Annotated in this window: 56 protein-coding genes and 1 pseudogene (2 of these 57 only partly in view); 22 read left to right on the forward strand and 35 right to left on the reverse strand. The window is 65.5% G+C overall.

What is annotated here, in order from left to right; translation table 11 throughout:
* A protein-coding gene (locus AADZ78_RS21010) for an alpha/beta fold hydrolase (protein ID WP_085252636.1) crosses the window boundary here: on the forward strand, positions 1-668 show its 3' portion. 193 nt of this gene lie to the left of the window's left edge; the window shows 668 of its 861 coding nt (coding positions 194-861); the start codon falls outside the window, past its left edge; it ends in the stop codon at positions 666-668.
* A gap of 64 nt (positions 669-732) precedes the next feature.
* Here AADZ78_RS21010 and gnd read toward each other — a convergent pair whose 3' ends face one another.
* On the reverse strand, positions 733-1,755 hold the full coding sequence (gene gnd, locus AADZ78_RS21015; RefSeq protein ID WP_085252635.1) for a phosphogluconate dehydrogenase (NAD(+)-dependent, decarboxylating): 1,023 nt from the start codon (positions 1,753-1,755) through the stop codon (positions 733-735).
* Positions 1,756-1,844: 89 nt separating this feature from the next.
* On the opposite strand from gnd, the gene AADZ78_RS21020 reads away from it, so the two are divergent.
* Positions 1,845-2,696, forward strand: coding sequence for an adenylate/guanylate cyclase domain-containing protein (locus tag AADZ78_RS21020; RefSeq protein ID WP_085252634.1), 852 nt, complete (start codon positions 1,845-1,847; stop codon positions 2,694-2,696).
* Here AADZ78_RS21020 and AADZ78_RS21025 read toward each other — a convergent pair.
* Entirely contained in the window at positions 2,648-2,857 is a 210-nt protein-coding gene (locus tag AADZ78_RS21025) for a hypothetical protein (RefSeq protein ID WP_085252638.1), read from the reverse strand. The two genes, AADZ78_RS21020 and AADZ78_RS21025, sit on opposite strands and share 49 nt — an antisense overlap.
* A gap of 32 nt (positions 2,858-2,889) precedes the next feature.
* Here AADZ78_RS21025 and AADZ78_RS21030 point away from each other — a divergent pair, with 32 nt between their 5' ends.
* Positions 2,890-3,585: a guanylate cyclase gene (locus AADZ78_RS21030; RefSeq protein ID WP_085252633.1), complete on the forward strand. Its 696-nt coding sequence runs from the start codon at positions 2,890-2,892 to the stop codon at positions 3,583-3,585.
* Positions 3,586-3,589: 4 nt separating this feature from the next.
* On the opposite strand, the gene AADZ78_RS21035 is transcribed toward AADZ78_RS21030, so the two are convergent.
* The 4 genes and pseudogenes from AADZ78_RS21035 to AADZ78_RS21050 form a co-directional block, all read right to left on the reverse strand.
* On the reverse strand, positions 3,590-3,913 hold the full coding sequence (locus AADZ78_RS21035) for a putative quinol monooxygenase (protein WP_085252632.1): 324 nt from the start codon (positions 3,911-3,913) through the stop codon (positions 3,590-3,592).
* Positions 3,914-4,168: 255 nt separating this feature from the next.
* A pseudogene (locus AADZ78_RS21040) lies at positions 4,169-4,639 on the reverse strand (hypothetical protein); the annotation flags it as partial.
* A gap of 317 nt (positions 4,640-4,956) precedes the next feature.
* On the reverse strand, positions 4,957-5,319 hold the full coding sequence (locus AADZ78_RS21045) for a type II toxin-antitoxin system VapC family toxin (RefSeq protein WP_085252630.1): 363 nt from the start codon (positions 5,317-5,319) through the stop codon (positions 4,957-4,959).
* Positions 5,316-5,513 carry a type II toxin-antitoxin system VapB family antitoxin gene (locus AADZ78_RS21050; RefSeq protein WP_085252629.1) on the reverse strand — a complete coding sequence of 66 codons (198 nt, stop codon included), beginning with the start codon at positions 5,511-5,513 and terminating at the stop codon, positions 5,316-5,318. Before AADZ78_RS21050 ends, AADZ78_RS21045 begins: the two co-directional genes overlap by 4 nt.
* Positions 5,514-5,775: 262 nt before the next feature.
* On the opposite strand from AADZ78_RS21050, the gene AADZ78_RS21055 reads away from it, so the two are divergent.
* Positions 5,776-7,689, forward strand: coding sequence for a PPE family protein (locus tag AADZ78_RS21055; RefSeq protein ID WP_204903347.1), 1,914 nt, complete (start codon positions 5,776-5,778; stop codon positions 7,687-7,689).
* Positions 7,690-7,714: 25 nt separating this feature from the next.
* Here the strand turns inward: AADZ78_RS21055 and ychF are convergent, their stop codons facing one another.
* Complete coding sequence (gene ychF / locus AADZ78_RS21060; protein ID WP_085253320.1) at positions 7,715-8,803, reverse strand: redox-regulated ATPase YchF; 1,089 nt, start codon at positions 8,801-8,803, stop codon at positions 7,715-7,717.
* Between the two features lie 84 nt (positions 8,804-8,887).
* Here ychF and AADZ78_RS21065 point away from each other — a divergent pair, with 84 nt between their 5' ends.
* Complete coding sequence (locus AADZ78_RS21065) at positions 8,888-10,093, forward strand: DUF6542 domain-containing protein (protein ID WP_204903346.1); 1,206 nt, start codon at positions 8,888-8,890, stop codon at positions 10,091-10,093.
* Positions 10,094-10,096: 3 nt separating this feature from the next.
* Here AADZ78_RS21065 and AADZ78_RS21070 read toward each other — a convergent pair whose 3' ends face one another.
* Positions 10,097-11,104, reverse strand: a complete 1,008-nt coding sequence (locus tag AADZ78_RS21070; RefSeq protein WP_085253319.1) for a 4-hydroxy-3-methylbut-2-enyl diphosphate reductase — start codon at positions 11,102-11,104, stop codon at positions 10,097-10,099.
* 89 nt (positions 11,105-11,193) lie between these two features.
* On the opposite strand from AADZ78_RS21070, the gene AADZ78_RS21075 reads away from it, so the two are divergent.
* The 4 genes from AADZ78_RS21075 to AADZ78_RS21090 are packed head-to-tail and all read left to right on the forward strand — an operon-like array spanning position 11,194 to position 14,436.
* Positions 11,194-11,808 carry a lipid droplet-associated protein gene (locus AADZ78_RS21075; protein WP_085253318.1) on the forward strand — a complete coding sequence of 205 codons (615 nt, stop codon included), beginning with the start codon at positions 11,194-11,196 and terminating at the stop codon, positions 11,806-11,808.
* A complete protein-coding gene (xseA, locus tag AADZ78_RS21080; RefSeq protein ID WP_085253317.1) occupies positions 11,805-13,028 on the forward strand; it encodes an exodeoxyribonuclease VII large subunit in 1,224 nt (407 codons plus the stop codon). Before AADZ78_RS21075 ends, xseA begins: the two co-directional genes overlap by 4 nt.
* Entirely contained in the window at positions 13,021-13,260 is a 240-nt protein-coding gene (locus AADZ78_RS21085) for an exodeoxyribonuclease VII small subunit (RefSeq protein WP_085253316.1), read from the forward strand. Before xseA ends, AADZ78_RS21085 begins: the two co-directional genes overlap by 8 nt.
* 54 nt (positions 13,261-13,314) lie before the next feature.
* Positions 13,315-14,436, forward strand: a complete 1,122-nt coding sequence (locus tag AADZ78_RS21090; RefSeq protein WP_085253315.1) for a 3-beta-hydroxysteroid dehydrogenase — start codon at positions 13,315-13,317, stop codon at positions 14,434-14,436.
* Positions 14,437-14,481: 45 nt separating this feature from the next.
* Here AADZ78_RS21090 and AADZ78_RS21095 read toward each other — a convergent pair whose 3' ends face one another.
* The 6 genes from AADZ78_RS21095 to AADZ78_RS21120 all read right to left on the reverse strand — a co-directional run bounded on the left by AADZ78_RS21095 (position 14,482) and on the right by AADZ78_RS21120 (position 17,985).
* Positions 14,482-14,769, reverse strand: coding sequence for a WXG100 family type VII secretion target (locus AADZ78_RS21095; protein WP_085253314.1), 288 nt, complete (start codon positions 14,767-14,769; stop codon positions 14,482-14,484).
* A 31-nt stretch (positions 14,770-14,800) separates the two neighbouring features.
* Positions 14,801-15,094: a WXG100 family type VII secretion target gene (locus tag AADZ78_RS21100; RefSeq protein WP_085253313.1), complete on the reverse strand. Its 294-nt coding sequence runs from the start codon at positions 15,092-15,094 to the stop codon at positions 14,801-14,803.
* Positions 15,091-16,671: a PPE family protein gene (locus AADZ78_RS21105; RefSeq protein WP_085253312.1), complete on the reverse strand. Its 1,581-nt coding sequence runs from the start codon at positions 16,669-16,671 to the stop codon at positions 15,091-15,093. Before AADZ78_RS21105 ends, AADZ78_RS21100 begins: the two co-directional genes overlap by 4 nt.
* Positions 16,668-16,973 (reverse strand): PE family protein, encoded by a 306-nt coding sequence (locus tag AADZ78_RS21110; protein ID WP_085253311.1) that lies wholly within the window; start codon positions 16,971-16,973, stop codon positions 16,668-16,670. The genes AADZ78_RS21105 and AADZ78_RS21110 overlap by 4 nt, the downstream gene beginning before the upstream one ends.
* 199 nt (positions 16,974-17,172) lie before the next feature.
* Positions 17,173-17,697, reverse strand: coding sequence for a 2'-5' RNA ligase family protein (locus AADZ78_RS21115; protein WP_085253310.1), 525 nt, complete (start codon positions 17,695-17,697; stop codon positions 17,173-17,175).
* A 9-nt stretch (positions 17,698-17,706) separates the two neighbouring features.
* Positions 17,707-17,985 (reverse strand): DUF1876 domain-containing protein, encoded by a 279-nt coding sequence (locus tag AADZ78_RS21120; RefSeq protein WP_085253309.1) that lies wholly within the window; start codon positions 17,983-17,985, stop codon positions 17,707-17,709.
* 142 nt (positions 17,986-18,127) lie between these two features.
* Between AADZ78_RS21120 and AADZ78_RS21125 the strand changes: the two genes are divergently transcribed.
* On the forward strand, positions 18,128-19,291 hold the full coding sequence (locus AADZ78_RS21125; RefSeq protein ID WP_085253308.1) for an AI-2E family transporter: 1,164 nt from the start codon (positions 18,128-18,130) through the stop codon (positions 19,289-19,291).
* Here AADZ78_RS21125 and AADZ78_RS21130 read toward each other — a convergent pair.
* Complete coding sequence (locus AADZ78_RS21130) at positions 19,272-20,069, reverse strand: dienelactone hydrolase family protein (protein ID WP_085253307.1); 798 nt, start codon at positions 20,067-20,069, stop codon at positions 19,272-19,274. The two genes, AADZ78_RS21125 and AADZ78_RS21130, sit on opposite strands and share 20 nt — an antisense overlap.
* A gap of 12 nt (positions 20,070-20,081) precedes the next feature.
* Complete coding sequence (locus tag AADZ78_RS21135; RefSeq protein ID WP_239655074.1) at positions 20,082-20,720, reverse strand: DUF4245 domain-containing protein; 639 nt, start codon at positions 20,718-20,720, stop codon at positions 20,082-20,084.
* Positions 20,721-20,775: 55 nt separating this feature from the next.
* Here AADZ78_RS21135 and glpX point away from each other — a divergent pair, with 55 nt between their 5' ends.
* From glpX to AADZ78_RS21150, 3 genes are read left to right on the forward strand one after another with little or no spacing between them, the layout of a single operon-like run.
* Positions 20,776-21,858: a class II fructose-bisphosphatase gene (gene glpX / locus AADZ78_RS21140; protein WP_139829081.1), complete on the forward strand. Its 1,083-nt coding sequence runs from the start codon at positions 20,776-20,778 to the stop codon at positions 21,856-21,858.
* Positions 21,859-21,889: 31 nt separating this feature from the next.
* Positions 21,890-23,308, forward strand: a complete 1,419-nt coding sequence (locus AADZ78_RS21145; protein WP_085253305.1) for a class II fumarate hydratase — start codon at positions 21,890-21,892, stop codon at positions 23,306-23,308.
* The gene (locus tag AADZ78_RS21150; protein ID WP_085253304.1) at positions 23,305-24,294 is read left to right on the forward strand and encodes a hypothetical protein; all 990 of its coding nucleotides are present in this window, start codon (positions 23,305-23,307) and stop codon (positions 24,292-24,294) included. The genes AADZ78_RS21145 and AADZ78_RS21150 overlap by 4 nt, the downstream gene beginning before the upstream one ends.
* A 6-nt stretch (positions 24,295-24,300) precedes the next feature.
* On the opposite strand, the gene AADZ78_RS21155 is transcribed toward AADZ78_RS21150, so the two are convergent.
* From AADZ78_RS21155 to glyA, 6 genes are all read right to left on the reverse strand, one after another.
* Positions 24,301-25,782 (reverse strand): adenylate/guanylate cyclase domain-containing protein, encoded by a 1,482-nt coding sequence (locus AADZ78_RS21155; RefSeq protein ID WP_085253303.1) that lies wholly within the window; start codon positions 25,780-25,782, stop codon positions 24,301-24,303.
* Positions 25,775-26,650 carry a polysaccharide deacetylase family protein gene (locus tag AADZ78_RS21160; protein ID WP_085253302.1) on the reverse strand — a complete coding sequence of 292 codons (876 nt, stop codon included), beginning with the start codon at positions 26,648-26,650 and terminating at the stop codon, positions 25,775-25,777. Before AADZ78_RS21160 ends, AADZ78_RS21155 begins: the two co-directional genes overlap by 8 nt.
* Positions 26,651-26,690: 40 nt before the next feature.
* Entirely contained in the window at positions 26,691-27,992 is a 1,302-nt protein-coding gene (locus AADZ78_RS21165; protein ID WP_085253301.1) for a PhoH family protein, read from the reverse strand.
* A 390-nt stretch (positions 27,993-28,382) separates the two neighbouring features.
* Positions 28,383-30,017: a DHA2 family efflux MFS transporter permease subunit gene (locus tag AADZ78_RS21170; protein WP_085253323.1), complete on the reverse strand. Its 1,635-nt coding sequence runs from the start codon at positions 30,015-30,017 to the stop codon at positions 28,383-28,385.
* 309 nt (positions 30,018-30,326) lie between these two features.
* Complete coding sequence (locus AADZ78_RS21175; RefSeq protein ID WP_085253300.1) at positions 30,327-31,154, reverse strand: acyl-ACP desaturase; 828 nt, start codon at positions 31,152-31,154, stop codon at positions 30,327-30,329.
* Between the two features lie 60 nt (positions 31,155-31,214).
* Positions 31,215-32,495: a serine hydroxymethyltransferase gene (gene glyA / locus AADZ78_RS21180; protein ID WP_085253299.1), complete on the reverse strand. Its 1,281-nt coding sequence runs from the start codon at positions 32,493-32,495 to the stop codon at positions 31,215-31,217.
* Positions 32,496-32,620: 125 nt separating this feature from the next.
* On the opposite strand from glyA, the gene coaA reads away from it, so the two are divergent.
* Complete coding sequence (coaA, locus tag AADZ78_RS21185) at positions 32,621-33,559, forward strand: type I pantothenate kinase (RefSeq protein ID WP_085253298.1); 939 nt, start codon at positions 32,621-32,623, stop codon at positions 33,557-33,559.
* A gap of 9 nt (positions 33,560-33,568) precedes the next feature.
* On the opposite strand, the gene AADZ78_RS21190 is transcribed toward coaA, so the two are convergent.
* From AADZ78_RS21190 to AADZ78_RS21210, 5 genes are all read right to left on the reverse strand, one after another.
* The gene (locus AADZ78_RS21190) at positions 33,569-35,602 is read right to left on the reverse strand and encodes a PE family protein (RefSeq protein ID WP_264033550.1); all 2,034 of its coding nucleotides are present in this window, start codon (positions 35,600-35,602) and stop codon (positions 33,569-33,571) included.
* Positions 35,603-35,896: 294 nt separating this feature from the next.
* On the reverse strand, positions 35,897-36,310 hold the full coding sequence (locus AADZ78_RS21195; RefSeq protein WP_085253422.1) for a hypothetical protein: 414 nt from the start codon (positions 36,308-36,310) through the stop codon (positions 35,897-35,899).
* A 143-nt stretch (positions 36,311-36,453) separates the two neighbouring features.
* The gene (locus AADZ78_RS21200) at positions 36,454-37,545 is read right to left on the reverse strand and encodes a methyltransferase (RefSeq protein WP_085253421.1); all 1,092 of its coding nucleotides are present in this window, start codon (positions 37,543-37,545) and stop codon (positions 36,454-36,456) included.
* A gap of 63 nt (positions 37,546-37,608) precedes the next feature.
* On the reverse strand, positions 37,609-38,979 hold the full coding sequence (locus tag AADZ78_RS21205) for a hypothetical protein (protein WP_085253420.1): 1,371 nt from the start codon (positions 38,977-38,979) through the stop codon (positions 37,609-37,611).
* 342 nt (positions 38,980-39,321) lie between these two features.
* Complete coding sequence (locus AADZ78_RS21210; protein WP_085253431.1) at positions 39,322-40,110, reverse strand: (2Z,6E)-farnesyl diphosphate synthase; 789 nt, start codon at positions 40,108-40,110, stop codon at positions 39,322-39,324.
* A 146-nt stretch (positions 40,111-40,256) separates the two neighbouring features.
* Here AADZ78_RS21210 and trhA point away from each other — a divergent pair, with 146 nt between their 5' ends.
* Complete coding sequence (trhA, locus tag AADZ78_RS21215; protein WP_085253430.1) at positions 40,257-40,997, forward strand: PAQR family membrane homeostasis protein TrhA; 741 nt, start codon at positions 40,257-40,259, stop codon at positions 40,995-40,997.
* An 18-nt stretch (positions 40,998-41,015) separates the two neighbouring features.
* Here trhA and AADZ78_RS21220 read toward each other — a convergent pair whose 3' ends face one another.
* From AADZ78_RS21220 to mca, 3 genes are read right to left on the reverse strand one after another with little or no spacing between them, the layout of a single operon-like run.
* The gene (locus tag AADZ78_RS21220; protein WP_085253419.1) at positions 41,016-43,028 is read right to left on the reverse strand and encodes a thioredoxin domain-containing protein; all 2,013 of its coding nucleotides are present in this window, start codon (positions 43,026-43,028) and stop codon (positions 41,016-41,018) included.
* On the reverse strand, positions 43,015-43,320 hold the full coding sequence (locus AADZ78_RS21225) for a hypothetical protein (protein ID WP_085253418.1): 306 nt from the start codon (positions 43,318-43,320) through the stop codon (positions 43,015-43,017). Before AADZ78_RS21225 ends, AADZ78_RS21220 begins: the two co-directional genes overlap by 14 nt.
* Positions 43,317-44,189, reverse strand: a complete 873-nt coding sequence (mca, locus tag AADZ78_RS21230; RefSeq protein ID WP_085253417.1) for a mycothiol conjugate amidase Mca — start codon at positions 44,187-44,189, stop codon at positions 43,317-43,319. Before mca ends, AADZ78_RS21225 begins: the two co-directional genes overlap by 4 nt.
* A gap of 102 nt (positions 44,190-44,291) precedes the next feature.
* On the opposite strand from mca, the gene AADZ78_RS21235 reads away from it, so the two are divergent.
* Together AADZ78_RS21235 and greA are read left to right on the forward strand one after the other, a co-directional pair.
* Entirely contained in the window at positions 44,292-44,714 is a 423-nt protein-coding gene (locus tag AADZ78_RS21235) for a DUF4307 domain-containing protein (RefSeq protein ID WP_372510628.1), read from the forward strand.
* Positions 44,715-44,927: 213 nt separating this feature from the next.
* A complete protein-coding gene (gene greA, locus AADZ78_RS21240) occupies positions 44,928-45,422 on the forward strand; it encodes a transcription elongation factor GreA (RefSeq protein WP_085253429.1) in 495 nt (164 codons plus the stop codon).
* A 127-nt stretch (positions 45,423-45,549) separates the two neighbouring features.
* On the opposite strand, the gene AADZ78_RS21245 is transcribed toward greA, so the two are convergent.
* The 4 genes from AADZ78_RS21245 to AADZ78_RS21260 all read right to left on the reverse strand — a co-directional run bounded on the left by AADZ78_RS21245 (position 45,550) and on the right by AADZ78_RS21260 (position 50,184).
* Positions 45,550-46,719 (reverse strand): cystathionine gamma-synthase, encoded by a 1,170-nt coding sequence (locus AADZ78_RS21245; RefSeq protein WP_085253415.1) that lies wholly within the window; start codon positions 46,717-46,719, stop codon positions 45,550-45,552.
* 66 nt (positions 46,720-46,785) lie between these two features.
* On the reverse strand, positions 46,786-47,538 hold the full coding sequence (locus AADZ78_RS21250; protein WP_085253414.1) for an RDD family protein: 753 nt from the start codon (positions 47,536-47,538) through the stop codon (positions 46,786-46,788).
* 132 nt (positions 47,539-47,670) lie between these two features.
* On the reverse strand, positions 47,671-49,065 hold the full coding sequence (locus AADZ78_RS21255) for a cystathionine beta-synthase (RefSeq protein WP_085253413.1): 1,395 nt from the start codon (positions 49,063-49,065) through the stop codon (positions 47,671-47,673).
* 51 nt (positions 49,066-49,116) lie between these two features.
* Complete coding sequence (locus tag AADZ78_RS21260) at positions 49,117-50,184, reverse strand: alpha/beta hydrolase (RefSeq protein WP_085253428.1); 1,068 nt, start codon at positions 50,182-50,184, stop codon at positions 49,117-49,119.
* 243 nt (positions 50,185-50,427) lie between these two features.
* Between AADZ78_RS21260 and AADZ78_RS21265 the strand changes: the two genes are divergently transcribed.
* Positions 50,428-51,384 carry an SGNH/GDSL hydrolase family protein gene (locus tag AADZ78_RS21265; RefSeq protein WP_139829095.1) on the forward strand — a complete coding sequence of 319 codons (957 nt, stop codon included), beginning with the start codon at positions 50,428-50,430 and terminating at the stop codon, positions 51,382-51,384.
* A 36-nt stretch (positions 51,385-51,420) separates the two neighbouring features.
* Positions 51,421-52,638, forward strand: a complete 1,218-nt coding sequence (locus AADZ78_RS21270) for an acetyl-CoA C-acetyltransferase (RefSeq protein WP_085253412.1) — start codon at positions 51,421-51,423, stop codon at positions 52,636-52,638.
* A 77-nt stretch (positions 52,639-52,715) separates the two neighbouring features.
* Here the strand turns inward: AADZ78_RS21270 and AADZ78_RS21275 are convergent, their stop codons facing one another.
* Positions 52,716-53,540 carry a Bax inhibitor-1/YccA family protein gene (locus AADZ78_RS21275; RefSeq protein ID WP_085253411.1) on the reverse strand — a complete coding sequence of 275 codons (825 nt, stop codon included), beginning with the start codon at positions 53,538-53,540 and terminating at the stop codon, positions 52,716-52,718.
* Between the two features lie 275 nt (positions 53,541-53,815).
* Between AADZ78_RS21275 and AADZ78_RS21280 the strand changes: the two genes are divergently transcribed.
* The 3 genes in view from AADZ78_RS21280 to AADZ78_RS21290 are tightly spaced (at most 12 nt apart) and all read left to right on the forward strand, a layout consistent with a single transcriptional unit that may run on beyond the window.
* Positions 53,816-54,853 carry an enoyl-CoA hydratase/isomerase family protein gene (locus AADZ78_RS21280; RefSeq protein ID WP_085253410.1) on the forward strand — a complete coding sequence of 346 codons (1,038 nt, stop codon included), beginning with the start codon at positions 53,816-53,818 and terminating at the stop codon, positions 54,851-54,853.
* Positions 54,854-54,865: 12 nt separating this feature from the next.
* Positions 54,866-55,639, forward strand: a complete 774-nt coding sequence (locus tag AADZ78_RS21285) for an enoyl-CoA hydratase (protein WP_085253409.1) — start codon at positions 54,866-54,868, stop codon at positions 55,637-55,639.
* Positions 55,636-56,724 carry the 5' portion of an alpha/beta hydrolase gene (locus AADZ78_RS21290; RefSeq protein ID WP_085253408.1) on the forward strand. It continues 666 nt past the right edge of the window, so the window shows 1,089 of its 1,755 coding nt (coding positions 1-1,089); it begins with the start codon at positions 55,636-55,638; the stop codon falls past the right edge of the window. The genes AADZ78_RS21285 and AADZ78_RS21290 overlap by 4 nt, the downstream gene beginning before the upstream one ends.

A 56,724-nucleotide genomic window follows, 5' to 3' on the forward strand; every position in this document is an offset into this window, starting at 1 on the left:
CCTTGGACTCCCGGGGTCACGGTGACAGCGATCGCGCGCCCAACGCCGACTACGGCGTCGAGACGCTGACCGCCGACGTCATGGGTGTCCTCGATGCGATCGGCCGGCCGGTGCTGATCATCGGGGCCAGCATGGGCGGGTTGACCGGCATCCTCGTCGCACACCGAGCCGGGCCCGACCGAGTGACCCGGCTAGTGCTCGTCGACGTGGTACCTCGATTCGAGAAGAGCGGCAGCGCCCGGATCCGCGATTTCATGTTCTCCAACATCGATGGGTTCGAGTCGCTGGAGCAGGCCGCCGATGCCGTCGCCGCCTACCTGCCGCATCGGACCAAGCCACGCAGCCCGGAGGGGCTTAAGAAAAACCTGCGCCTGCGCGACGGGCGCTGGTATTGGCATTGGGATCCGGCGTTCATGACCAAGCCCGGGGACGACCCCGAGTTGCGCACCGAAAGTTTCGAGCATGCCGCCAAAAGCCTGACGATCCCGGTGCTGTTGATCCGGGGAAAGCTGTCCGACGTCGTCAGCCACGAAGGCGTACAGCATTTCCTGGCCGCCGTGCCGCGCGCGGAGTTTGTCGAACTGTCCAACGCGGGGCACACCGCGGCCGGCGACGACAACGACGCCTTCAGCGAGGCCGTGGTCGCATTCGTCAAGCGCCGACAGTGAATTGCGCGACGCGACACGCCGTTGATTCGTCGTGAAACTCACTCTCGGTGGGCTGCGGTAACGCCTAGTTGGCTGGCTTCTCGGCGTGACCGCCGAACTGCTTACGCATCGCCGACAACGCCTTATTCGCGAAGTCGTCGAGGTCACGCGAGGCGAAGCGGGCCTGCAGCGCGGTCGTTAACACCGGCGCCGGAACTCCCTCGTCGATCGCGGCGATTGCGGTCCACCGGCCCTCCCCGGAATCGGAGACCCGCCCGGAAAACTCCTTCAACTCCGGCGATTCGCGCAACGCAATCGCGGTCAAGTCCAGCAGCCAGGAACCGATGACGCTGCCCCGTCGCCACACCTCGGCGACATTCGGGATGTCGAAATTGTACTGGTAGAACTCGGGATTCGACAGCGGCGCGGTTTCGGCATCTCCCTGTTCGACTCGAGTGCCAACATCGGCGTTGCGCAGAATATTCAGTCCCTCGGCGAGCGAAGCCATCATCCCGTACTCGATTCCGTTGTGCACCATCTTGACGAAGTGCCCCGCGCCGGACGGACCGCAATGCAAGTAGCCCTTCTCCGGTTGCGCGACTTCGCCGTCACGACCCGGGGTACGTGGTGCTGCGGCCACGCCGGGCGCGACGGTGGCAAAGATCGGCTCGGCGTGGTCAAACGCATCCGAATCACCGCCGATCATCAGGCAGTAGCCACGCTCGCGGCCCCAGACGCCGCCGCTGGTACCGCAGTCTAGCAAGCGAATTCCATTCTTGGACAAGGTCTTTGCATGCCGAATGTCGTCGCGGTAGTAGGAGTTGCCGCCGTCGATGACGATATCGCCGGATGCCAGTGTCCGGGCCAGTTCCTCGATCACCGAAGTGGTGATGTCGCCCGCGGGAACCATCACCCAGACGACGCGGGGCGTGGCCAGCTTCGCGGCCAGCTCGGCCAGGGACGACACTCCGGTGGTCCGGTCCTCCCCCGCCATCGCCTCGACCGCGTCGGGGTTGTGGTCGTACACCACACAGTCGTGCCCGTCCTTGACCAATCGGCGCACGATGTTGGCGCCCATCCTGCCCAGACCGATCATCCCTAGCTGCATCTGTTCTTGTCTCCCTGTCCGGCACTTGAGAATTGGTTCCCCGCGGCGACCGGATCCAACCCTAGACATTGCGCACTGGCGCGACAAGGATGCCCGGCATGAGCGATGTGCTGCACGTCGCGGTCTACATCCTGGCCGGCATATCCGTAGTCGAAGCCGCCGGACTAGTGCTGCTGCGAGTGCAGCTGACGCGCAACCGCCGGGAGGCCGACGAGTTGCGGCAGCGGGCAGATGCCCGCAATTGGCTGCTGTCCGGCGGACGTGAGGCCGTCAAGACGGTGTGGCAGACGGCAAACCTGGTGCGCAAAGAGGGCTTCGGCGCGGCAGTGCGCAGCTCGATTGAAGACCTCGCCGATTGGGCCGAGGTAGAACGGCCCGACCTGGCCCGGGTCACCCCGGACGGGCGGGTGGTTATCCTGTTCTCTGACATCGAGGAGTCCACCGCCCTCAACGAGCGGATCGGCGACCGGGCTTGGGTCAAGCTGATTGGCGCGCACGACAAGCTGATTCAGGAACGGGTACGCCGTCAGTCCGGGCACGTCGTGAAGAGTCAGGGTGACGGATACATGATCGCCTTCGCCCGTGCCGAGCAGGCGGTGCGGTGCGCCATCGACATCCAGCACGCACTGAGTACAGACGGAAAACGTAAGCGCCACCAACAAATCCGAGTGCGGATCGGCATCCACATGGGCCGCTCGGTACGCCGCGGCGACGATCTGTTCGGCCGCAACGTCGCGCTGGCCGCCCGGGTGGCCGGTCAGGCCGCGGGCGGCCAGATCCTGGTGAGCCAGCCGGTGCGAGACGCCGTGTGCGCCGTTTCGGACTGCCCCGACTCTCAAGACATCAGTTTCGACGAGGGCCGCGATGTCGAATTGAAGGGCTTTTCCGGCAGTTATCGGTTGTTCTCAGTCGTCCGAGCCCCCGAACCCGACCTGGACTGAAATCCCGCCGCGTCGGATTCGGCCAGCCTCTGATGCAACCGGGCCCGGATCTCGTCGGGCGTGTAGGCACGTCGCTTGCGTTGGTCGCGCACTACCAGGGCGCCGCCGGCGACGACGCCGGCGACACCGGCCAGGCCGATCCACTTCCAGATGCTGCGCATCACCACAGGCTATCTGGGCCTATTGTGCTGGGGTGAACACGAGCACGCTGACCCTCGACCAAGCGCTGAATGAAACCCGCACCGGCGATCTTTGGCTGTTTCGGGGCCGTTCACGACCCGACCGCGCCATCCAGACGTTGACGAACGCACCGGTCAACCATGTCGGCATGACCGTGGCCATCGACGACCTGCCACCCCTGATCTGGCATGCGGAGTTGGGCGACAAGCTCGTGGACATGTGGACCGGGACCAACCATCGCGGCGTCCAGCTCAACGATGCCCGGCAGGTCGTCCAGCAATGGACGGGGCGCTACCAGCAGCGGTGCTGGCTGCGGCAGCTGACACCGTACGCCAACCGCGAACAGGAAAACGAGCTGCTGCGGGTCATCGCGCGGATGAACGGCACCGCGTTTCCCACCACCGTTCGCCTGACCGGTCGCTGGCTACGCGGGCGGCTCCCGAACGTTAACGACTGGATGCGTGGAATCCCGTTGGTGGACAAGAAGGTTCGCGAGCAAACACAGCGACGCAAAGCAGCGCAGCGAAAGATGGGACTTCAGACGGCCTACTGCGCGGAGACGGTGGCGATCACCTACGAAGAAATGGGCTTGCTTGTCACCGACAAGGACGCCCACTGGTTTGACCCGGGCAAGTTCTGGAGCGGTGACACGCTGCCGCTGGCACCGGGCTATCAGCTCGGCGACGAGATCGGGGTCGCGGTCGGCTGAGCCGTCAGTCGACCGACATCTCCCCCATCTGCGACCATCCCGTGGCGTCGACGGTCTGGCTGACGATTTTGGGCGTGGACGCTAGCGCCTGGGGCAATTCCTGCATCGCATGCTTGAAGTGATCGCTGTTGACGTGGACGCTGCCCGCTTCGCCGTCGCGGAAGGCTTCCACCAGGACGTACTCAGCCGGATTGTCCAGGCTGCGCGACCATTCGAACCACAGGTTGCCCGGTTCGGCACGAGTGGCAGCGGTGAACCCGGCGACGAACTCGGGCCAGCGCTCGGCCCACTCGGGTTTGGTTTCGAACTTGACGACAATGAAGATCATTGCGCTGATAATACGTGGTCAGACCGTGCATCGACCAGCGTGAACCGAATCCGCATCTGCGGTCTGCAATAAATGCCGTTGATCCGCCCGAATTCGATTTCTAAATTCGCCCGTCAACAATCAGTCACTCCCGACCCCCCGCATGGTGATATATCACACAATAAAGGGTGAGCGTGGCCATAGTTATCCGGACCGACCAGTGTGATCTACGCCGCAGGTTTTTTGCTACGTATTCGCGATTTCCGGGTCGCCAATTGGGCCTTGATCCGGTGCGGGAGCCGGCGGTTCGGGATCCACTGCATCGACGAGAACCGCAGGAGCATCCGGTGCGGGAGGCTCGCCTTCGGCCTGCTCGGGATCCATCGGCAAATACATGTGATGGGTGAATTGGGGCTGGTAGGCACCGCCGCCGCCGATGCGGACGCCACCGCCTTCACCACTGGACACCGGGGTGCCGTCCGGCAAGGTCACCGCCGTGTGGCGACCATTCCACCCGATCACCAAGGCATTGGGCGCGGTTCCATACTGAAAGCCGCGTTCCAGCAGAGCGGCTTCCTCGTTTCCGGTGTTAAATCTGCTCCCAAAAGCAGGCCGATCGGCCGCCGCATTGGCCACCCATGAAGCCAGCCCTGAACAGTCAGTTCCCGCGGGAGAATCGCCGCCCGAAATATACGGAGTGCCGGCCACCTGATTAACAAGGGTCAACAGCGTCGCAAGAGCAATCATGGGCAGCGACGCTACCGACAATATCCATAGGAAATCAAAATTTGTGGCATTAATCACGCAGCACTCAGAAAATGGCGGACGTTATATATACCGCGCAAATGTCACATTAAAATATATGAATTGCAGCGGAATCGACTCTCTGCACGTAGCAAACTATCGGTAAATCCCAGAGCCGACCCGGATCGTGCAGGTGACGTGCGAAAACAACGGCTCTTCACGGCCGGCGCGGATTAAGTCCGCAACTGATCTAATGGCGTACACGAGCGGCTGGCTTGATCGTGGTCAAAGCGGTGGTGTGCGATGGCCACCAGGATTCGTTAAGCCCATGCGACACCGAATTCCACGCACACCGCCTTCAATCGCCTGTCCCGAGTCCACAGGTGCGCGCCGCGCACCAGAGCCGCCGAGCCGAGGAGGTGGACGTCCATCGCACTGAGTCCCCGACCCCACAATCGCCGCCCATCGACGAGTTGCAGGACCTCGTCGTGAGCAAGCACCGGAAACCGGTAGAGGTCGGCCAACAGCCCGAGCACGTAGTCTCGCTGCTTGATTGAGCCGAGCGAGAGTTCCTCAATGACGAACTGGTAGCAGCCAGCCTGGTCAGTGCGTAACAGCTCGACGAGTCGCGAATCGGTGGCGTGCAGGTGGCCAATCCATATTGAGGTGTCGACCAGGATCACCGGGGCGACCTCCGTCGCCGCGGTGCCGCGCTAGCCCGCGGATCTGTCCCGCCGAGGGCCGCCAACCGCCGGGCGCTCTCTACCCGAATCAGCGTCTGCAAACCCTCGCGAATCAGCGTCGACTTCTCTTTCACACCAGTCAGTTCGGCAGCTTTGGCCAGCAGAGCGTCGTCAATCGTGACAGTCGTCCGCACCGAAGCCGCCCATCAATCTGCGCATCAACTGATGCGTTTCATGATGCCACGCCAACCCGGCCGTGATCTTGAACTTGGCTACGCGGCCGCACATCCTCTTGGTCAGGTGCTCGGCACCTCGTGGGTACCAGGTGCGAATTTACAAGTGGGACTTGTAAATACGTGGTCGCACACGAATATTCTCAATATTGTGACACGTGTCAAACAGCGTTGCTACGCTGCTCCGGCACAGGGGTGCTGTCGTTGAGAAGGGGTCGTGGTGATGAATTTTTCGGTGTTGCCGCCCGAGGTCAATTCGTTGCGGATGTTCACCGGGGCGGGGTCGGCTCCGATGCTGCAGGCGGCCCTCGGGTGGGACGGGTTGGCCGCGGAGTTGGGTTCGGCCGCGGACTCGTTCGCCTCGATGACGTCGGCGTTGGCCAACCAGGCCTGGCAGGGCCCGGCCTCGCAGGCGATGATCACCGCGGCAGCGCCGTATGCCGGGTGGCTAAGCGCGGCGGCGGCGCGCACTGCCGGGGCGGCAACCCAGGCCAAAACGATCGCGAACGCGTTCGAGGCCGCCCGAGCGGCGACGATTCATCCGTTGGCGGTGGCGGCCAATCGCACGGCGTTTGTGCAGTTGGTGGTGTCGAATGTGTTCGGGCAAAACGCTGCGGCAATTGCGGCTGCCGAAGGCGTGTATGAGCAGATGTGGGCCCAGGATGTCGCGGCCATGGTCGGATACCACGGCGGTGCCTCGGCCGCCGCGGCGGCATTGCAGTCGTGGCAGCAGGTGCTGCAGACCGTGCCGGGCCTGTCCGATCTCAACCTCGGCATCGGCAACATCGGCAATAACAACGTGGGTTCGGGAAACACCGGCGACGACAACCTCGGCATGGGTAACCGCGGCAACGCCAACTCAGGCAGCGGAAACAGCGGCGACGCCAACACCGGTTCGGGAAACCTCGGCACTACCAACTTGGGGTCGGGAAATACCGGAAACTACAACCTCGGTAGCGGCAACTTCGGCGACAACAACCTGGGCTCCGGAAACACCGGCGACAACAACCTGGGCTCAGGTAATAACGGCGACCACAACCTCGGCAACGGAAACACAGGCGATTCCAACGTCGGGTCGGGGAACATCGGCGACAGCAACATCGGCAGCGGAAACCTCGGCGATCGAAATTTCGGATTCGGTAATTCGGGCCCCGGCTGGACGCCGGGCGACGGCAACATTGGGTTCGGCAACACCGGCAACAACAACCTGGGCTTCGGTAACACCGGCAGCAACAACTTCGGCATCGGGCTTACCGGCGACAATCAATTCGGTATCGGCGGGCTGAACTCCGGCAGTGGAAACATCGGTTTGTTCAACTCCGGCGCCAACAATATCGGCTTCTTCAACTCCGGCGAGGGAAACCTCGGCATCGGGAACTCCGGCGTCACGAATACCGGCTTTTTCAACTCGGGCAGCCTCAACACGGGTTTCTCTAACTCAGGCGGTCTGAATACGGGCTTCGCCAACTCGAGCGACACAAACCTAGGTAGTTTTAATTCGGGCGACGTGGGCTTGAACGTGGGAAGCTTCAACTCCGCCGGCGGTGGCAATGTGGGCAACTTCAACTCGTCGTTCGGTAATAATGTGGGCAACTTCAACTCGGGCATCGGATTCAACCTTGGTAGTTTCAACTCCGGCGCCGGACACGGTAGCAACACAGGCTCCTTCAACTCGGGCATTCGCAACACCGGTTGGGCGAACTCCGGCAATACCAACACGGGTGTCTTCAACTCGGGTACTCTCAACACGGCTATTGGCGGTACGGAGATACTAGACGTCGATAACTCAGGATTCGGAAACATCGGTGCCGGAAACTCAGGTTTCTTCAACACCGGCGGCTTTAACTCGGGTGTGGGAAATAGCACCAGCGGAGGTGGTCTGAACGTCGGCTTGTTCAATTCCGGCACCGGTAAGAACAGCACCGGTATCGGAAACACCGGCGACAACACCGTGGGCTTCTTTAACTCGGGCGACGTCAGTAGGGGATTCTTCAACCCTGGCATGGGAAACGTGGGAGTTCTAAACATGGGCTTCGCAAACTCGGGATTTTTAAATTGGGGCCGTATCACCTCGGGCGCCTTAAACGCGGCGACCAAGCGATCGGGTTTCTTTCACGGTTTGATCCCGGGCTGGTAGACACGCGCACAGCCGGTGGGCTGCCCTACTTCGACTTGCTCGCCGCGCCATGTCGAAACTCGACCACGTCGCCGTCGGCCATCACATAGTCCTTGCCTTCCATCCGAACCTTGCCGGCCGCCTTGGCCGCGGCCATCGACCCGGCGCCGATCAGGTCGTCGTAGGACACGATTTCGGCCTTGATGAAGCCCTTTTCGAAGTCGGTGTGGATCACCCCGGCCGCCTTGGGTGCGGTGTCACCCTGATGAATTACCCACGCGCGCGCTTCTTTTGGGCCAGCCGTCAGGAACGTCTGCAGCCTTAGAGTGTGAAAACCCGCCCGCGCCAACGCATCCAGGCCTCGCTCGGTTTGCCCGATCGACTCCAGCAGCTCCGCGGCCGACTCCTCGTCGAGTTCGCCAAGCTCGGACTCGATCGCGGCGTCCAGGAACACCGCGTCCGCGGGCGCAACCAACTCACGGAGCTCGGCAACTCGCGCGGCGTCGGTCAGCACCGCCTCGTCGGCATTGAACACATAGAGAAACGGCTTCGTCGTCAGCAGGTTCAGCTCCCGCAGCACCGCGGCGTCCACGCCCGCGGCGTACAGCGTCTTGCCGCCGTCGAGCAACTCTTGGGCGGCCACTGCCGCCTCATAGACCGGTTTGCGCTCCTTGTTGTTGCGGGCTTCCTTCTCCAACCGCGGTAAGGCGCGCTCCAGGGTTTGCAGATCGGCCAGAATCAACTCGGTCTCGACGACCTCGATATCGGATCGGGGATCGACCCGCCCGGAGACGTGGGTCACGTCGTCGTCGGCAAACACCCGCACGACCTGGCAGATCGCGTCGCATTCGCGGATATGGGCCAGAAACTTGTTACCCAGGCCGGCACCTTCGGACGCGCCCTTGACCAGGCCGGCAATGTCCACAAACGTCACCGGCGCCGCTACGATGCGCTCGGAACCGAAAAGCTCCGCCAGCTTTTCCAGACGGGGATCGGGCAGCGAAACCACACCCTCATTCGGCTCGATCGTTGCGAATGGGTAGTTGGCCGCCACCACGTTGTTCCGCGTCAGCGCGTTGAACAACGTCGACTTGCCGACATTGGGCAGACCCACGATTCCCAGGCTCAGGCTCACAGGAAGCCAAGTCTAGGTGGCACGCCAATGCCGGCTGTCCGGCTATATACGAGCCTTTCGGCCCATTGCCGGTACGGTCAACATGTGTCAGCGGAGCCGGCGAACGCAGCGGTGGAAACAAGTCACCGCTCGATCCTGCCCAATATCCCAGGTGTGCCGTGGTGGGCTGCTGTTTTAATCGCCACCACGGCGACAGCCCTGGGGTACGTCGTCGACGCGGGTCACAAGGAGCTGACCCATGCCTTCGCCGGCCTTTATATAGCCGGCTGCGTCACGGCGGTGCTCGCGGTGCGGCAGTCGGGGGTATTCACCGCGGTCATCCAGCCGCCCCTAATCCTTTTCTGCGCCGTGCCCGGCGCCTACTGGCTGTTCCACGGAGGCAAGGTCGACAAGTTCAAAGACCTCCTGATCAACTGCGGCTATCCGCTCATCGAGCGGTTCCCGTTGATGCTGGGCACCGCCGGCGGCGTCCTGCTCATCGGCCTGATCAGGTGGTACTTCGGGATGAGCCACCGGACTCAACGCAGCGCTGCGACCACCAAGGAAGACACGGCCAGCCGCGCCGAGCGAACGTCAGTCATCAGCGGCATCATCGCGAAGGTGAATGGGCTGCTTGCCCGCGATTCAGACGACACCGCCGACGAGACCGGTTCACAGCCGGCACACGCGATAGGTCGCACCCCGAGAAGCCGGCGGACGGCGCGCAATGGTCGGTCGGCAAAGCGCCCCACCCGCACCCGCTCCCGGCATGCCCGGCCGCCGCTGGAGGACCAGAGCGAACCGACCGCCGATCGGCAGCGGCAGCAGAGGCGGCAACAAACCCGCAGCGGCGCGACGCCCACCCGCAACTACGAAGCCGGCGACCCGCCCCGGCGGTCGCGCCGCCCGCGGCCGCCGAGTGACCCAGACCTGGGCGCACAGCCGCCGCGAGAGATGCGTCGCGACCCGCACGCGCGGCGCAACCCCTACGAGCGACCGCGCACCAGCCGATTCGATCCGTACGACAGCTACGAGCCGCCCGAACAGTCCCGGCCGGCGCAACCCTACAACCGTCGCTACGTCGCCGCCTACGAGCCTTACGAGTTCCCCTACGAATCTCGCCGGGGGCGCGCCGCAGCCAACGGTCCAAACACCGGCAACCCGACACATCACCCGATCTCGCAGGTCCGCTATCGCGGGTCAGCCCCGAGAAGTGAACCGCGCGCCGAGCGTCAAGAGCCGCGACCGGATCAGCGCGATCGACCCCGGACACGCAAGCCCCCGGCCGAATCCTGGGAATACGACGTCTGACCCCTACCGGGGTGGCCGGATCTCGCGGGGCAGGGCGAACACCAGCGTCTCGTTGGCCGTGGTCACCGGTTGCACCATGTCGTAGCCGCAGTCGGCCAGTCGTTCCAACACACCGCGCACCAGCACCTCGGGGACCGAGGCCCCGGAGGTCACGCCGACCGTCTTAACACCCTCCAGCCACACCGGGTCGATATCGTTGGCGCAGTCCACCAAGTGCGCGGCCTGCGACCCGGCGCCCAGCGCCACCTCGACCAACCGCACCGAGTTCGACGAGTTGCGCGAGCCGACGACGATCACCAGCTCGCACTCGGGAGCCATCGCCTTGACGGCGACCTGCCGGTTCTGGGTCGCGTAGCAAATGTCGTCGCTGGGCGGGTCCTGCAGCTTCGGGAAGCGCTGACGCAACCGCTCGACGATCTCCATGGTCTCGTCGACAGACAGCGTGGTCTGTGACAACCAGACCACTTTGTCCTCGTCCCTAATGATCACGTTCTCGACGGCGTCCACCCCGTCGACCAGTTGCACGTGATCGGGAGCCTCCCCTGCGGTCCCGATCACCTCCTCATGACCCTCATGACCGATCAGCAAGATGTCGAAGTCGTCGCGGGCGAACCGCTTGGCCTCGTTGTGCACCTTGGTGACCAGCGGACAGGTGGCGTCGATGGTCTGCAGGTTGCGTTCGGCCGCGGCGGTGTACACCGAGGGTGCGACACCATGCGCGGAGAACACCACGATGGCTCCCTCGGGAACCTGGTCGGTCTCCTCGACGAACACCGCACCGGCCTTGGCCAAAGTGTCAACCACGTGGCGGTTGTGGACGATCTCGTGACGCACGTAGACGGGGGCGCCGTGCTTCTCCAACGCGCGCTCGACGGTTTCGACCGCCCGATCCACACCCGCGCAGTAGCCGCGCGGCTCGGCCAGCAGCACCCGCTTACGTGTTGGAGAGTCGGGCACCGATCGCCCCGATAGAGAAGCACCGGGAAACCCCATGTCGACAGTCGGAACCATGGCATTCAGGGTACGTTCTGGCGACACGAGCCGGCTAGCTCGCGGCCGCCGGCTTGGACTTAGCCGCCGCTTGAGGCAGTCTTGGATCCATGGCTACTGCACCGTACGGGGTTCGGCTACTTGTCGGCGCGGCGACAGTCGCCGTCGAGGAGACGATGAAGCTACCGCGAACCATATTGATGTATCCGATGACGCTGGTCAGTCAGGCGGCCCACATCGTGATGCGGTTCCAGCAAAACCTTGCTGAGCTGGTGATCAAGGGCGACAACACGCTGGACGCAATCTTTCCGCCGAAGAACGAGCAGCCCGAATGGGCAACTTTCGACGAGGATCTCGAAGTCATCGAAGGAGGATCGATTCCGTTGCCCGGAGTCGACACCTTCGACAACGATCGCCGGGCCGAGGGACGGTTCGCGCTGTATTCGGTGTCCGATTCGTCTGAGCCTGGACCCGCCGATCCGCCGACCAAACCGGCATCCGCTAGAAAGTCGAAGAAGTCGGGGTCTGGCCCCACGGTTCCAGCGCCAGCGGTGGCGACCGAACTCGACTATGCGGCGCTGACGCTGGCCCAGCTGCGGGCTCGGCTGCAATCGCTGGATGTCGCCGATCTCGAAGCCCTGCTGGCCTATGAGCAGGCCACCAAGGCCCGCGCCCCGTTCCAGACGCTGCTCGCCAACAGGATCACCCGCGCGACCGCGAAGTGAATTCGGCCGAGAACCCGTTCCCGGTTCGCGCGGTAGCCATCCGGGTCGCGGGCTGGATCGACAAACTGGGCACGGTCTGGGTGGAGGGGCAATTGGCCCAGATCACCCTGCGGCCAAACTCCAACACGGTATTCATGGTGCTGCGTGACCCGGCGGCCGACATGTCGCTCACAGTGACTTGTTCCCGCGACCTAGTGCTGGCCGCGCCGGTGAAATTGACCGAAGGCACTCAGGTGGTGGTCTGCGGCAAGCCCTCGTTCTACACCGGACGCGGCACCTTCTCGTTGCGGCTCAGCGAGATTCGCGCGGTTGGCGTAGGCGAGCTGCTGGCCCGCATCGATCGGCTACGCCGGCTGCTGGACGCCGAAGGGCTCTTCGACCCGCGGCTTAAGCGGCCGATCCCGTTCCTGCCCAACACAATTGGGCTCATCACCGGTCGAGCAAGCGCCGCCGAACACGACGTGACGACAGTGGCCGCTGCCCGCTGGCCGGCGGTGCGATTCGCGGTGCGCAACACCGCCGTGCAGGGACCCAACGCCGTCGGCCAGATCGTGGAGGCATTGCGCGAACTCGATCGCGACGCCGACGTCGACGTGATCGTGGTGGCCCGTGGCGGGGGCAGCGTCGAAGACCTGCTGCCGTTTTCCGACGAGACGCTGTGCCGCGCCATCGCAGCGTGCCGTACCCCGGTGGTCAGCGCGGTCGGTCACGAACCGGACAATCCACTGTGCGACCTGGTCGCCGACCTGCGTGCGGCCACCCCCACCGACGCGGCCAAGAAGGTGGTCCCGGATACCGCCGCCGAGCAGCGACTGATCGCCGACTTGCGCCGGCGCAGTGCCCAGGCGCTGCGTAACTGGGTCACCCGGGAACAACGGGCGCTGACCCAGTTACGCGGCCGCCCGGTGTTGGCCGACCCGCTAAGGGCGCTGAGTGTGCGCGGCGAAGAGATACACCGCGCCCGCTCGGCGCTGCGTCGCGACGTCACCCGGCTGGTCAGCGCCGAGTCCGAACGCGTCGGCCATCTGGCCGCGAGGCTGGCCACGTTGGGCCCGGCGGCCACGCTCGCCCGCGGCTACGCGGTGGTGCAAACGGTTTCGACGGCAGGGCAATCAGCGGTGCTGCGGTCGGTCGACGATGCGCCCGCCGGAACCCGGTTGCGGGTGCGGGTTGCCGACGGTGCCGTGGCGGCAGTGAGCGAGGGACACAGCGATGGCTGAGCAAGACCAATCTGGATCTATTACACCCATTAGTCAGCTCGGCTATGAGGCTTGTCGAGACGAGCTGATGGAAGTCGTACGCCTCCTCGAACAGGGCGGGCTGGATCTCGATGCGTCGCTGCAGCTCTGGGAAAGAGGGGAACAACTCGCGAAAAGATGCGAGGAGCACTTAGCTGGCGCTCGTCAGCGAGTAGCGGACGCGTTGGCCGCCGGGGAGGCCGGACAAGACTGACCCTTGCCGATTTCGGACCACGACGGTTATTCCGAATTGGAACACGTTTTAGTTATGCTTCGCCGCATGGGTGATTCATCACTGACAACCGAACTCGGCAGCGTGCTGGTTACCGGTGGCTCGGGCTTTGTCGGCGCCAATTTGGTCACCACGTTGCTCGAACGCGGACACCAGGTACGGTCCTTCGACCGAGCGCCGTCGCCGCTGCCGCGGCATCCGCAGCTGGAGGTGTTGCAGGGTGACATCACCGACGCGGCCGTCTGCGGCAAAGCGGTGGAAGGCATCGACACGATCATCCACACCGCTGCGATCATCGAACTGATGGGCGGCTCGTCGGTGACCGACGAATACCGCCAGCGCAGCTACGCCGTCAACGTCGAGGGCACCAAGAACCTGGTCCACGCCGGACAACAGGCCGGAGCCAAGCGTTTTGTCTATACCGCCTCGAACAGTGTGGTGATGGGCGGCCAGCCCATCTCCGGCGGCGACGAGACATTGCCCTACACCGAACGGTTCAATGACCTCTACACCGAGACCAAGGTGGTCGCAGAGAAGTTCGTGCTGTCCCAGAACGGGGTCGAGGGCATGCTGACGTGCTCCATCCGGCCCAGCGGAATCTGGGGTCGTGGCGATCAGACGATGTTCCGCAAGCTGTTCGAGAGCGTTGTAGCCGGCCACGTCAAGGTTCTCGTCGGCAGCAAGAATGCCAAATTGGACAACTCGTACGTGCACAACCTAATTCACGGTTTCATCCTGGCCGGCGAACACTTGGTGCCCGGCGGCACCGCGCCCGGGCAGGCGTACTTCATCAACGATGGTGAGCCGATCAACATGTTCGAGTTCGCTCGGCCGGTCGTCACGGCGTGTGGCGAACGTTGGCCGCGGGTACGGGTGTCGGGCCGGCTGGTCCGCGACGCGATGTTGGTGTGGCAATGGCTGCATTTCAAGTTCCGGCTGCCCAAACCGCCACTGGAACCCCTTGCGGTGGAACGAATTTACCTTGACAACTACTTCTCCATCGCTAAGGCGGAGCGTGACCTGGCCTACCGTCCGCTGTTCACCACCGAGCAGGCCATGGCTGAATGTCTGCCCTACTACAAAGAACTCTTCGAACAGGTCAAGGCGGCGGCCAAGCCGCACCTGGTGGAGGTTGTCGCCACTCCTCCGCCCGAATAGCGTTCGGCGGCGCCGTCAGACGACCGCGGCCAGTCTGCGCGCTGGCTAACCCCATTTGGCCCCTTCGGCGGTATCGCGGGCAAGCATGGCCAAGGTGTTGGTTTCGTGGGTGCCAGCCATCGACCGATAAGCCTGAACGAGGCCGTCGAGGGCCTGGTTCCACTGCGTCTGCCAAACCTGGTACGTCATTCCGGTATCGCCCTGCCAGGCATTGGACAGCGCCGCCTGCTCGTTGGCGATATCACCACCGAGCCCCTGCATCGTGCCGGCGTAGCCGGCCATGTCCCCAGCGTGGGCCAACATCGCCGGGTAGTTGTACGTAATTTGTGACATCACAGTCCTTTCGTGGTTGGTCTCGCCGGTCTCAGAACCCGACGTAGCTGGACGCGGCGGCGGCGTCGGCAGCCACGTAGGTCCCCGCGGCATCCCCTAGGTTGGCCTGAGCGATATCGAGCAAGGTGTTGATTTTGGCCGCCGCCTCGACGAAGCGGGCATGGGCGCCCTGAAACGCTGCCGCGGCTTCTCCGACGTGAAATGCCTGCGCTGACAGGGCTTCCTGCTCGGCCTGCGCGATGGTGCTGCGCATCACCGCCGCCTTGGCGGCGAATGCCGACTGCGACGCCACCAATTGCGGAATATGGGCATCCAACAAACTCATCCGGACTCCTTATCTGTGTTACTCTCCCAAGTCCTGGGAACCATCGGCATCCGCGGCCCATCGTCAAGGCCATCACCGCCAAGAGTGGCCAAACCGACTGCCTCAACGAGCATTTGGCTGCGCGCCGTTCCGGCAAATCCCAGCCGCCCTGCACCCGCATCCGAGGCCCACGCACCGCGCTGCTCCTCCGCGGGCGGGATTGGCAAGTCGAAATCCAGCTCCATATCGGCGAATTCGTCGCGATGCCCCTGTTGCTTGGCGCCGCTTCGGCGGCGCCGACGGGCGCGAGCCTCACGCCGAGCCGATGCCTGCGCGGCGGCCGCGGCCGCCGCGGAGTCGGAGGCCGGCTCCTGAGTTCGGGCGCGGGTCGAAAGTCCCGAGCCGAACCCGATGCCGGGACCACCCCCGACGAGGTACGGGGGGACGCCGGTCGCCGGCGACGGCGCGGTGGCTGGCGCGGCAGTGCCGGCAGCCGAACTGGGCGCGGGTGTCGAGGCAGGAGCAGTGGCCGACACGCTGCCCGTGGGAATCGTCGAAGCCAGCCCAGCAATCGGAACCGTCACGGGCACGGCCGCGAGCTGCGGCCCGGCGACGGGGATCGCGGCAACATGAGTGGCAGCCAGACCGGCCAACCCTGCGAAGCCGGTTGCTGCCCCCAGGGTGGCGACGGTTTGGGTCAGCGCGATCGCCAGCAGCTGTGGCGACTCCGCTAGCCAGGTAACGATCTGCATGATGTGGGTCGGCAGATCGAACACCAGGATGTTGAACAGAAACTCGATCGCCGCAATCGGATCGGTGAAGAGCAGTCTCCAGAATTCCTCGGCATCCTGAAAGAACTCGAGGGCTCGGGCCAGCCACCAGATCGCTTGGCCGGGGTTGGTGTAGGCGTCGTAGGGCAGGCCGTTGAGGGTGCCGTTGGCGGGGTCCCAAATGATGCGGCCGCCGCTGATGATTTTCAGGATTTCGGCGATCAGGTTGTCGATCGGGGTGGCGTTTCCTGAGTCGTCGCCGGTTCTGGAGTTCTGCGCCACAGCGGTCGATTTCAGGATCTGGGGGGCGGGCGATGCTTGCGGGGTCGATGCCACGGCGGCCGCCGATACCGCCTGATAGGTCGCCATCGTGGTGGCCGCCTGAATCCACATCCGCACATAGTCGGCCTCATTGAGTGCGATCGGGATGGTGTTGATCCCAAAGAAATTCGTCGCCACCAAGACCCCGTGGATGGCGTGATTGGCGGCTAGTTCCGGCAAGGTCGGCATGGCCGCCAACGCCGCCGTGTACGCCGCGGCCAACGTCTCGTGCTCGCCGGCCGCGGCCGCGCTGTCCGCGCTTGCCTGCATCAGCCAGGCCAGATACGGCAGGTAGGCGGCCGCGAACACGTCGGCACTGGGGCCCCGCCATACCCCGGCTCGCACCGCGGCAAGCAGAGCACTCAGTTCTTCTGCCACTGCGCCATATTCGGCACTCAGTGCTGACCACTGCGCCGCAGCGGCCAGCAACGACCCCGGACCCGGACCGCTACTGAGCATGGCTGAATGCACCTCCGGAGGTGCGGCCATCCACACCGGTGCCGTCATAGCTCAGCCAGGTAGATGGCCGCCGCCAGCGCATCGCCGGTCGCGTAACTGGTGGCCGCCTCCGCAACCCCGACCCCCGAGCGGCCAAGCTCCTCGACACCCTGTGCGGCCACGGCTGCATAGTCGCCGCCGCGAAGGCTGACCCCGGCTGCGCTCTGCACCGACACCGGATCTGCTGCCGGCGGAATCACCGCGGTGATCAGCGGGACCGCACTTGCATGCGCGGCCGCCAACCGCGCGGTCAGCGCTTCGATGGCGGCACTGGCAGCCGCCAAGCCTTCGGGAATAACGCCCAGCGTCACGACGAATCCTCCATCTGTTCGACGCTCACCCTTGCACCTAGAGAGCTATCGAACATGAAAATCATTGTCGATAATTCCTCCGATCGGATCTGATTTCGGTGGACACGTCCATTCCCCCAATCGGGGGACACGGGATCACGTCGACCTTTAAGGAACGGCCCCCGCCGCCACGACCCGTAACGGAGACACAGACAACGGCTCAGGGCAATCCGGGCAGCGGCGAGACTTCGCCGGTCGAGCTATTGACGAGGGCGGCGCGGTCCAGGCGCCCCCGCAACGGCAACACGTCGAACACCGCGCCCACGATGTCGGGCAGCTGAGCCAGCTTCGCACGCGGCGCAAGTGAACAGTGCGGCAACCAGATTCCAGGCACATAGTTCTTGTGCAGCTCGGCGCCGGCGGCGGTGACGGCCTCGACGACACGCGACTGGCGCGCAACGAAATCGGCACTCACGCCCGCGACCAACCACGTGCGTCCACGCCGGAACAGCCCTACCCCTTCAAAGCTCAGCTCCACGGGGCAGCCGCCGTCGAGATAGCCGAGCGCCGCGGTAACCGCGGCGCGATCCCAGCGCCGCAACACCGCATAGGAGACATGCGGCACGTGGCGCCCGTGGGTGTGTGAACGGAGGCTGGCCACACCGCGCTCCTCGATCCTGTCCCACAACGCGCGAATCGCCCGCTCGGAATGCCGGTCGAAAAGCAAGCAGACGGCCAGCGCCACAACGGCCGGTCAGCTGTAGAGGTGCACCGGGTGGTGCGTGGCCTCCGCGATGCGTGCTGAGGCGTTCTGCAGCAGCTCGGTGCCCAACGCGATCAATCCGCGGGCCGCTGCGATTTCCTCGCCGATCATCGGCTGGCTGGCATCCTTCGGGTGGCGGTACGCGTCGCCCAGGGTGGTCATGGTCTCGCCCTCACCGAGTTGTGCGCGCACCGTCGCATGAGTGTGGGTCTCGTCCTCGTCGAACTCGATATCCACGTGCCACGCGGTGTCCAAGTTGCGGTCGTACATTGCAATCACCTTCCATGTCCCAACGTAACCGCGAAAGACCCGCTGCGGACATGTTTTTTTGCAGGTAAGGCGCATCGCCGAACGCCTGGGCCCGGGTTAAGGTTGCGCTCAACACCGACGCGGAGGACGGCCTGGGCTAGGTATGGACACCGAATTCACGCTCACTCAGAAGCGCGCCCTGGCGATCCTCACGCTCATCGCCCTGGCTTTCGGCGCGTACTTCCTGCGCAGCTATTTCGTCCTCATCGTGGTGGCCGCGGTCGGTGCGTATTTGTTTACGCCACTTTTCAATTGGTTCAACAAGCGTCTCAATACCGGTTTGTCGGCCGCAGCCACCCTGGTGTCGGCGCTGGCCATGGTTATCGTGCCGGTGGGGCTCTTGGTGCTGCTCGCGGTCGTCCAGATTGCTCGGATGGTCGATTCGGTCGCCGATTGGGTCAGGTCGACCGATCCAAGCCGCCTCGGCCAACGGGTTTTGGAACTCCTGAACGACCTGCTGGCGCGGGTGCCGTTTCTGCACATGACGGTGACCGAGGAGACGCTTCGCAAGGCGATGATCTCGGTGGCCCAGACCGCCGGCCACTGGCTGCTGCAGTTCCTGCAGGACGCGGCTGGCAGCCTCGCCGGCGCCATCACGTCGGCCATCATTTTCCTCTACGTGTTTATCGCGCTGCTGGTGCACCGCGAGAAGCTGCGGACGTTGATCGGCCAGCTCAATCCGCTCGGCGAAGAAGCCACCGATCTGTACCTGCAGAAGATGGGCTCCATGGTGCGCGGCACCGTGAATGGACAGTTCGTCATCGCGTTGTGCCAAGGCGTCGCCGGCGCCGCGTCGATCTACATCGCCGGGTTTCACCACGGCTTCTTCATCTTCGCGATTGTGCTGACGGCGTTGTCGATAATTCCGCTGGGCGGCGGGATCGTGACCATTCCGTTCGGCATCGGAATGGTCTTGTTCGGCAATATCGCCGGTGGCACGTTCGTGGTCCTCTGGCATTTTCTGGTGGTCACCAATATCGACAACTTCTTGCGTCCCGTCCTCGTTCCGCGCGACGCTCGACTGAACTCGGCGCTGATGTTGCTTTCGGTGTTCGCGGGTATTGGCATGTTCGGTCCGTGGGGCATCATCATCGGTCCGGTGCTGATGATCCTCATCGTCACCACCATCGACGTCTACCTCGCGGTGTACAAGGGCGTAGATATGCCACAAATGAAGCGGCCCGCCAAGCCGGACCCTAAGCCGGACGACGCGAAACCGGTGCGCCGTAACTGGCTGCCGCGCCGAATTAAGTCAGCCGCTCGGTAAGGAAGTCGACCACTCGCTTGCGGGCCTCATAGGCCGGTTGGCCGTCGACTTCGCGAACCTGGTCGGTCAGCACCGAATGCGCCGTCCGGCCGAAGCCGTACTCGTTGCCCGGGCCGGAGTCGATCTCGATGACCTCGAACGCGTCGCCAAGCCGCTCCTTGAGCGTCGTGAACCGTTCGCGTGGTGACATCTTGTCCGCACTGAACCGCAATCCCATAGCGCACAGGCCCTGGTTGGCGCAGCGATCGGCAACGACTTTGAGTTCGGATTCGCTGAGCCCGGGGTCGCGGCGTTGCGCGGGTGTCAGCGGCAGCGGTACCGACGGCTGGCTGAGCACCGGCGCCAGCACGCTGTCGTCGACGGCGGCGGCCAGCGCGAAGCCGCCGGTGAAGCATTGGCCGATGACGCCGACGCCGTTGCCGGGTGTCGACGCGTTGAGATCGCGCGCCAGCGCTCGCAGGAACTGCGACACCGGCCGCTGCTTGTTGGTGGCCATCGCCGCGAATTCCCTTGCCACACAGGCCCGCGCGATCTCGACCGCGGCGTAGCCGGCCGACACCGCCTTGCCCGGCTCTCCGAACAACGACGGTATGGCGACGGTGAACCCGTTGTCCACCAAGTGATTGCCCAGCGCGAGGACACCGGGATGGATGCCCGGTATCTCCGGAATCAGCACCACCCCGGGGCCCGATCCTTTGCGATACACGTCGTGGGTGTAGCCACCACCGGTGAATGGTGCCGCCGACCAACCCGTCAGGTCGGCTTCGGGTGCGCTCATTGGACTTCCCTTCTATCGGGTCGCCGATAATGGCGGCTGTGACTGAGTCGCCAACGCCAGCGTGTGGAACTGCTCGGTGCTGCCGGCACCGGTGACCGCGATCTGCGTGACGCCCGCGGCGCTGGTGAGTCTGGTCGTCCACACCGGCTCGGCTTGGTCCGAACCTTGGTAGACGACCCAGCCCGTACCGACGACGTCGACCGTTCCGGTCGGGTACATGCCCGGATGGATCGAACCGACCAGCCGGTCCTCGTCGGCGTCGCTCTGGGTCAGGCGGAGATACATCCCCGTTGGGCTGATGTACCCGACGATCGAGGTGGCCGCGTTGAGCCGCTGACCGGTGGTCGGGTCCGTTCGCCCATTTTCGATACCGCCGCGACCGCCAGAGTTGGGTTGCCAGCCCGCCGGCAGTACCGGCAACCGAATCGGGAAACTCAGCGTCGCGGCGTCCGCCCGCAAGGCCGCCGCGGCATCGTAGAACGGTACCCTGCCCCGATTCGTCCCGCCGGGCTGAATCGAACACATCCCGACCATGCCCGCCAGCAGGATGCAGCCGATCACCAGCGGCACCAGCGACCAGAACATGTCGCGCCCATCCTGCAGCAGCCGCGACTTGGCCGGCTTCGGCGTCGGCTGCGGCTCCGCGGTCACCTCGCCAGTATCCCAGCTCCAGCCGACAGTTCCGCTTCTGGGAGAATCAGCAACCATGACTGCTGAGGGATCCACGCCGACCGCCGTCGCCAACCACGGCCCGTCGACCTCGCGGCCGCTGCGCGGGGAAGCCCCCGATCGCAACCTGGCCCTGGAACTCGTGCGGGTTACCGAGGCCGGTGCCATGGCCGCAGGCCGCTGGGTGGGTCGCGGTGACAAAGAGGGCGGGGACGGCGCGGCGGTCGACGCCATACGTGAACTGGTGAACTCGGTCTCCATGCGCGGCATCGTTGTCATCGGCGAGGGCGAAAAAGACCACGCACCGATGCTGTACAACGGCGAGGAAGTCGGCAACGGTGACGGCCCGGAGTGCGACTTCGCCGTCGACCCAATTGACGGCACCACATTGATGAGCAAAGGCATGCCCAACGCCATCTCGGTGCTGGCGGTGGCCGATCGCGGCGCCATGTTCGACCCTTCGGCGGTGTTCTACATGAACAAGATTGCGGTGGGACCCGACGCGGCGCACGTGCTGGACATCACCGCACCGATCGCCGACAACATTCGGGCCGTCGCCAGGGTCAAGGAGTTGTCGGTGCGCGACATGACCGTGTGCATTTTGGACCGGCCGCGGCACGCTCAGCTGATCGACGACGTCCGCGGCACCGGGGCTCGGATCCGGCTGATCACCGACGGCGACGTCGCGGGCGCCATCTCCGCCTGCCGGCCGGAGTCGGGCACCGACATGCTTGCCGGCATCGGCGGCACCCCGGAGGGCATCATCGCCGCCGCGGCGATCCGCTGTATGGGTGGGGCAATTCAGGCGCAGCTGGCGCCCAAGGACGACGCCGAGCGTCGTAAGGCGCTCGACGCCGGATACGACCTCGATCGGGTGCTGACCACCAAGGATCTGGTGTCGGGCGAGAACGTGTTCTTCTGCGCCACCGGGGTCACCGACGGCGATCTGCTCAAGGGCGTCCGATATTACCCCGGCGGCTGCACCACGCAGTCGATCGTGATGCGTTCGAAGTCGGGAACCGTCCGGATGATCGAGGCGTACCACCGGCTCTCGAAGCTCAACGAATACTCCGCAATCGACTTCACCGGCGATAGCAACGCTGCCTATCCCCTCCCCTGACCAACACGCCGACTAGCGAGGAACCCGATTCATGGCCGCAGACGCGGGCGAAAACACTGAATACCGTATCGAGCACGACACCATGGGCGAGGTCCGGGTGCCGGCAAAAGCGTTGTGGCGTGCGCAAACCCAGCGTGCGGTGGAGAACTTTCCGATCTCCGGCCGCGGCCTGGAGCGCGCCCAGATCCGTGCGTTGGGTCTGCTGAAAGGCGCGTGCGCGCAAGTCAACAAAGACCTCGGGTTGCTGGCCCCGGAAAAGGCCGACGCGATCATCGCCGCGGCGGCTGAGATCGCCGACGGCCGCCACGACGATCAGTTCCCTATCGACGTCTTCCAGACCGGCTCGGGCACCAGCTCGAACATGAATACCAATGAGGTGATTGCCAGCATCGCCGCCGCCAACGGCGTTACCGTGCACCCCAATGACGACGTCAACATGTCGCAGTCGTCCAACGACACCTTCCCCACCGCCACCCATATCGCGGCCACTGAGGCGGCGGTGTCCCACCTCATCCCGGCGCTGGAGGTGCTGCAGGACGCTTTGTCCGCCAAGGCTCTTGATTGGCAGACCGTGGTGAAGTCGGGACGCACCCATTTGATGGACGCCGTTCCGGTGACACTTGGGCAGGAATTCAGCGGGTATGCCCGCCAGATCGAGGCCGGCATAGAGCGGGTACGCGCCACACTGCCCCGGCTGGGTGAACTGGCCATCGGCGGCACCGCGGTAGGCACTGGCCTCAACGCTCCCGAGGGCTTCGGTGTCCGGGTGGTCGCGGCGCTGGTCGCCGAAACGGGCTTGTCCGAATTGCGAACGGCTGCAAACTCTTTCGAAGCTCAGGCGGCCCGTGACGGATTGGTCGAAGCGTCTGGAGCGCTGCGCACGATCGCGGTGTCGCTGACCAAGATCGCCAACGACGTCCGCTGGATGGGATCCGGCCCGCTGACCGGCTTGGCCGAAATTCAGCTGCCCGACCTGCAGCCGGGCAGCTCGATCATGCCCGGCAAGGTGAATCCGGTTCTGCCGGAGGCGGTCACGCAGGTGGCCGCGCAGGTGATCGGCAATGACGCCGCAATTGCCTGGGGCGGTGCGAACGGCGCGTTCGAGCTCAACGTCTACATTCCGATGATGGCCCGCAACATCCTGGAGTCGTTCAAACTGTTGACCAACGTGTCAAAGCTGTTCGCCCAGCGCTGCATTACCGGGCTGTCCGCTAACGTCGAGCATCTACGCGAGCTCGCCGAATCCTCGCCCTCGATCGTGACGCCGCTGAACTCGGCCATCGGGTACGAGGAGGCGGCCGCGGTCGCCAAACAAGCGCTCAAGGAGCGTAAGACGATCCGCCAGACGGTCATCGATCGCGGTTTGATCGGCGACAAGCTGTCGCTCGAAGAGCTGGATCGTCGCCTCGACGTGTTGGCGATGGCCAAGGTCGAAGCGACCGAGCAATGACGGCTCCCCCCGGCGGTCCCTATGGTCAGGGGCCCTATGGTCAGGGGCCCTATCCTCAGGGTCCCTATGGTCAGGGTCCTTACGGAACGAATCCGTATGGACAGGATCCGTATTGGGGCGGACAGCCGCAGAGCGGCCCGTACCAGTACCCGCCGGGCGGCCCTTACGGCAATCCGCAAAGCGGTATGGACCCTTACGCGCCGGCCGGCTACCAACCGCAGCAGTATCCCTCGGGCTGGCCAGGCGGGTCCTACCCGCCCGGACCACCGCCGAATCGGCCCGGCTCGAAGATGCCGTGGTTGATCATCACCGGTATCGCCGTGCTGGGCGTCATCGTGTTGGTGGTGATCCTGGCGGTCGCCCTCAGTAACCGAAACACCTCGAGCACGGCCGGCCCATCGGGGACCACGAGCGCTGCCACGTCGCAGCCCAACAATTCTCAACAGACCGCGACCGGCTGCACCCCCAATGTCTCCGGCGGTGACGCGTCGAGCGTCGACGGCACGGTCAGCGCGGGCAAGCTGTCGTTCCCGACCAGCGCGGCACCCGGATGGACGCCGTACTCCGACGACCAGAACCCGAATCTCATTGACGCGGTGGGCCTCGGCCAGGAAGTGCCGGGCGCCAACCAATGGATGCAGCAAGTCGAGGTCGCGATCACCAACTTCGTCCCCAGCATGGACGTCAACCAGCAGGCATCGAAGTTGATGGACTGCGTGGCCAGCGGCCCCGGCTACTCGCAGTCGTCGCCCACGCTGGGCGCGAAGAAGACGTCGTCGATTACCGTCGATGGGGTCAAGGCCGCCCGGGTGGATGCCGACATCACGATCGCGGACACCGCACGCAACGTGAAGGGCGACACGGTGACGATCATCGCGGTCGACACCAAGCCGGTCACCATCTTCTTGGGAGCAACACCTATCGGCGAGCCGGCCCCCCAAGCCGTCGTCAACCAGGTCATTGCGGCGCTGAAGGTCGCGAAGTAGCCAGTCCTAACCTGTCGGCGCCGAAACATGTGTGGCCTCCGACCGTCCGCGCAGCACCGTGGAATAGCATTCGCCCCACCGTTGCTGCTCGGCTCTGTCTGCGCGGTCGACGGCAGCCGCCGAACACAGGATCCGCCGGTCGGAGGCTTTGGCAAGATCGGCCAGTCGCGCGGCCTCGTTGACGGCATCGCCGATAACCGTGTATTCATACCGGTTTTCGGCGCCGATGTTGCCGGCAAAGACTCGGCCCGCCGAAACGCCGATGCCGAAGTCGACCACGGGTAGCTCGCGCAGCTGAGTGCCCAACGTGCGGGCAGCGGCCAGCGCCGCCGATGCCGGTTCGTTCGTCCGTAGCGGTGCTCCGAAAATGGCCAGCGCCGCATCGCCTTCGAATTTGTTGATCAGACCGTGATGTTCGTCAACGGCGCCGACGACGATGCGGAAGAATTGATTGAGCACGCCGGCAACCTCTTGCGGTGGAAGGCTTTCCGTCAATTGCGTGGAACCGACCAAGTCGATGTAAAGGACAGCGGCCTCCACCACGTCGCCGGTCAGCGCGGCGCCTTCTTGGATCGCTCGATGGGCTACGTCGATTCCGACGTGACGCCCGAACAGATCGCGCACCCGGTCCCGTTCGGCGAGTCCGGCGACCATTCGGTTGAATCCCATTTGCAGGCGCCCGATTTGGGAGCGCTCGTAGACACCGACTTGCGTGTCGATGCGGCCGTGTTCGACCTCGGCCATCGCGTCGACAACCTCGCCGAGTGGGTCGGCAATAGACCGCGACGTCAGGATCATCACCGGCAACCCCAGAACCACCGCCGCCAGCGCCACCACCAAGACAGGCCCATCCAGCGACGCGCCCTGCTGGATCAGCCAGCCGTAGGAATGCAGGATCACAAACGTCGCGATGATCCCGATGGGCAAGGCGCTGCATAAGAACCACAACATGACCAATCGCGCAAACACGCCGGGCACCGTGATGCCCTGCTCGGAACCCCGGGTGGCGGCGGCCATGATCGGTCGCAGGGTGTGTTGCGCGAGCAGTAGACCGGTGGCGGCGGCGGCGGCTCCGCCAAGCAGCACACCGAGCAGAATGGGCAGCAGCAGCGCGGCTCCGGAGTGCCGGTTCAACAGCAGCAGGGTTGCGCCGCATATCGCCCAGGCCGCCGCCAGGATCGCCGACTGGCGGCCGGCGAGTTTCATCGCGGAGGCCCGCTGGGCCGGGGTCGGTTCGGCTCCTTCGGTATACCACCGCAGGGTGGGGGCAAGGCTAAGGAACCCGCCGATGCCGACGCCAATCGTCCCCAGCACCACCAGCACCACCAGCGTCACCGTGTTCCGTTGCACGAAATCGGCATTGAGCGCAGCAGACGTGTGACCGCGCAGCGGGATCAGGATTGCGCATGCGCCGACGACGGCGAAAACGGAGGCCAACGCAAGGTCGAGTCCGTATTGAATCGCTAACTTGCGGGCACTCTTAGGCACCGTTGTTCGGCCCGCCGGAGTTCTGTCCCGGAATGTCGGTGATCGGGAAGTTGGGCATCGGCTTTGGCGAGGGGGTATTGGGCAGCGACGGGATCTCGCTCGCCGGGATGTCACGCAGCTGGTTGACGGGTGGACCGTTCTCCCTGCTGCCATAACTGGTTCCGGGCGCCCGCGGCCCGAGCAGCTCGCTGACCGTCACCAGCCGGTAGCCATTGGCCTTGAGCACCGGGATGAACTGGTAGACCAGGTCGACGGTGCTGGAGTAGGTGTCGTGGAACAACACCACCGAGCCCGGCTTGACCTGCGACATCAGCAGTGCCCGCGTTGCCGCGGTGTTGGAGTCGTTGGCCCAGTCGAAAGGGATGACATCCCAAAGGATTTCAGCTTGCCCAAACTTGGCTGCGGTCTGGCGCACCGCATCGTTGGACAGGCCGCCGGCGGGGCGGTAAAGCGTGGGCGTCCGGCCCGTCGCGGCGGTAATCGCGTCGTTGGCCCGCGAGAACTGGCCGGCGATGTCGTCGGGCGGGATCGTGGTCATGTTGGGGTGTTCCCAGGTGTGGCTGCCGATCTCCATCCCCGCATCGGCGATGCGTTTGGCGCCAGCGGGATTGGCTGCCACCTTGTTGCCGATCAGGAAAAACGTCGCCTTGGCGTCGTTGTCCCTAAGGACTTGCAGCAGCCGGTCGGTGTAGGGGCCCGGACCGTCGTCAAACGTCAGCGCGACACACTTGACCACCGAACAGTCCAGATTCTCGGCACGCGTGACGTGGCCGGTAAGGGAACCGACCACCAGCACCGCAGCGGCCACCACGGCACCGAAGACCGTGCGCCAGTAGCGCCAAGCCAGATTGTCGGGTCGTTTCGGCACTAGGGAAGTTTAACGGGCGATTGAGGGTGCGATCTTGGCGTCAGCGTGGACCGGTGATTTCCTCGAGCATCTCGGTGACCAACGCGGCAATCGGCGACCGCTCGCTGCGCAGCAGCGTGATGTGGGCGAACAGCGGATGGCCCTTGAGCTTCTCGATCACGGCCGCAACGCCGTCGTGGCGGCCGACCCGCAGGTTGTCGCGCTGTGCGATGTCGTGGGTCAGTACCACGCGGGATCCGGTACCGAGCCGGGACAGTACGGTCAGCAGGACGTTGCGTTCCAGCGACTGTGCTTCGTCGACGATGACGAACGAGTCGTGCAATGAGCGCCCCCGAATGTGGGTCAACGGCAGCACCTCGAGCATGCCCCGGGACAGAACTTCCTCGAGGACCGCCGGGCTGGCCAGGCCCTCGAGCGTGTCGAAGACCGCTTGCGCCCACGGGCCCATCTTGTCGCTCTCGCTGCCCGGCAAGTAGCCCAGCTCTTGCCCGCCAACCGCGTACAGCGGGCGGAAAACCACCACCTTGCGCTGAGTCCGACGCTCCAGCACGGCCTCTAGCCCCGCGCACAACGCCAGCGCCGACTTTCCAGTGCCGGCCTTGCCGCCCAGCGACACGATGCCCACCGACTCGTCGAGCAACAGGTCGAGCGCCACCCGCTGTTCGGCGGAGCGGCCCCGCAGCCCGAAAACCTCGCGGTCCCCGCGAACCAGCTGCACGCGCTTGGCGGCGGTGACACGGCCCAGCGCGTGGGAACCGCCGCCGAGCAGCCGAATCCCGGTGTGACACGGCAAATCCCGGGCCTCGGCCAGGTCGATCTCGCCGTCGGAAAACAGCGCGTCGATGTCCTCGGCGGCGGTCTCGATCTCATGCATGCCCGACCAGCCGGAGGCGACGACGTCCTGGGCGTGGTACTCGTCGGCCGCCAGGCCGACCGCCGCGGCTTTGACGCGAAGGGGAATGTCCTTGCTGACCAAGGTGACTCGCTTGCCTTCCGCGGCGAGGTTAGCGGCGCAGCTGAGGATCCGGGAATCGTTACTGTCGGTGCGAAAGCCGGCAGGCAGCACCGCAGGGTCCGAGTGGTTGAGTTCTACGCGCAGCGAACCGCCTTGAGTGCCAACGGGAATAGGCTGATCCAGGCGCCCGTGCTCTAGCCGGAGATCGTCGAACAACCGCAGCGCCTGGCGGGCGAACCACCCGAGTTCGTGGTGATGGCGCTTGGCCTCCAGTTCGCTGATTACCACCAGCGGTACCACCACCTCGTGCTCAGCGAACCGGCTGCAGGCCCACGGGTCGGACAGCAGCACGGAGGTGTCGAGCACGTACGTCCGGGTATCGGTCACGGAGCGCTCCTCGAGCTAACAGCGCTCGGGCGGACCCACACGAGCGTATCGGCGCGGGCCGCGGCACCAGGACCGGGGCCGGTCCTGCCGTTGTAGTGACCGGAGGTGCCGCCCTGGCAGCAGAGCATGTCGCTGGCCATCGAGTGAGACGCTACTCTCGTGGCCGCGCGGCGGCCTGTCAGGCGCGCCGAACGTCGCCTGGGTACCACTAGGTCATCAAGGGTTGCCGGAACTGCCATCACGATAATTGTGTTGAACGCAACAGTCCGTTCACAAGCTTTGCTACTGGTTGTTCAGTGAAAGCCAGCGCGAACGCGTGCCCGCCGGTCTCCGATCTTTCTGCCGCACAATCGATTTCTGTTGTCGGCTCGATCTTCTCTACGGGTTGGCTCAGCAACGTCCTTGAGCGCAACCACTCAGCGGAACTGCGATGGCGTCGACAGAGGCCGCGTCTGGACCTGGGTTAACCGGCATTCCGTCATCCAATTCAACGATCGGCGGCGTCACCGCCTCGCGTTTGGCGACGCCGCGCGGGAACCAGCGCCAACCGGCGAGGAACACACAGCCCAGCGACACGGTGGCGATGAGGAACGCGACCCGGATGCCGTCGATGAAATCTTCCTCCGCAATCTGCGCGGGATCATGGTGCAGTTGCTGCCGGGGCACGATTCCGCTGACATGCGCGCGCGGGTTGACATTGTCGATGATGACCTCGGCGATGGCATGCCGCGCGACCGGGTCGGGCACTGCCGGCTCCAGATGCGGCTCGAGGGTGGCCGTCAACCAGGCGGCGAGCACAGAGCCCAGGACCGCGAACCCAATCGTCGAGCCGATCGCGCGCTGGGCGCTCATGATCCCGGATGCCATGCCCGCCCGTTCCGGTGGGACCGCGTTCATCGCGACGGTCGTGATCGGCGTCAGGCACAATCCGATGCCCGCGCCGCACAGCGCCAGGCCGACCAGCACCAAACCGGAGCTGCGCTGCTCACTGACGATCAGCGTGAGCAGACCCAGCATCAACAGACAAAGTCCCAGCAGGACGAGCAGGCGTGCGCCCACCCGGCCCACCAGCGGGCCAACCAGCGGCGACACGATGACCACACCCGCGCTGAACGGGACGATCATCAGGCCGGTCACACTGGGGGTATAGCCGCGCACGTTCTGCAGGAACTGCGTGGTGAGCAGCAGCATCCCGTAGACGGCGAAAAACACCGTGCAGATGGTCCCGATGGACAATGCATACGCACTGTCGCGAAACAAGCTCAGATCCATCATCGGATCCGGCGATCTGCGCTCCAGCCACGCGAACGCGGCGCCGCCGGCGACGGCCGTCACGAGTAACGCGATGATCCGCGGCGACGTCCAGCCGACCTCGGGACCTTCGATGATCGCGTAGACGAAAGCCCCCACGGTCACGATGAACAACACCTGCCCGGCCAGGTCGAAGCGTCCCGATCGCTCATTGCGCGACTCCACCACGAAGCCCAGGGTCAGCAGGAGGACAACCGCGCCCAGGGGCACATTGACGTAGAAGATGCTGCGCCAGCCCCACCGGTCCACCAGCAGACCGCCGAGCGACGGGCCCGCCGCCATTCCGACGCTGCCAATGGCGGTCCAGATTCCGATGGCCTGCGCTTTCTTCTTGGGTTCCGGAAATGCGGCGCTGACCAGGGCAAGCGAGGTCACGCTCACGGTCGCCGCGCCCAAACCCTGCACACCCCGCGCGATGGCGAGGACCCCGATGCAGGGCGCCAAGCCACAGGCGATGGACCCCACCGTGAACAACGAAACCCCCACCAGGTACCAGCGCCGCCGGCCGTACCTGTCCGCGAGTGCGGCCGCCGACATCATGAAGACCGCCATCCCCAGGCTGTAGGCCGCCACCACCCACTGCAGCCCGTCCTCCCCGACACCGAAGCTGCGCTGGATGTCAGGCAGCGCCACGTTCACAATCAGCGCGTCGAGCAGGATCATGAAGACGCCCAGGCCCGTAGCAATCAGGGTGAGAAGCTGCGTGCGGTTCATGTGGTGCCCCAGTTCGCGGATCAACATGCTGCTCAGAAGGGCTCTGATCAGAGATTCTGCTTTCACGGTCACGCTATGTAGACCACTTATCGGCGTCTAGTACAAATGTGCGAACGGACTCTTGCGCCAAGAGCAAGGGCGGTTCGGGAATGTCGTCGATTCGGGCGAACGATTAGCGGTGCCGGCGCCGACGCGAGGACGCCTGGAAACCGGCAACGGCGGGTGCGGCACCGAAGGGACCGGATTCGTGATCTAACAGCCCGTAAGAGCAGTGCTCTCGGTTTCGAAAATGCCGATTGTGTGACTGGTCTAGCCGGTGATGAATTGCGTCAGCCCCGGCTCGTCGGCGAGCCCCCATGCGGTGATGCGATCAGAGATCACCTGTCGCAGCTGTTGCGGTCCGAAAATCCCAGCGTCAGCCACCTTCGCCACCTTGTCCCGGTAGGCGTCGATGTCGCCACCTATGACCTGGAGGTCGGCCGCACGAGCGGCGATCGCCGCGATCGTCTCGTCGCGGGTGTAGCCGAGGCAGTGCGCCACGAGGTTGGCGAAGAACTCCTCGTGGCGCGCCTCGTCGCGGGCGATGCGGTCGATGAGTCCGGCCAGGATGGGTTCTTCGATCTGCGCGGCTAGGTTGCGGCAGAAGACCGCGAAAGAGCGCTCGTAGAACGCCATGTACACCAAGGTCTCGACCTGCGTGTACGTGTCGCCACGGTAGCCCTTCATCACGTGCTCGACGCGGACCTCTTCGTTCGCGGTCGGGTCGACCTCCCTGGTCACCACCAGGTATTCGCGTATTGCAATGGCGTGCAGGTGCTCCTCGGCCGTCCACCGGCCAAGCCAGCGGCCCCAATAGTCCTCGAGAATGAAGTGCTCGACGAGCTCACGGTGATGACCGGCCAGGTTGTCCTTGAGGATCAGCAGGATCTCGCATGCGTCGGTAATCACCCTGGGCAGCGTCGCCTGGGACGGATCCCAGTCGCGTCCGCCCAGAAAGGCGAAATTCTCGCCCTGGTCGAACGGAACATAATCGTGGGCGAACCAAAGTTCCTCGGTGTCGAGGTGGCGAGTCATGTTCTCTTCGACGACCGGCTCGAGTTCGAGAGTCAGCGCATTAGCTACAGGTTTCTGTGCCATGCAGTAACTGTAACCCGCGTTCACAGATGCTTTCAAATCTGTGAGCCGCGTGTCACCCGGCTAGCGACCGGCCAAACTCCAGTCCTCGAGACCCTCATAGAGCGGGAACTCCCTGGCCAGCCGCGTCGCCCGGTGCCGCAGAGCTTCGACGTCGGCCGAGCTGCCTCCCACCAGCGCGGTCGCGATGATGTCGGCAACCTCGGTGAACTCGGCGTCGCCGAAACCGCGAGTTGCCAGCGCGGGAGTTCCGATCCGCAGGCCCGAGGTCACCATCGGCGGCCGAGGGTCGTTGGGGACGGCGTTGCGGTTGACGGTAATGCCGACCTCGTGCAGCAGGTCCTCGGCCGCCTGCCCATCCAGCGGAGAGTTGCGCAGATCAACGAGCACCAGGTGGACGTCGGTGCCACCGCTGACCACCGCGACGCCGGCCTTGGCGACGTCGGCGGCCAGCAGCCGTTCGGCGAGGATCCGAGCACCGGACAGGGTGCGCTGCTGCCGCTCGGCGAATTCGGGTGTGGCGGCGATCTTCAGCGCGACCGCCTTGCCCGCGATGACGTGCATGAGCGGTCCGCCCTGCTGGCCAGGGAACACCGCCGAGTTGATCGCCTTGGCGTAGTCCTGCTTACCCACGATCAGGCCCGAACGACCCCCGCCCAGCGTCTTGTGCACCGTCGTGGACGCCACGTCGGCATGCGGTACCGGCGACGGGTGCAACCCGGCGGCCACCAGGCCCGCAAAGTGCGCCATGTCGACGAACAGGTTGGCGCCGACCTCGTCGGCGATCGACCGGAACGCCGCGAAGTCCAGAACGCGCGGGTAGGCCGACCAGCCGGCGATGATCACCTTGGGTCGGAACTCGAGCGCCTGAGTCCGCACCACGTCCATGTCGATCAGATGCGTCGTCGGGTCGACGCCGTAAAAGCCGTTTTCGTACAACTTGCCCGAGAAGTTCAGCCGCATGCCGTGGGTCAGGTGACCGCCGTTGGCGAGGTCCAGGCCCAGCAGCCGCTCTCCCGGTGACATCAACGCGTGCAGCACCGCCGCGTTGGCCTGGGCGCCGGAATGCGGTTGCACGTTGGCGAAGTCGGCGCCAAACAGCGCCTTGGCCCGGTCGCGGGCGATGTTTTCCACGACGTCGACGTGCTCGCAACCGCCGTAGTAGCGCCGACCGGGCAGCCCCTCGGCGTACTTGTTGGTCAACACGCTGCCTTGGGCCTGCAGCACCGAGCGCGGCACGAAGTTCTCGGAGGCGATCATCTCGAGGGTGTCGCGCTGTCGGCCAAGCTCTTTGCCCAGCAGCTCTGCGATATCGGGGTCAACCTCGGCGAGCGGGGCGGACATTATGGAGGCACTGGTGCGGGCGTCGGGTGCGGCAGTCACGGGCGCCAGTCTATCCAGCGTGCTGTCTAAGACCTATTTGACGGCCCAACCGTCGGGCACGCGCCCCGCCCTGCAAGACTGACACCATGCCGCGGCTGAGCGAGCCGAGCCCGTATGTCGAATTCGACCGAAAGCAGTGGCGCGCGCTCCGCATGTCGACGCCGCTGGCCCTCACCGAAGAGGAACTGATCGGGCTGCGCGGTCTCGGTGAGCAAATCGACCTTCTGGAGGTCGAAGAGGTTTATTTGCCGCTGGCCCGGCTGATTCATCTTCAGGTCGCCGCCCGTCAGCGATTGTTCGCCGCCACCGCGGAGTTCCTCGGTGAGCCGCAACAAAACCCGGATCGACCGGTGCCGTTCATCATCGGCGTCGCCGGCAGCGTGGCAGTTGGCAAGTCAACCACCGCCCGCGTGCTGCAGGCGCTGTTGGCCCGCTGGGATCACCACCCCCGGGTGGACCTGGTGACCACCGACGGTTTTCTTTACCCTAATGCCGAACTGGAGCGGCGAAACCTGATGCACCGCAAAGGGTTTCCGGAGAGCTATAACCGGCGGGCGTTGATGCGATTTGTCACCTCGGTGAAATCGGGTTCGGACTACGCCTGCGCGCCGGTGTATTCACATCTGAAATACGACATCGTCCCCGGGGCCAAACATGTAGTCCGCCACCCCGACATCCTGATCCTGGAGGGGCTCAACGTGCTGCAGACAGGTCCGACACTCATGGTGTCGGACCTGTTCGACTTTTCCCTTTATGTGGACGCTCGAATTGAGGACATCGAGCAGTGGTACGTGTCGCGGTTCTTGGCGATGCGCAGCACGGCGTTCGCCGACCCGGAATCACACTTCCACCACTACGCGGCCCTGAGCGACGCGAAGGCGGTAATCGCCGCGAAGGAGATCTGGCGCTCGATCAACCGGCCGAATCTGGTCGAGAACATCCTGCCCACCCGGCCGCGGGCCACGCTGGTGTTGCGCAAGGACGCCGATCACTCCATCAATCGGCTCAGGCTGCGCAAACTGTAGTCCGGCCGATTATGGCGACGCCCCGAGCGTCCCAGCTACGCCGGAAAGCAGCCCCTTGGAGCCGCCGGCGCCACCGGGCCCGCTGGGTACCCCGGTTCCCCCGGCACCGCCGTTGCCTCCGTCGCCAATCAGCTGCGCGCTGCCACCCTTACCGCCGGCACCACCCGCGCCACCGCTGGCGCCGGACCCGCCACTGGCCCCACCGGCGCCCGCAGTACCGCCGGCGCCACCGTTGCCGTACAGCGACCCGCCGGTAGCGCCGTTGCCGCCACCGCCACCCGCGCCGCCGCTGCCGTTCGTCCCGGCCCCGCCGGGACCGCTACCGCCCTTCGCGCCGGCGCCGCCGTCACCACCATGGCCTCCGGCACCGCCCGTGCCCACCATCCACTTGCCGTCGCCGCTGGCGCCGCTGCCACCGGCACCGCCGCCACCACCATCGCCGCCACTACCGCCGGCGCCGCCCTTCCCGGCGATGCCGGCGCCAGCGGCACTACCACCGCCGCCGCCGATGGCGGCCGCGGCGCCGTTGCCGCCGCTACCGCCGGACCCACCGGTGCCGGACAGCCACCCGCCTGTGCCGCCGGCTCCGCCGCCACCACCATCGCCGCCGCTACCCCCGTTACCGCCGTTGCCGCCGTTGGCATCACCGCCGATGGAGAAGCCGGCGCCGCCCGTGCCGCCGCTGCCGGCGGTGCCGCCGGCGGCACCGAACCCGCCGGCCCCACCAGCGCCCCACAGCCTGGCGTTGCCGCCGGCACCGCCGGCACCGCCGGCCCCACCGGATCCAGCGTTGCCGCCGTTGCCCCCGCCAGCAGTGCTGCTGCCGCCGTTAAGGCCGTTGCCGGCGTTGCCTCCGATGGCGCCGTGCCCGCCGGCACCGCCGTCGCCGAAGAGCAAGCCACCGGCACCACCGGCGCCGCCGCCGCCGCCGTCCCCACCAGCTCCACCATCAAAGCCGTCGCCAACGGAAATGACGCCGGTCGCGGTGACGCCCTGGCCGCCGGTGCCGCCGGCCCCGCCGGCCCCGCCGGCACCCCACAACCCGGCGCTGCCGCCGGCTCCACCGTCTCCGCCATGCCCGCCGTCACCGCCGCCGCTTTCGCTGTTGCCGTTGCCGGCATTACCGCCGTCGCCGCCAGCCCCGCCGGCGCCGAACAAACCGGCGGCTCCACCGGTGCCGCCGATGCCGCCGTCGCCCCCGTCGCCCCCACCGCTCCCGCCGATTCGGCCGCTTCCGGCGTTGCCACCAGCCCCACCGTCGCCGAACAACAGCCCACCACGGCCGCCGGCGCCGGCATTGCCGCCGTCACCGCCGCGACCGGCCCCGACCGCCCCAATCGCCCCGTCTCCTCCGTGCCCGCCGGCCCCACCGGCGCCCCACAGCCCCGCGGCACCGCCGGCGCCACCGGCCCCACCGGCCACGCCCGCAGTGATCGCCGTTCCACCGGAACCGCCAGCGCCGCCGTTGCCGTACAGCCAGCCGCCGGCGCCGCCGCTACCGCCGGCCAGGCCGGCCCCGCCCCCGCCCCCGGACCCACCGTTGCCGATCAGCCCGGCAGCGCCGCCGTTGCCGCCGGCCACCCCGGCGGTCGTGCTGGTGCCACCGTTACCACCGTTGCCGTACAACAAACCACCGGCCCCACCGTTTTGGCCCGGCCCGCCATTGGCGCCGTCGCCGATCAACGGGCGCCCCAACAGCGCCTGGGTGGGCGCGTTGATCACATTCAGCACGTCGTCCAGCGGCTCGGCAGCGGCCGCGGCGTTGGCCGCCTCGGCGGCCGCATAAGCTCCGCCGGCGCCAGACATCAACCGAACGAATTGTCGATGAAACGCCTCCACCTGCGCGGTCAGCGCCTGATAGGCCTGGCCGTGCCCGGCAAATAATGATGCCACCGCCGCCGACACCTCATCGGCGCCGGCGGCCAGCACCGCCGTGGTCGGACCCGCCGCGGCCGCATTGGCCTCACCCAACGCCGAGCCTATACTCACCAAATCGGCCGCGGCCTGCCCCAGCAAATCCGGGGCGGCAATCAAGAATGCCATCGCTGTCCTCCTTCGGATTACGCCCCCCGGCAGCCCGTTGGAATATGCAGATCGCAGCTCGATCGAACAGAGTTCCAGCCGTTTTTGGTAGACCTAGCATCGCTGATTCCCGCTGGCCTGTCATTGGCAGATTGCACAGGAGAGCCAACCGGACCGTGCAATCTGCACAGCGCCCGCGCACCGAGCGCCAACTCAAACGGTCCCAGTGGCCCTGAAACTCGCCTCGAAGTGGCCGGAGCGGGGCGGCGCACCGCAAACGTCGGCCGCGTCGTCCCGCACCGGTGGGACTGGGCGCTACGCCTGCAGCCGGCGCACTCCCAGGTACTGCAGGCCAGCGAACACCGCGGTGTACACGCCGCTGGCCAGCGTCGCGGCCACCCCGGTTGCAGTCATCGGCACCAACTCAGCTGCGACGATCGCTGCCAGCGTGTACACGATGTTTGCCACAACGACTCCGATCCCGGCGCGACGCAAGTTGGGTAACGCCGCGAGACAGAACACCGCCAGGCCGTACAGCACGAAGAAGGCACCCATGCTGTATTCCTGGCCGGACGTCAGGCCGGTCAGGCTCGAGATCGGATCGGCAGCCACAGCGACGACCAGGCCCATCAGTCCGGTCAGGGTGGCGTCGAGGCGCATTGCGAAACGCAACAGCGAGTCCGTCGAGTCGTAGAGGGGCCGGGTTGTCGGACCGGAAATTGCGGTCATGTCGGTTCTCCTTGCGAGGGCGATTGGGTCGAACACGTTTGAGCGTGCCGTCGTAGCACTGCCAGATCGACGCATGGCACTGCCAACTACTGCCACTCACTCAATGACCAGCAATTTCGACGGGCTATTCCCATCGAGCGGGATTAGACCGCGTTGGCCTCGACGACGCTGTATGGTGACGCGGTTTCGACCACCCGCGTCATGTCAAAGCCCGCACGCTTGAGGAGTCGACCGTATTCCGCGGCGGTGCGCTCACGACCGGCAACGACGACCAACATTTCCAGATCGACCCACTTGCCCGGAGACTCGCGGTCGTGCGGGGGAATTACGAACTCAACGAGTAGCACCTTCTTGCCCGCGCCCGCGGCCGTGCGCACGTTGCGAAGAATGCGCACCGCGTCGTCATCGGGCCAATCGTGGATGATGTTCTTGAGTACATAGGCATCGCCACCGTCGGGTAGATCTTCGTCGAAAAATGATCCTTCTTCGATCCGCACCCGGTCGGCGACATCGTGTTCTCGGAATACTTTCGGGGCTCCTGCCACCACCTGGGGTAGGTCGAACAAGACCCCGCGTGCAGCCGGGGTCGCGGTCAAGATTGCGGCCAACAGCCGACCGTGTCCCCCGGCGACATCGACGATGGTCCGGTAGGAGCTGAAGTCGTAGGCGGTGATCACCGGCGCGATCGACAGTTCAGATGTGCTCGTCATGGCCTGATTGAAGATTTCGGCGAGCTCCGGTTCGTCGGCCAAGTAGTCGAACGCGGGCTTACCGCGCAATTCGGGGACGACGGGGCGGCCGGTCCGGACCGCGTCCGTAAGGTAGCTCCAATGCTCGCGTTGCTGGCGCGAACCCACCCATCGAGCCATTCCTGCGACCGACACTTCGGCGTCGCGACGAAGCCTGTCCGCGAGCGGGGTTAGATCGTAGCGGCCATCGCGGCGTTGACGGAAAATCCCGCGCGCGATCAGGGCACGCAGCAGCCGGGAGAGCGCATCGGCGTCAGCGTCGACCGCGGTCGCGAGCTCACCGAGGGACAAGGGCCCTTTCGCGAGCGCGTCGGCAACGCCGAGCTCCGCTGCCGCGCTGATCGCCTGGGCCGCCCACGCGTCCATAATCATTTCCATCATCGCGACCTGCGGCGGCACCATACGTCGGTGCAGACGATCGAGCTGATGTCGAGCAAATTCGATCGCTCGCACGACTTTGGCTGGCGGAAGTTTCGACGAAGACATTTGCTACCCCCTCGCAACGTCGAGAAGCGGCGAATACGGACCGGCGGCCCGACCGTTGCCAGGCTAGTCGCTGGAAACGGCGACACGCCCACGCAGATCGGCGGCGATGAGCCGGGCCGCAGCGTTTTGCCAGTTGTGCAGCGAGCGCTGCGGCACCTCGGTAACCAACCACTGCCACGCTTGCCGCGCGGTGGGATCCAAACCGGCGGCGGTCGCGTTCTGTGCGTAAGCTCGCACGCCGACGACGTAGGGGAAGTACAGCGAGTTGTAATAGCGCCACTGCTCGGTCGTCCCGAAATCGCCGCCATCGCGCGGCTTGAGTCGCCCGATGCCATCGGCGAGAACCGCCTTGAGTTCGTTGGCGCGCTCCACGGGGTGGTCGGGTGCGCCGCGGGCGGCCAACCGCTCGTCTATCACGGGCAACGCGGTCAGTGGGCTGGCGACGAGTTTGGTCAGGTCACCATAGTGGCCCAGCGCCCGGCGAGTGAGCCGGACGAAGGTGTCGTCGTCGACGTCGTCGAGCGGATTGTCCGACCGCAGCGGCAGCGCCGCCCCGGTGTGCCGCAGCGCGGCCCGGTCGGCACGCAACCTGGGCGACCTCGAGAACGCCAGCCGGTCCAGCAGCCCGGCCAGCGGATCGGCCAGCACCTGCACCGTGATCGCGACGGCCAGGCTGGTGAACAGCAGCACGGTCAACGGGGTTTGGGCGGCGGGCTCATTGCGGGTCACCGCCAAACCGATCAACGCCTGGCCACCGAAGAGCACCGCCACCGCGACCGAGCCGGCGAACGAACGCAGCATGTCGGCGCGCAGCGCCTGGCCCTCGTCGAAGGCGTCCCAGAGGGCCACCGCCACCCCGAGTGCCACCACGTCGAAACCCGTCGACGCCAGGGCCAGCCAGCTGGGTAGCAGGCCCAGCGGAATGATCAGGATGGCGTTGCTCAGCGCGAAAAACAGCGTCGCAACAACCACCACGCCGGCGACCGACGTGGGCTGCGCCGACCGCCGCAAGGCAAAGACCATCGCGGCCAGCGTTGAGATCGAGATAACCGCGAACATCACCCCGTGGCCCGCCCGCAGTGGACCGTCGACGCTGCCAGCCATCGCAGCACCAAAGAGAGCCAGCGCCCCGGCTCCGCTGACCAGCAGCAGCTCGCCGGTGCGTGCCCGCCAGCTGTCGCACGGCCTGGACAGCTCGACCAGCACCGCGAACCATGCCACGCCCGGGATTGCGACCAGGTAGATCTCGATCTGGCTGAGCAGCTGGGCGTGCCCAGTGCTGGTTATCCGCACCGCGTCCAGGGCCACCACCAGCGCGAAACCACACAGCCCGATAGCCGCCAGCGCCAGCACCGGCTTGCGTGGATCACGAGCCAACAGGTACAGCCCGAGCCACCCGCTCAGCGTAAACACCACCGCCGACAGCGCAGCCATGCGTCCAGTGTGTCACGGGCTTGCGGGCTCGCCAGGTTCGATGCGGCCGCCGCCAGAGCCTCGGGCGCAGCAATCACAAACGACATCACTTTCCTCCGGTCGAATCAGCACCGGGCATACCTTCCGGGAGAGCGGACGGTATTGCTAACTCGCACGCTTGTACCGTCAATCTGCACACGCTTGCCCAGCAGAAAGGGCACTCCGCACAAGTCCATAAAGGGGCGCTGCCGATTCAGTTGAGGTATTCGTGCCGACCCGCTGCGCCCGGCTTCGCCCATTAGTGCCGACCCGCTGCGCCCGGCTTCGCCGCGCTTGCGATCGTCACGGCCGCGCTTGCGATCGTCACGTGCCGTATCGGCGATGCCGTTGGCTGTAGTCACGCAGCGCGCGCAGGAAATCGACCCGGCGGAATGCGGGCCAGTGCGCTTCGGTGAACCACATCTCCGAGTACGCGCTCTGCCACAGCAAAAATCCGGACAGACGTTGCTCGCCCGACGTGCGGATCACCAGATCCGGGTCGGGCTGCCCTGAGGTGTAAAGGTTTTCGGAGATACCCTCCACAGTCACCGCTTCGATGAGATCTTCGGCGGTGGCGCCGTTGACGAGTTCCTTGCTCAACAATGCGCGCACCGCGTCGACGATCTCACGGCGACCGCCATAGCCCACCGCGACGTTGACATGGAACGGCGCAATTTCCGGGGTGGAATCCACCGCATATCGCAGCCGACGGGCCGGTTCCTCACCAAGCAACCCAAGATCGCCGACGGTACGCACACTCCAGCGGTTGGCCGGTGCGCAGATCTCCTCGACGACATCGGTAATGATCTCGATCAATCCGGCCAGCTCGTCGGGATCGCGTTGCAGGTTTTCCATGGACAGCAGGTAGACGGTGGTCATTTCGATGCCGGCCTCTTGGCACCAGCGCAGCATCTCGGCAATCTTGACCGCACCCATTCGGTAGCCGTAGCTGACGTCGTCATATCCCGCATCGCGCGCCCACCGCCGATTGCCGTCGCACAGGACCGCAATGTGCCGAGGCAGTTCGGATTTCGAGGCGGCCAGACCCTGGCGCAGGCGCAGCTCGTACAGCCGATACAAGGGTTCCTTGAGCCGCCGCGGGATGACCTCCACAAAAATCAACACTACTGTGACCGACGCCAAATTCCGGCTCCGGATTCCGGCAATCTCACCTCGCGTCCGACGGGAGTCTCACAGCCAACCCAGTTACTGTGTTCGATGAAATTCACCGGCAATCACTAGACGAGGCAACGGGAGAAATGAGCAGCCAGACCAGCACGCTCACCAGTGCCGAGCCCGAATCGCACGGGTTTTCGCCATCCGATGCTGCCCACCAGGTCGTCGAGGGTGTCGCCCGCGTTCTAGCCAAGCCGCGCTTCCGCGGGTGGATTCACGTCTATTCCGCCGGCGCCGCCGTCTTCGCGGGCGCGTCATTGGTCGCCGTGTCGTGGGCAGTGGGCTCCACCGAGGCCGGACTGGCGACGCTGGCCTACACCGCGGCCACGATCCTGATGTTCACCGTGAGCGCCACCTACCACCGCGTCAACTGGAAATCCGCGACCGCCCGGAAATGGATGAAGCGGGCGGATCATTCCATGATCTTCGTGTTCATCGCCGGCAGTTACACACCGTTCGCGCTGCTGGCCCTGCCCGGCCACGACGGGCACCTGGTGTTGTCGATCGTTTGGGGCGGCGCGCTCGGCGGGATCCTGCTGAAGATGTGCTGGCCGTCGGCGCCGCGGTGGGTGGGCGTGCCGTTGTATCTACTGCTGGGATGGGTGGCGGTCTGGTACACGACGACGATCCTGCACAACGCGGGGGTGGCCGCGATGGTGCTGCTGTTCGTCGGTGGCGCCCTGTACAGCATCGGCGGCATCCTTTACGGATTGCGCTGGCCGGACCCATGGCCGACGACGTTCGGCTTCCACGAGTTCTTCCACGCCTGCACCGCGATCGCGGCGATCTGCCACTACATCGCCATGTGGTTCGTAGTCTTCTGATGGAATTGTGCGTCGCTGCTATCCGGGCACGCCCAGGGCCGCCGCCAGTTCGATCGCGCTAGTGACCGGCAGATCGCAGGTCCGACCACGGCACACGTAGGCGGCGTCGGCCCCATCCACGCGGTCCCGGCCGGCCAGCAGCGCCGACGAGTCCACCTCGCCACCAACGACGATCGCGCCGCCGGGCGCCAACCGGCGCGCGTCGGCCAGCAGGCGCGACCGCGACGGGTCGCAGGCGACGGCGATTTGCAGCGGTCCGCGCGCCGCGGCTTCGGCTACCGCCAGCCAATGTCCGGCCGAGCGCGGCACGCGGGCCAGGAGCATGGAATGCGCGCGCAGCGTGTAGGCCGCCGCCTGCAGGTAGCGCTCCGCACGAACGCCGTCGACGAGGTGTGCAGCCGTCAGCAGGGCCTCGGCGAACGACGACGCTCCCGACGGCGTCGCGCCATCCAGCGGGTCGCCGGGCCGGAGCATCAACTGTTCGGCGTCGTCGGCGGTGTCGAACCAGCCGCCGGGGCGTTGCGGATCGCCGAAGTGCCGCAGCGCGGCGTCGAGCAAGTCGGTGGCCGCACGAAGCCAGGCTTCCTTGGCGTCCAGCTGATAAAGCGCCAACAACCCGGTGGCCAGCGCCGCATGGTCCTCCAGGATGGCCGCGCTCTCGCCGACGACCCCGCCGAGGCTCGCGCGCCGCAGCCTGCCGTCGACGACATGCAAGTCCAGCAGCGCCGTCGCGCATCGCCGCGCGACTTCGGCCAACTCGGGGGCTTGCAACGCCACGCTGGCCTCTGCCAGCCCAGTGATTGCTAGACCGTTCCAGGCCGTGACAACCTTGTCGTCGCGTCCGGGCTGGATCCGGGTGCAGCGGGCCGCGAGCAACTCGCGGCGGACCCGTTCCAGACGGCCCACGTCATCGGGATCGGCTCGCAACTGCAGCACCGACGTCCCGTGTTCGAAGGTGCCGGCCCGACTGACCCCGAAAACCTCTGCCGCCCAACGACCGTCGTTATCGCCGAGCACCTCGGTCAACTGCCCCGGCGTCCACACATAGGTCGAACCTTCGCGGCCGTCGGCGTCGGCGTCCAGCGACGAGGTGAACATGTCGGCGTCGGCCAAATCGTCAAGCAGAAACCGCGCGGTCTGCGCGGTGACCCGACGTGCCAATCGATCCCCGGTCCGTCGGGCCCAGTGCGCATAGGCGCGCAGCAACAGCGCGTTGTCGTACAGCATCTTCTCGAAATGCGGTACCACCCAAGCCTTGTCGACGCTATACCGGGCGAAGCCGCCAGCAAGTTGGTCGTAGATGCCGCCGCGTGCCATCGCACTGCCGATACGTGACACGGCCTGCAGGGCAGCCGATGACCCGGTGCGCTCATAGTTGCGCAACAGCGCCTCCAGCAGCGCTGACGGCGGGAACTTGGGTGCGGCGCCGAAGCCGCCGTCAGCGGTGTCCTCGTCGCGCAGCACTACCGCGACGGCCTGATCGCAGAGCTCCGACGTCACCTCCGGGCCACCACCGGGTAGGCCCGAAACCATCGAGCGCAGCTCTCCGGCGATGTGGTCCGATGCCTCCTCGACCTCACCGCGGCGTCGTTGCCAAGTCTCCGACACTGCTGAAAGCAATTGCAGGAAGCCTTCTTTCGGGTAATACGTGCCGCAATAGAACGGCCTGCCGTCGGGGGTGAGGAAGCATGTCATCGGCCAACCGCCTTGCCCGGTGAGCGCGACGGTGGCGTTCATGTAGACCGCGTCAATGTCCGGCCGTTCTTCGCGGTCCACTTTGATGCAGACGAAGTCGGCGTTCATCGCGGCGGCCACCTCGTCGTCTTCAAACGATTCGTGGGCCATGACGTGACACCAGTGGCATGCGGCGTAGCCGACGGACAGCAGGATCGGCACATCGCGCGCGGCCGCGTCGGCAAGCGCCTGCGGCGTCCACTGCTGCCAGTGCACCGGGTTGTCGGCATGCTGGCGCAAATACGGGCTGGTGGCCCGCGCGAGCGTGTTGGTTCCGGACGAATCAGTCGGGCTCATCGGCGGGTCCCGAGGCTCGGGCGGGCCCGTTGGGCTCGGTGTCCGGAGGAACCTGATCGGCAGCGCCAACCGTATCCGTGCCTTCGTCGGCAGCCTGATCCGGCTCCGGGTGCTGACGATCGAACGATTCGGGGACCTTCTTCAGTTGACGATTCATCGACCGCAGCAGGAACAACGTCGCGATCACCAGCAGCACCACGACGAGCAGCCCCACCGGGCTGGCCTTCCCGAAGTCGGGTCCGTTGTTGCGGGGTCCACCGTCAGCAATCACGGTGAGCAAAAAGTGACTCACCGGTCCGGCTCGATCCCGGCGAACAGCTCGGTTTCGGGCAATTTGATGGGGACGCGCGAACGAGCCAGCTCGAACTCCTCGGTCGGCCAGAGCTCCTCCTGCCATTCCAGCGGAGCGGCGAAGAACTCGGCATTCGGGTCGATCTGGGTGACGTGCGCGCGCAGCGCATCATCGCGTTGTCCGAAGTACGCCGCGCACTCCACGCGCGTCGTCACCCGCGAGGCATAGGGGTCGTGCTCGGGCAGCCAGTGCTCCAGCCACTTCCCGAACGGGCCTTCCTGGCCGCGCCTGATGAACTCGTCCTGCAGCATCTGCATCCGTTCCCGCAGGAAGCCGTGGACGTAGTACAGCTTGGACACCGCCCACGGCTCGCCGGCATCCGGGTACAGGCGGTAGTCACCGGCCGCCTCGTAGGCGCCGACGGAGACCTCATGGCAGCGAATGTGGTCGGGATGCGGGTAACCACCGTGCTCGTCGTAAGTGACCATGACGTGCGGTCGAAACTCGCGGACCACGCGGACCAGGGCCTCGGTGGGCACCTCTAGGGGCTCGAGCGCGAAGCAGCCCTCGGGCAGCGGCGGCGGTGGGTCACCCTTGGGCAGGCCGGAGTCCACGAAGCCCAGCCAGGTGTGCTCGACACCGAGGATCTCGGCGGCCTTCGCCATCTCGTCGCGGCGGATTTCGTGGATGTGGCCGTGCACGTCGGGCAGGTCCATCGCGGGGTTGAGAATTTCGCCGCGCTCGCCCCCGGTCAACGTCACCACCAGCACCCGATTGCCCTCGTCGGCATAGCGGGCCAGGGTGGCGGCGCCCTTGCTGGACTCGTCGTCGGGGTGGGCATGCACCGCCATCAACCGCAGTTCGCTCACGTGCCCCCTCGTCGGTCTGCTGGTCGGCCCTAGCCTGTTAGTGCGCCCCCTATAATTCCAGTTCCCCGAGACCCCACAACCAACCAGGGCATGACTGCAGGCGTGACTCAACCTCCCATCCCGCGCTACGGCAGGGCGCGACTGTCCCGAAGGGGGCGCCGTCGCGTCGTCATCGGCCTCGCGGTGTTGGCCGTCGCGTCTGGTGTCGCCATCGCCGTCATCGGCTATCACCGGATCGGCACCAGCCCCGTCACCGGCACGCTGGCCGGTTATCAACTGATCGACGACGAGACCGCATCGGTGACGATCAGCGTGACGCGCGCCGACCCGTCGCGACCGGTGCACTGCATCGTGCGGGTTCGGTCCAAGGACGGCAGCGAGACAGGCCGACGGGAGCTGTTGGTTCCGCCGTCCAACCAGACGACGGTGCAAGTGACGACAACGGTGAAATCCTCCCAACCGCCGGTAATGGCGGACGTATATGGCTGTGGCACCGACGTGCCCGCCTACCTGCGTTCGTCCTGACCGCACACAAACCGCCAACTGCGCATACGGAGTCATCAACCGTTTGCGCAGTGGTAACATAGATGAATGCACGGTCCTGCCCGGGACCGTGTATTGCTGCATTAATGGCCGTGAGAAGGACGGAGAGGCAGCACCCGGGGCGGGAATCCGCATGCTCACGGGATCAAAAACTTGCGCGAATACGCGAAACGACAACACAAGGAGCACGACGAGATGACGGACACTCAGGTGACCTGGTTGACCCAGGAGTCACATGACCGACTCAAGGCCGAGCTCGACCAATTGATCGCCAATCGTCCGGTCATCGCCGCCGAAATTAATGACCGCCGCGAGGAGGGCGACCTCCGCGAGAACGGCGGATACCACGCCGCCCGCGAGGAGCAAGGCCAGCAGGAGGCTCGCATCCGCCAGCTGCAGGATCTGCTCAACAACGCCAAGGTCGGCGAAGCGCCCAAGCAGTCTGGCGTCGCACTGCCTGGTTCGGTGGTCAAGGTCTACTACAACGGCGACAAGACCGACACCGAGACCTTCCTCATCGCCACCCGCCAGGAGGGCGTCAACGACGGCAAGCTCGAGGTCTATTCGCCGAACTCGCCGCTAGGTGGCGCGCTGATCGACGCCAAGGTGGGCGAGACCCGCAGCTACACGGTGCCCAGCGGCAAGACCGTGCAGGTCACGCTGGTCAGCGCTGAGCCGTACCACTCCTGAGTGGTCGCCCGCTCCGCCCGCTCAGCGCGCTCAGCCCGCTCCGCGCGCTCAGCGCGCTGAGCGCGAGCAGACGCGAAAGCCCCTCATTTCGGCACGAAATGGGGGCTTTCGCGTCTGCTCGCGGTAGCTAGGCGAGCGCCTGCTTGAGGTCGGCGAGCAGGTCATCGACATCCTCGATACCGACCGAAAGCCGCACCAGGTCATCGGGCACCTCCAATTGGGACCCGGCTGTCGACGCGTGCGTCATGGCGCTGGGATGTTCAATCAGCGACTCGACCCCACCTAGCGACTCAGCCAAGATAAAAACCTGCGTGTTGGCACACAGCTCCTCGGCCGCGCGCCGCCCTCCTCGCATCCGCACTGAGACCATGCCGCCGAAGCCGCGCATCTGGCGCGCCGCGACATGGTGCCCAGGGTGATCGGGCAGACCCGGATACAGCACTGCGCTCACCGATGGCTGCCCAGCCAGGAATTCCGCTATGGCATAAGCGTTTTCGCTGTGCCGCTGCATCCGCAGCACCAACGTCTTCAGGCCTCGCATGGTCAGGTAGGCGTCGAACGGGCCGGGCACCGCACCGGCCCCGTTCTGCAGGAACGCGAAAGCCTCGGCTAGCTCTTCGTCGTTGGTAATCAGCGCGCCGCCGACGACATCGGAGTGGCCACCGATGTACTTGGTGGTCGAGTGCAACACCACATCGGCGCCGAGCGTCAACGGCTGCTGCAGGGCGGGCGAGGCAAAGGTGTTGTCCACCAACACCTTTGCCGAGCTATCGGCACCCAGTTGGGCAATGCGCGCAATGTCGGCGATCGACAGCAGCGGATTGGTCGGTGTTTCCACCCAAATCAGCCGGGTACGCGGTGTGATTGCGGCTCGCAGCGCGTCCAGATCACTAAGCGGCACCGGCGTGTACTCGATACCCCACCGGGTGAACACCTTGTCTATCAACCGAAACGTGCCGCCGTAAGCGTCGTTGGGAATGATCACGTGATCGCCGGGTCGTAAGACGGCCCGCAGCGCGCAGTCGGTGGCCGCCATCCCGGAACTGAACGCTCGCGCGAAAGTGCCCTCCTCGACGGCGGCCAGCGAGGCTTCCAATGCGGCCCGGGTGGGGTTGCCGGTGCGCGCGTATTCGAAGCCGCCGCGCAGACCGCCGACCCCGTCTTGGGCGAACGTGCTGCTGGTGTAGATCGGCGCGTTGACGGCGCCGGTCGCCGGATCCGGGCGGTAGCCCGCGTGGATTGCCTTAGTGGCCAGGCCGGAAATTCCGTGGTGTCCCTTGCGGTCTGACGCGCTCATCGACGACCAGCCTAATAGCGAACGCCACCCCGGCCGCCGCGCGGCGACCAGGGTGGCGCTGTGTGTCTAAAGCGGCAAACAGACCGTCGTCATGATCTTGTCGGCCAGAGTCTGCCGCTTGGGATCCCACAACGGCCACAGGAACCCGACGTAACAGATGACCGCATCGACGAAGTGCGCGAGCTGTCGCACCACCGACATTCCGAAACCCAACGGCTGTCCGGTGTTCTCGCTGACCACCTTGAACTTCAAAATCGACTTGCCGATGCTCGATCCGGTGGTGCCCTGGCGATAGCCCCAGTTCCAGATCCAGTAGGCAAGGATCGCCAGCGACGCGAGTCCCTGCGCCAAGAAGCCGATAACCGAGTCCTGCGAGTAGCAGTACTGGCTCACGTCGTACTGGTTGACGCTGGTGACACACGACGACTGCTGCGTAACCAGTGCAATCACCCAACCGATGCCGTAGACGACGACGATTGGGGCGTTGTCGATGAGGAAAGCCAGCACCCGGGTGATCCACGGTGTGTAGGACTCCGGTGGCATTTCGCGGATCGCTGGTCCCGGTGGCGGTGGCGCGTAGCCACCGGCCGAAGGAGGAGGCGGCGGCGGATACCCCCCCTCGGGCGGTGGTGGCGGCGGGGGGTAACCGCTGCCGCCGGGTGCGGGAGGAGGAGGCGGCGGGGGCGGCGGGTAGCCGCCGCTGGGCGCCGACGGAGGTGGTGGCGGCGGCCGGTAACCAGACGGAGGCTCATTTCCACCGGGCGGTCCAGGCGGCGGAGGTGGGGGGTAGGACCCGCCGGGCGGCGGCTGATCGGTCATGCGCAACCCTTCCACTGAGGATTTGCTGAACTAGGCGGCCCTACAGTACCTGAGGCCTGCGTGCCCGCCGCGGCCGGGCGAGAGCGGCCGTCAGACTTCCAACCAGCGCCGATGCGCCGGACGCGGTCCCGGTTAGCGCCGCCGCGGCCCCTCCGACAGAAAGCCCAATAAGTCGTAGCGGGTAATGACCCCGATCGGTTTGCCTTCCTCGACCACCATCAACGCGTCCCAGTCACGCAAGGCTTTCCCGGCCGCACTGACCACCTCGCCGGCTCCGATCATCCGCAACGGCGGACTCATGTGCTGCGACACCGCGTCCGCCAAGTTGGCGCGACCCTCGAAGACAGCGGAGAGTAGTTCGCGTTCCGAGACGCTGCCCGCGACCTCGCCGGCCATCACCGGTGGCTCGGCGCCCACGACCGGCATCTGCGAAACCCCGTACTCGCGCAGAATCCCGATGGCGTCGCGCACCGTCTCCGAGGGATGGGTGTGTACCAGATCCGGGAGTGCTCCGGACTTGCGGCGCAACACATCTCCGACGGTTGACTGTTCCGTGGATCCGTCGAGTCGGCTGCGCAGGAACCCATACGACGACATCCACGCATCGTTGAAGATTTTCGACATGTAGCCGCGGCCGCCGTCGGGGAGCAGGACGACGATCAGTGCGTCGGGATCGGCTTGCTCGGCGACCTTCAGCGCCGCCACTACCGCCATCCCGCAGGACCCGCCGACGAGCATCGCTTCTTCACGGGCCAGCCGCCTGGTCATGTCGAAGGAGTCCGAGTCGGAAACGGCGATGATCTCGTCGGGCACCGAGGGGTCGTACGCCGCCGGCCAGAAGTCCTCACCGACCCCCTCCACCAGATAGGGCCGGCCGCTGCCGCCCGAGTACACCGACCCCTCGGGATCGGCGCCGATGATGCGCACTCGGCCACCGGATACCTCCTTGAGGTAGCGGCCCGCGCCGGTGATCGTGCCGCCGGTGCCGATGCCCGCCACGAAGTGGGTGACCTTGCCGTCGGTGTCGGCCCAAATCTCGGGGCCGGTGGTCGCGTAGTGGCTCGCCGGTCCTTCCGGGTTGGCGTACTGGTCGGGCTTCCAGGCACCGTCAATTTCGCTGACCAATCGGTCCGACACGCTGTAGTAGCTGTCCGGGTCGTCGGGCGGCACCGCCGTCGGACACACGACTACCTCTGCGCCATAGGCACGCAACACATTCCGCTTGTCCTCACTGACCTTGTCCGGGCAGACGAACACACACTTGTAACCGCGGTGCTGTGCGACCAACGCAAGGCCGACACCGGTGTTGCCCGATGTGGGTTCCACAATGGTGCCGCCCGGCTTCAGCTGACCGCTGGCCTCGGCGGCATCGATCATCTTGACAGCGATCCGATCCTTGGAACTGCCGCCGGGGTTGAGGTATTCGATCTTGGCGGCCACCGTGCTGGCCCCGTCGGGGACGACGGAGTTCAGTCGAACCAGGGGCGTGCCGCCGATGAGGTCACTGATGTGCTGCGCGATCCGCATGCGCTTATGGTCTCAGGCGATTTCGCACCGCGCATATTCGCGGTCCGCGGTTTAGCCGGTGGCCTCGCGGATGTACTCCCCGATCTGACGCAACGAGCGGATAGCCTCGGGCAGCATCGGTGCGGCGACCTGAAAGTCGTGCACCTGACCGGGCCAGACACGTACCTCGGCCGGTACACCGGCAGCCGCGAGTTTGCGTGCGGCCAGCTGCGCGTCGTGCAGCAACACCTCGGATCCCGACACATGGAACAGCGTCCGGGGCAGACCCGGTTCGATGTGCTCCAAAGGCTCGTAAATCTCTTCCGGCTTACCGTCGACTTGGTTCTTGGCGGCCGCGCTAGCAACCAAAGCGGTGAGCGCGTCGAACACCCTCGAGGGGAACATCGCGTCGGTCTTGATGTTGGGATGCGTTTGCTTGTGCTCCTTTGCCAGCTGAAGCAGTGGCGAGATCGCTACCAGAGCCGCGGGTTCCTCACCCTGTCGCTGTAGCCGTTGCGCAAGGGCGAGCGCCAGATAGCCGCCGGCGGAGTCACCCGCCAGCACGATCTGGTCCGGGTCGTATCCCAACAGCCTCAGCCATCGGTAGCCATCGTGGCAGTCGTCGAGCGCCATCCCGATCGAGTGCTTGGGCATCAGCCGATAATTCACGACCAGGATGGGAGCGTCAGCGAACTTCGAGAGCAACTCAACGAGTCGGCCGTGCGAGTTTGCCCCACACGTAAGGAACGCCCCGCCGTGCAGGTAGAGAACCACCCGCCGGGTGCCGTCCGCGGGCAGCACACCCGCGGCCCGAACCAGCTGCCCGGAGGCCTTAGGCAGGCTCACCTCGGCTCGAACGGTGGTTGATGCCGGGAGCATGACTCGGGCTGCGTGGTCGACGAGACCCCACGGCCACGGTAATTGAGGAGCGTAGCTGCCGACAGCTAGAATCGGACGAATCGTCAGCCGCGACGCCAGCGCAGCTAATCGCGCAGCGATACTCGGACCAGACTCGACGACCTCAACTGGAGCGCCGTCGCTGATGGCAAATCTGCGTGCCTCGAGTCTACGTGCCTTCAGCAGATCCCGTGGGCGAACGACATCTCGAGGTGAACCGGATACCTTATTGGGTGCGGTCATGCTCAACACTTCCTACGCCGTTGTAGTCCGATACAGCATGTGACGAAGCGGCTGAGCGTCCGGTTCACTTGTTCCCCTGAGCGGTCAGCCAACCACGTCGACTTAGCTTGACAGCTTATTTCAGGTGCAACATCCGAAGAGGCCGATTCGATATCACAATTGATCCACAACGTGATCGCATCTTTCGTCAGCTCGCCGCGCAAACAGCGAAGCCGATCTAAACTGATCCGCGTGGGCATGCGCGTGCCGCGGCGTTCGACGATCGCTTTGGCCACAGCGGGTGCACTCGCCTCGACGGGCACGGCCTTTCTGGGCGCACGCAACCTGCTGGTCGGCCAGGCGACACATGCGCGCACCGTGATTCCCAGATCCTTCGACGCCCCACCCCGCGCCGACGGCGTGTACACCCGGGGCGGCGGGCCCGTGCAACGGTGGCAGCGCGGGATGTCGGTCGACCTACACCTGATGATCTTTGGCGACTCGACGGCGACTGGGTACGGCTGCGCCACGGCCGAGGAAGTGCCGGGCGTGCTGCTTGCGCGCGGACTTGCCGAACGGACCGGCCTACGCATCCGGCTGAGCACCAAAGCCATCGTCGGCGCCACCTCGAAAGGCGTTGTCGGTCAAGTAGACGCGATGTTGGTGGCAGGGCCACCGCCGGACGTGGCGGTGATCATGATCGGCGCCAACGACGTCACATCACTCAACGGCGTCGGCCCGTCGGCGCACCGGCTGGCCTCGTCGGTGCGAAAGTTGCGCGCTCACGGCGCGGTGGTGGTCGTGGGCACCTGCCCGGACCTCGGTGTGATCACTGCCATACCCCAGCCATTGCGCTCGTTGGCGCACACGCGTGGTGTCCGGCTGGCCCGCGCTCAGGCCGCGGCGGTCAAGGCGGCCGGCGGTGCGCCGGTGCCACTGGGGCATTTGCTGGCTCCGAACTTCCGGGCCATGCCCGAGCTGATGTTCTCCGCCGACCGTTACCACCCCTCGGCGGCGGCGTATGCCTTAGCGACCGAGCAGCTGCTGATCGCCCTGCGCGATGAGTTGAGCGAAAAGCTAGGTATCGCATTGCTTTCGGCGCCGTCACGGTCGAGCGCACCCGCGCCGGGCCGTAGCGACGCGCGACGCTCCATCGTGTCGCGGCTTTGGGGGCGGCCGGTGCACCGGGCCGCTGCACGGGCTGCATCGTCGTCGAGCTAAATTCGGCTTCTGCCACACCCACTGGAGGGAGCCGCCATGCCAGAGGCCGTCATCGTCTCAACTGCCCGTTCACCGATCGGGCGCGCAATGAAAGGGTCGCTGGTCAGCATGCGCCCCGACGATCTGGCAGTCCAAATGGTGCGCGCCGCGCTCGACAAGGTACCGGCGCTGAACCCGCACCACATCGACGATCTGATCATCGGCTGCGGCCTGCCCGGCGGCGAGTCCGGATTCAACATCGGCCGCATCGTCGCCGTCGCATTGGGCTATGACTTCCTGCCGGGCACCACGGTCAACCGGTACTGCTCGTCGTCGTTGCAGTCCACCCGAATGGCGTTCCACGCGATCAAGGCCGGCGAGGGCAACGCCTTCATATCCGCGGGCGTGGAGACGGTGTCGCGGTTCGGCAAGGGCAACTCCGACTCATGGCCGGACACCAAGAACCCGCTTTTCGACGAGGCCCAGGGCCGCACGACCGCCGCGGCCGCGGGCGCCGAGGAGTGGCACGATCCCCGCGCCGACGGCAACCTGCCCGACGTCTACATCGCGATGGGCCAAACCGCTGAAAACGTCGCCATACTGACCGGCATCAGTCGCGAAGACCAGGATCACTGGGGTGTACGCAGTCAAAACCGGGCCGAGGAGGCGATCAAAAACGGGTTCTTCGAACGCGAGATTGTTCCGGTAACGCTGCCGGATGGAAGCACCGTCGGCACCGATGATGGCCCGCGACCCGGAACCACGTACGAGAAGGTCGCCGACCTCAAACCGGTGTTCCGGCCCAACGGCACCGTGACCGCGGGCAACGCCTGTCCCCTTAACGACGGTGCCGCTGCGTTGGTGATCACCAGCGACACCAAGGCCAAGGAACTGGGCCTGACGCCCCTCGCCCGCATCGTGTCCACCGGTGTCAGCGGCCTGTCGCCGGAGATCATGGGGCTGGGCCCGATCGAGGCCACCAAGAAGGCACTGGCCAACGCCGGAATGTCGATCAGTGACATCGATCTGTTCGAGATCAACGAGGCCTTCGCGGTGCAGGTGCTGGGCTCCGCCCGCGAGCTGGGCATCGACGAGGACAAGCTGAACGTCTCGGGCGGCGCGATCGCCCTAGGACATCCGTTCGGCATGACCGGCGCGCGGATCGCCACCACGCTGCTGAACAATCTCACGACCTACGACAAGACGTTCGGCCTGGAAACCATGTGCGTCGGCGGCGGCCAGGGGATGGCGATGGTGCTCGAGCGGCTCAGCTAAGGGCGCGAGCAGACGTAAAAGCCCCCATTTCGATGCCGAAATGGGGGCTTTTACGTCTGCTCGCCACAGATGGGCGGCTAATCGTTCTGCAGATAACTGAGCAGACGCAGGATCTCGATGTACAGCCAGACCAACGTCACGGTCAGGCCCAGCGCGATACCCCATGCGGCCTTCTCCGGCGCTCCCGCGCGGACCATCTGGTCAGCCGCATCGAAGTCGATCAAGAAGCTAAACGCCGCGATCCCGATGCACACCAGGGAGAAGATGATGCCCAGCGGTCCGGGGCTGCGCAGGCCCAAGCCCTCGCCGCCACCGACGTTGAACATCGCCAGCACGAAGTTGCCGAGCATCAGCAACAGCACGCCGAACATGGAGGCGATCAGCATGCGGGTGAACTTTGGTGTGACGCGGATGGCCCCCGTCTTGTAGACGACGAGCATGCCGAAGAACACGCCCAGGGTGCCCAGGACGGCCTCCCCGATGAGCACACCCGCATTGGCGGAACCCACCGAGAAGTTGGCCAAGACGAACGAGATGGCGCCGAGGAAAAGGCCCTCGAGCGCCGCGTAGCTGAGCACTATCGCCGGGTTGTCCTGTTTGCGACCGAAGGTCGCGATCAGCACCAGCGCCAACCCGCCGAGCGCACCGACCATGGTCAGTGGCATCGCGAGTGCAATGTTGCTCGCCACCAGGAAGTAGGAGACGACGGCGGTCGCCGACAACATGGCCAGCGTCAAGCCCGTCTTGGTGACCACATCGTCGATGGTCAGCGGCCGGGCCGCTTTCGTTTCCTGGTAGGGAGCCAGGTAGGGATCGGCCGGGTACGCTCCAGTGCCGAATTGCGCGTATCCGCCACGCTGCTTAGGCAGCGAGCGAAATACCGGGTTGCTTGTCTCCCGCACCGTCGGTTCCTCTCTTAGCTGTGGCTTCGGGCTATGCGAATACCAGCTCAACGATCGATGACCCGCTCGGGTTCCCAGCGGAGCTGGGCGTTTTCTGGCATTCCCGGACTCGTATAACCGTTGTCCGGATAACGATAAACCTTAGCCCCCGCAGGCAGCCCTGAGCGAGCCACGATCTAGATTGCTGGTCAAACTCTTGGGCAGTGTTCGAGCAAGATCTCGGGACGAATTCCGGCGAGGGGAGCTAGGGCGTGACAGGGGCTGTTTCCGGGGCCGTGACCGGGGAATCCGACGAAGTCCTTACCCGCGTCGACGGTGGTATCGGCTTTGTGATCCTCAATCGCCCCAAGGCGATCAACTCGCTGAACCAAACGATGGTGGACACGCTGAGCACCGTGCTGTTGCGGTGGGAACGCGACGACGCGGTGCGAGCGGTGGTTCTTTCCGGAGCCGGTGAACGCGGATTGTGCGCCGGCGGCGATGTGGTGGCCGTTTACCACAGTGCCCGCAAGGACGGGGTCGACGCGCGACGGTTCTGGCGCAACGAGTATCTGCTCAACGGCCAAATCGGCCGGTTCACCAAGCCCTATGTGGCGTTGATGGACGGCATCGTGATGGGCGGCGGCGTCGGCGTCAGTGCACACGCCAACACCCGCGTGGTGACCGACACCTCCAAGGTGGCGATGCCCGAAGTTGGCATTGGCTTCGTCCCCGATGTCGGTGGGGTTTACCTGCTGTCCCGGGCACCCGGCAAGCTGGGACTGCACGCGGCGCTTACCGGAGCGCCGTTTTCCGGCGCCGACGCCATTGCACTAGGATTCGCCGATCACTATGTGCGGCACCGCGATCTCGACGCGTTCACCGCGGCGATCGCCGCCGACGGTGTCCAGAGCGCTGTGGCGCACCACGCTATCGAACCGCCGCCGAGTGAGCTTGCCGCACAACGGACTTGGATCGACGAATGCTATTCGGGTGACACCGTTGTCGACATCGTTGCCAGGCTGGCGGAACACGCGGCACCCGAAGCCAACGATGCGGCCAAGCTGATCGCCACCCGCTCCCCCATCTCGTTGTCGGTGACGTTCGAGGCGGTGCGTCGCGCAGCCGAACTCCAGACGCTGGAAGATGTTCTGATCCAGGACTATCGGGTGTCGTCGGCGTCGCTGCGCTCACACGACCTGGTCGAAGGCATTCGCGCGCAACTGATCGACAAAGACCGCAATCCGAAATGGTCGCCGGCAACACTGGCCGAGGTCACCACGGCCGAGGTCGCCGCGTATTTCGCGCCGGTCGACGACGACCTGAGTTTCTAGGAAGGTTAAGCCATGGCGTACGAAACCATTCTGGTCGAGCGCGATCACCGGGTCGGCATCATCACACTGAACCGGCCCAGGGCGCTGAACGCGCTCAATAGCCAGGTGATGAACGAAGTCACCAGCGCCGCAACCGAACTGGACGACGATCCGGGTATCGGCGCGATCATCATCACCGGTTCGGCCAAGGCGTTCGCCGCTGGCGCCGACATCAAGGAAATGGCAGATCTTACGTTCGCCGACGCGTTCGGCGCCGACTTCTTCGCCACCTGGGAAAAGCTCGCGGCCGTCCGCACGCCGACGATCGCGGCGGTTGCCGGGCACGCGCTCGGCGGAGGCTGCGAGCTGGCAATGATGTGCGACCTGTTGATCGCCGCGGACACAGCAAGATTCGGCCAGCCCGAGATCAAACTGGGCGTGATGCCCGGCATGGGCGGCTCGCAGCGGCTGACGCGAGCCATCGGCAAGGCGAAGGCAATGGACCTCATTCTGACCGGACGCACCATCGACGCCGTCGAGGCCGAGCGCAGCGGCCTGGTCTCGCGAGTGGTGCCGGCCGACGAGTTGATCAGCGAGGCAATGGCGGTCGCCACCACGATTTCGCAGATGTCGCTGTCGGCGACCCGAATGGCCAAGGAGGCCGTCAACCGGGCTTACGAATCCACCTTGTCCGAAGGGCTGCTCTACGAGCGCCGGCTGTTCCATTCGACATTCGCTACCGACGACCAATCCGAAGGGATGGCCGCATTCATCGAGAAGCGCCCTCCCAATTTCAGCCACCGATGACCGAGCCGGGCGCCGCGACGTCGACCGAAGTCGGCGATGAACCAGTAGCCGAAGTCGCGGAATCCGCTGCACCGCAACCGGTCCGCAGCGCATGGTGGGTGCGCCACTACACATTCACCGGAACCATGGTTGGCCTCATCTTCTTGTGGCTTTCCATGACACCCTCGCTGCTGCCACGCGGTCCGCTGTACCAGGGCATCGTCAGCGGTATCTCCGGCGCCATCGGCTACGGCCTGGGTGTCTTCGCCGTATGGCTGGTCCGTTACATGCGCACGCAGGATTCCAGCCCGGCGCCGCCGCGCTGGGCGTGGATACCGCTGGTCGTCGTCGGCGCGGTCGGCATGGTCGTCATGGCGATCTGGTTCCACATCTGGCAAGACGACGTGCGCGATTTGATGGGCGTCGAGCACTTGGATTGGTTCGACTATCCACTGGCCGCGGCGGTGTCGCTGATCGTGCTGTTCATGTTGGTCGAAATCGGTCAGTTCATCCGATGGCTGTTCGGTTTCCTCGTCGCACAGGTCGACCGGATCGCGCCGTTCCGCGTCTCGGCGGTCATCGTGGTGGCGCTAATGGTGGCGCTCGCGATTACCCTGCTCAACAGTGTCGTGCTCAAATCCGCGATGCGTTCCATGAATGGCACGTTCGCCGCGGTCAACAACGAGATGGATCCCAATTCCGCGCCGCCGAAATCTCCACTGCGATCGGGTGGCCCGCTGTCGCTGGTGTCGTGGGAGTCGCTGGGCCATCAGGGCCGCATCTTCGTCGAGGGCGGCCCCAGCGTGCGCCAACTCAGCGCGTTCAACGCGGCCCCCGCCGTCGAGCCGATCCGGGCTTATGCCGGGTTGAACTCCGCGGACGGCATCATCGCGACCGCCGAGCTGGCGGCGCGCGAGCTGCAACGCGCCGGCGGGTTGAGCCGCGCGGTGGTCGCGGTCGCGACCACCACCGGCACCGGCTGGATTAACGAAGCGGACGCCTCGGCGCTGGAGTACATGTACAACGGCAACACCGCGATCGTGAGCATGCAGTATTCCTTTTTGCCGAGCTGGCTGTCGTTCCTGGTGGACAAGGAAAATGCCCGC

Origin of the sequence: Mycobacterium riyadhense (assembly GCF_963853645.1) — a bacterium.
In the GTDB taxonomy this organism is placed as follows: domain Bacteria; phylum Actinomycetota; class Actinomycetes; order Mycobacteriales; family Mycobacteriaceae; genus Mycobacterium; species Mycobacterium riyadhense.

Coding starts and splice junctions, on each gene's coding strand:
- AADZ78_RS21150 (WP_085253304.1), top strand. CDS start 23,305: ATGACGGCTCCCCCCGGCGGTCCCTATGGTCAGGGGCCCTATGGTCAG.
- AADZ78_RS21170 (WP_085253323.1), bottom strand. CDS start 30,017: ATGAACCGCACGCAGCTTCTCACCCTGATTGCTACGGGCCTGGGCGTC.
- AADZ78_RS21195 (WP_085253422.1), bottom strand. CDS start 36,310: ATGACCGCAATTTCCGGTCCGACAACCCGGCCCCTCTACGACTCGACG.
- AADZ78_RS21055 (WP_204903347.1), top strand. CDS start 5,776: ATGAATTTTTCGGTGTTGCCGCCCGAGGTCAATTCGTTGCGGATGTTC.
- AADZ78_RS21075 (WP_085253318.1), top strand. CDS start 11,194: ATGGCTACTGCACCGTACGGGGTTCGGCTACTTGTCGGCGCGGCGACA.
- glpX (WP_139829081.1), top strand. CDS start 20,776: ATGACTGCTGAGGGATCCACGCCGACCGCCGTCGCCAACCACGGCCCG.
- AADZ78_RS21205 (WP_085253420.1), bottom strand. CDS start 38,979: ATGGCTGCGCTGTCGGCGGTGGTGTTTACGCTGAGCGGGTGGCTCGGG.
- glyA (WP_085253299.1), bottom strand. CDS start 32,495: ATGTCCGCCCCGCTCGCCGAGGTTGACCCCGATATCGCAGAGCTGCTG.
- AADZ78_RS21190 (WP_264033550.1), bottom strand. CDS start 35,602: ATGGCATTCTTGATTGCCGCCCCGGATTTGCTGGGGCAGGCCGCGGCC.
- trhA (WP_085253430.1), top strand. CDS start 40,257: ATGAGCAGCCAGACCAGCACGCTCACCAGTGCCGAGCCCGAATCGCAC.
- AADZ78_RS21245 (WP_085253415.1), bottom strand. CDS start 46,719: ATGAGCGCGTCAGACCGCAAGGGACACCACGGAATTTCCGGCCTGGCC.
- AADZ78_RS21250 (WP_085253414.1), bottom strand. CDS start 47,538: ATGACCGATCAGCCGCCGCCCGGCGGGTCCTACCCCCCACCTCCGCCG.
- AADZ78_RS21100 (WP_085253313.1), bottom strand. CDS start 15,094: ATGAGTTTGTTGGATGCCCATATTCCGCAATTGGTGGCGTCGCAGTCG.
- AADZ78_RS21125 (WP_085253308.1), top strand. CDS start 18,128: ATGGACACCGAATTCACGCTCACTCAGAAGCGCGCCCTGGCGATCCTC.
- AADZ78_RS21120 (WP_085253309.1), bottom strand. CDS start 17,985: ATGTACGACCGCAACTTGGACACCGCGTGGCACGTGGATATCGAGTTC.
- AADZ78_RS21085 (WP_085253316.1), top strand. CDS start 13,021: ATGGCTGAGCAAGACCAATCTGGATCTATTACACCCATTAGTCAGCTC.
- AADZ78_RS21130 (WP_085253307.1), bottom strand. CDS start 20,069: ATGAGCGCACCCGAAGCCGACCTGACGGGTTGGTCGGCGGCACCATTC.
- AADZ78_RS21220 (WP_085253419.1), bottom strand. CDS start 43,028: ATGAGCCCGACTGATTCGTCCGGAACCAACACGCTCGCGCGGGCCACC.
- AADZ78_RS21095 (WP_085253314.1), bottom strand. CDS start 14,769: ATGTCACAAATTACGTACAACTACCCGGCGATGTTGGCCCACGCTGGG.
- coaA (WP_085253298.1), top strand. CDS start 32,621: ATGCCGCGGCTGAGCGAGCCGAGCCCGTATGTCGAATTCGACCGAAAG.
- AADZ78_RS21035 (WP_085252632.1), bottom strand. CDS start 3,913: ATGATCTTCATTGTCGTCAAGTTCGAAACCAAACCCGAGTGGGCCGAG.
- AADZ78_RS21020 (WP_085252634.1), top strand. CDS start 1,845: ATGCCCGGCATGAGCGATGTGCTGCACGTCGCGGTCTACATCCTGGCC.
- AADZ78_RS21025 (WP_085252638.1), bottom strand. CDS start 2,857: ATGCGCAGCATCTGGAAGTGGATCGGCCTGGCCGGTGTCGCCGGCGTC.
- AADZ78_RS21105 (WP_085253312.1), bottom strand. CDS start 16,671: ATGACGGCACCGGTGTGGATGGCCGCACCTCCGGAGGTGCATTCAGCC.
- AADZ78_RS21200 (WP_085253421.1), bottom strand. CDS start 37,545: ATGTCTTCGTCGAAACTTCCGCCAGCCAAAGTCGTGCGAGCGATCGAA.
- greA (WP_085253429.1), top strand. CDS start 44,928: ATGACGGACACTCAGGTGACCTGGTTGACCCAGGAGTCACATGACCGA.
- gnd (WP_085252635.1), bottom strand. CDS start 1,755: ATGCAGCTAGGGATGATCGGTCTGGGCAGGATGGGCGCCAACATCGTG.
- AADZ78_RS21270 (WP_085253412.1), top strand. CDS start 51,421: ATGCCAGAGGCCGTCATCGTCTCAACTGCCCGTTCACCGATCGGGCGC.
- AADZ78_RS21285 (WP_085253409.1), top strand. CDS start 54,866: ATGGCGTACGAAACCATTCTGGTCGAGCGCGATCACCGGGTCGGCATC.
- AADZ78_RS21145 (WP_085253305.1), top strand. CDS start 21,890: ATGGCCGCAGACGCGGGCGAAAACACTGAATACCGTATCGAGCACGAC.
- AADZ78_RS21255 (WP_085253413.1), bottom strand. CDS start 49,065: ATGCGGATCGCGCAGCACATCAGTGACCTCATCGGCGGCACGCCCCTG.
- AADZ78_RS21175 (WP_085253300.1), bottom strand. CDS start 31,154: ATGGCACAGAAACCTGTAGCTAATGCGCTGACTCTCGAACTCGAGCCG.
- AADZ78_RS21090 (WP_085253315.1), top strand. CDS start 13,315: ATGCTTCGCCGCATGGGTGATTCATCACTGACAACCGAACTCGGCAGC.
- AADZ78_RS21260 (WP_085253428.1), bottom strand. CDS start 50,184: ATGACCGCACCCAATAAGGTATCCGGTTCACCTCGAGATGTCGTTCGC.
- AADZ78_RS21070 (WP_085253319.1), bottom strand. CDS start 11,104: ATGGTTCCGACTGTCGACATGGGGTTTCCCGGTGCTTCTCTATCGGGG.